This is a genomic window from Paenibacillus sp. PvP094, assembly GCF_040546835.1.
Lineage (GTDB): Bacteria > Bacillota > Bacilli > Paenibacillales > Paenibacillaceae > Paenibacillus > Paenibacillus illinoisensis.
On sequence record NZ_JBEPOM010000001.1, the window covers coordinates 5,252,401 to 5,310,071 of the forward strand.

The 57,671-nt window shown below is 41.7% G+C and carries 51 protein-coding genes and 1 pseudogene (2 of these 52 only partly in view); 42 read left to right on the top strand and 10 right to left on the bottom strand.

What is annotated here, in order from left to right; genetic code table 11:
- The 5 genes from ABIC22_RS23925 to ABIC22_RS23945 form a co-directional block, all read left to right on the top strand.
- Positions 1-275: the end of an aldo/keto reductase gene (locus ABIC22_RS23925; protein ID WP_354484323.1), read on the top strand. 550 nt of this gene lie to the left of the window's left edge; 275 of the gene's 825 nt are visible here — the last part of the coding sequence; its start codon lies off the left edge, out of view; its stop codon occupies positions 273-275.
- A complete protein-coding gene (locus ABIC22_RS23930) occupies positions 268-1,452 on the top strand; it encodes an MFS transporter (RefSeq protein WP_354484325.1) in 1,185 nt (394 codons plus the stop codon). The genes ABIC22_RS23925 and ABIC22_RS23930 overlap by 8 nt, the downstream gene beginning before the upstream one ends.
- A 56-nt stretch (positions 1,453-1,508) precedes the next feature.
- The gene (locus ABIC22_RS23935; protein ID WP_354484327.1) at positions 1,509-1,859 is read left to right on the top strand and encodes a hypothetical protein; all 351 of its coding nucleotides are present in this window, start codon (positions 1,509-1,511) and stop codon (positions 1,857-1,859) included.
- A 566-nt stretch (positions 1,860-2,425) separates the two neighbouring features.
- Entirely contained in the window at positions 2,426-2,623 is a 198-nt protein-coding gene (locus tag ABIC22_RS23940) for a hypothetical protein (protein ID WP_127541279.1), read from the top strand.
- Positions 2,624-3,035: 412 nt separating this feature from the next.
- Positions 3,036-3,689: a GntR family transcriptional regulator gene (locus ABIC22_RS23945; RefSeq protein WP_127541281.1), complete on the top strand. Its 654-nt coding sequence runs from the start codon at positions 3,036-3,038 to the stop codon at positions 3,687-3,689.
- A 159-nt stretch (positions 3,690-3,848) separates the two neighbouring features.
- Here ABIC22_RS23945 and ABIC22_RS23950 read toward each other — a convergent pair whose 3' ends face one another.
- The gene (locus tag ABIC22_RS23950) at positions 3,849-4,637 is read right to left on the bottom strand and encodes an SDR family NAD(P)-dependent oxidoreductase (RefSeq protein WP_127541283.1); all 789 of its coding nucleotides are present in this window, start codon (positions 4,635-4,637) and stop codon (positions 3,849-3,851) included.
- Positions 4,638-5,353: 716 nt separating this feature from the next.
- On the opposite strand from ABIC22_RS23950, the gene ABIC22_RS23955 reads away from it, so the two are divergent.
- From ABIC22_RS23955 to ABIC22_RS24015, 13 genes are all read left to right on the top strand, one after another.
- A complete protein-coding gene (locus ABIC22_RS23955) occupies positions 5,354-6,505 on the top strand; it encodes a copper amine oxidase N-terminal domain-containing protein (protein WP_354484329.1) in 1,152 nt (383 codons plus the stop codon).
- Between the two features lie 1,622 nt (positions 6,506-8,127).
- Positions 8,128-8,619 carry a MarR family winged helix-turn-helix transcriptional regulator gene (locus tag ABIC22_RS23960; protein WP_354484331.1) on the top strand — a complete coding sequence of 164 codons (492 nt, stop codon included), beginning with the start codon at positions 8,128-8,130 and terminating at the stop codon, positions 8,617-8,619.
- A gap of 174 nt (positions 8,620-8,793) precedes the next feature.
- Positions 8,794-9,612, top strand: a complete 819-nt coding sequence (locus ABIC22_RS23965; protein ID WP_354484332.1) for an SDR family oxidoreductase — start codon at positions 8,794-8,796, stop codon at positions 9,610-9,612.
- 217 nt (positions 9,613-9,829) lie between these two features.
- Positions 9,830-10,333, top strand: coding sequence for a hypothetical protein (locus tag ABIC22_RS23970; RefSeq protein WP_354484334.1), 504 nt, complete (start codon positions 9,830-9,832; stop codon positions 10,331-10,333).
- An 846-nt stretch (positions 10,334-11,179) separates the two neighbouring features.
- On the top strand, positions 11,180-12,127 hold the full coding sequence (locus tag ABIC22_RS23975) for an ABC transporter permease (RefSeq protein ID WP_354484335.1): 948 nt from the start codon (positions 11,180-11,182) through the stop codon (positions 12,125-12,127).
- Between the two features lie 13 nt (positions 12,128-12,140).
- Positions 12,141-13,010 carry a carbohydrate ABC transporter permease gene (locus ABIC22_RS23980; RefSeq protein ID WP_354484336.1) on the top strand — a complete coding sequence of 290 codons (870 nt, stop codon included), beginning with the start codon at positions 12,141-12,143 and terminating at the stop codon, positions 13,008-13,010.
- A 65-nt stretch (positions 13,011-13,075) separates the two neighbouring features.
- Complete coding sequence (locus tag ABIC22_RS23985) at positions 13,076-14,662, top strand: extracellular solute-binding protein (protein WP_354484337.1); 1,587 nt, start codon at positions 13,076-13,078, stop codon at positions 14,660-14,662.
- A gap of 91 nt (positions 14,663-14,753) precedes the next feature.
- Positions 14,754-16,493 carry a sensor histidine kinase gene (locus tag ABIC22_RS23990; RefSeq protein ID WP_354484338.1) on the top strand — a complete coding sequence of 580 codons (1,740 nt, stop codon included), beginning with the start codon at positions 14,754-14,756 and terminating at the stop codon, positions 16,491-16,493.
- Complete coding sequence (locus ABIC22_RS23995) at positions 16,493-18,103, top strand: response regulator (protein ID WP_354484339.1); 1,611 nt, start codon at positions 16,493-16,495, stop codon at positions 18,101-18,103. The genes ABIC22_RS23990 and ABIC22_RS23995 overlap by 1 nt, the downstream gene beginning before the upstream one ends.
- 96 nt (positions 18,104-18,199) lie before the next feature.
- Entirely contained in the window at positions 18,200-20,431 is a 2,232-nt protein-coding gene (locus tag ABIC22_RS24000) for an FAD-dependent oxidoreductase (protein ID WP_354484340.1), read from the top strand.
- A 17-nt stretch (positions 20,432-20,448) separates the two neighbouring features.
- Positions 20,449-21,657: an SGNH/GDSL hydrolase family protein gene (locus ABIC22_RS24005; RefSeq protein WP_354484341.1), complete on the top strand. Its 1,209-nt coding sequence runs from the start codon at positions 20,449-20,451 to the stop codon at positions 21,655-21,657.
- 271 nt (positions 21,658-21,928) lie between these two features.
- A complete protein-coding gene (locus ABIC22_RS24010) occupies positions 21,929-24,664 on the top strand; it encodes a golvesin C-terminal-like domain-containing protein (protein ID WP_354484342.1) in 2,736 nt (911 codons plus the stop codon).
- A 123-nt stretch (positions 24,665-24,787) separates the two neighbouring features.
- Entirely contained in the window at positions 24,788-26,992 is a 2,205-nt protein-coding gene (locus ABIC22_RS24015; protein ID WP_354484343.1) for a golvesin C-terminal-like domain-containing protein, read from the top strand.
- A 471-nt stretch (positions 26,993-27,463) separates the two neighbouring features.
- On the opposite strand, the gene ABIC22_RS24020 is transcribed toward ABIC22_RS24015, so the two are convergent.
- Positions 27,464-27,781, bottom strand: coding sequence for a winged helix-turn-helix transcriptional regulator (locus ABIC22_RS24020; RefSeq protein ID WP_354484344.1), 318 nt, complete (start codon positions 27,779-27,781; stop codon positions 27,464-27,466).
- 287 nt (positions 27,782-28,068) lie between these two features.
- Between ABIC22_RS24020 and ABIC22_RS24025 the strand changes: the two genes are divergently transcribed.
- The 5 genes from ABIC22_RS24025 (at position 28,069) to ABIC22_RS24045 (ending at position 33,135) form a co-directional block, all read left to right on the top strand.
- Positions 28,069-28,800, top strand: coding sequence for an NADPH-dependent F420 reductase (locus tag ABIC22_RS24025; protein ID WP_354484345.1), 732 nt, complete (start codon positions 28,069-28,071; stop codon positions 28,798-28,800).
- A gap of 349 nt (positions 28,801-29,149) precedes the next feature.
- Positions 29,150-29,893 (top strand): NADPH-dependent F420 reductase, encoded by a 744-nt coding sequence (locus tag ABIC22_RS24030; RefSeq protein WP_354484346.1) that lies wholly within the window; start codon positions 29,150-29,152, stop codon positions 29,891-29,893.
- A 428-nt stretch (positions 29,894-30,321) separates the two neighbouring features.
- Positions 30,322-31,668 (top strand): NtaA/DmoA family FMN-dependent monooxygenase, encoded by a 1,347-nt coding sequence (locus ABIC22_RS24035; protein WP_354484347.1) that lies wholly within the window; start codon positions 30,322-30,324, stop codon positions 31,666-31,668.
- Between the two features lie 681 nt (positions 31,669-32,349).
- Entirely contained in the window at positions 32,350-32,808 is a 459-nt protein-coding gene (locus ABIC22_RS24040) for a helix-turn-helix transcriptional regulator (protein WP_354484348.1), read from the top strand.
- Positions 32,809-32,853: 45 nt separating this feature from the next.
- Positions 32,854-33,135 (top strand): GyrI-like domain-containing protein, encoded by a 282-nt coding sequence (locus ABIC22_RS24045; RefSeq protein ID WP_354486079.1) that lies wholly within the window; start codon positions 32,854-32,856, stop codon positions 33,133-33,135.
- Positions 33,136-33,436: 301 nt separating this feature from the next.
- On the opposite strand, the gene ABIC22_RS24050 is transcribed toward ABIC22_RS24045, so the two are convergent.
- Positions 33,437-34,069 (bottom strand): FMN-dependent NADH-azoreductase, encoded by a 633-nt coding sequence (locus ABIC22_RS24050; RefSeq protein WP_127541398.1) that lies wholly within the window; start codon positions 34,067-34,069, stop codon positions 33,437-33,439.
- Between the two features lie 133 nt (positions 34,070-34,202).
- On the opposite strand from ABIC22_RS24050, the gene ABIC22_RS24055 reads away from it, so the two are divergent.
- Both ABIC22_RS24055 and ABIC22_RS24060 read left to right on the top strand, forming a co-directional pair.
- On the top strand, positions 34,203-34,562 hold the full coding sequence (locus ABIC22_RS24055) for a winged helix-turn-helix transcriptional regulator (RefSeq protein WP_127541401.1): 360 nt from the start codon (positions 34,203-34,205) through the stop codon (positions 34,560-34,562).
- Positions 34,563-34,731: 169 nt separating this feature from the next.
- Positions 34,732-34,899: pseudogene (locus ABIC22_RS24060) on the top strand (glycosyl hydrolase); the annotation flags it as partial.
- A 53-nt stretch (positions 34,900-34,952) separates the two neighbouring features.
- Here ABIC22_RS24060 and ABIC22_RS24065 read toward each other — a convergent pair.
- Positions 34,953-35,849: a helix-turn-helix transcriptional regulator gene (locus ABIC22_RS24065; protein WP_354484349.1), complete on the bottom strand. Its 897-nt coding sequence runs from the start codon at positions 35,847-35,849 to the stop codon at positions 34,953-34,955.
- Positions 35,850-36,118: 269 nt separating this feature from the next.
- Here ABIC22_RS24065 and ABIC22_RS24070 point away from each other — a divergent pair, with 269 nt between their 5' ends.
- The 7 genes from ABIC22_RS24070 (at position 36,119) to ABIC22_RS24100 (ending at position 43,847) form a co-directional block, all read left to right on the top strand.
- On the top strand, positions 36,119-36,997 hold the full coding sequence (locus ABIC22_RS24070; RefSeq protein ID WP_246058593.1) for a carbohydrate ABC transporter permease: 879 nt from the start codon (positions 36,119-36,121) through the stop codon (positions 36,995-36,997).
- A 10-nt stretch (positions 36,998-37,007) separates the two neighbouring features.
- The gene (locus ABIC22_RS24075; protein ID WP_354484350.1) at positions 37,008-37,901 is read left to right on the top strand and encodes a carbohydrate ABC transporter permease; all 894 of its coding nucleotides are present in this window, start codon (positions 37,008-37,010) and stop codon (positions 37,899-37,901) included.
- A gap of 35 nt (positions 37,902-37,936) precedes the next feature.
- Positions 37,937-39,202: an ABC transporter substrate-binding protein gene (locus tag ABIC22_RS24080; protein WP_354484352.1), complete on the top strand. Its 1,266-nt coding sequence runs from the start codon at positions 37,937-37,939 to the stop codon at positions 39,200-39,202.
- Between the two features lie 24 nt (positions 39,203-39,226).
- On the top strand, positions 39,227-40,825 hold the full coding sequence (locus ABIC22_RS24085; protein ID WP_354484354.1) for a glycoside hydrolase family 36 protein: 1,599 nt from the start codon (positions 39,227-39,229) through the stop codon (positions 40,823-40,825).
- A 78-nt stretch (positions 40,826-40,903) separates the two neighbouring features.
- Positions 40,904-42,205 carry a family 4 glycosyl hydrolase gene (locus tag ABIC22_RS24090; protein ID WP_354484356.1) on the top strand — a complete coding sequence of 434 codons (1,302 nt, stop codon included), beginning with the start codon at positions 40,904-40,906 and terminating at the stop codon, positions 42,203-42,205.
- Between the two features lie 389 nt (positions 42,206-42,594).
- Positions 42,595-43,020, top strand: a complete 426-nt coding sequence (locus ABIC22_RS24095) for a hypothetical protein (protein WP_354484357.1) — start codon at positions 42,595-42,597, stop codon at positions 43,018-43,020.
- 461 nt (positions 43,021-43,481) lie between these two features.
- On the top strand, positions 43,482-43,847 hold the full coding sequence (locus ABIC22_RS24100) for a hypothetical protein (protein ID WP_354484359.1): 366 nt from the start codon (positions 43,482-43,484) through the stop codon (positions 43,845-43,847).
- A gap of 490 nt (positions 43,848-44,337) precedes the next feature.
- On the opposite strand, the gene ABIC22_RS24105 is transcribed toward ABIC22_RS24100, so the two are convergent.
- Together ABIC22_RS24105 and ABIC22_RS24110 are read right to left on the bottom strand one after the other, a co-directional pair.
- Complete coding sequence (locus ABIC22_RS24105; protein ID WP_354484361.1) at positions 44,338-44,697, bottom strand: hypothetical protein; 360 nt, start codon at positions 44,695-44,697, stop codon at positions 44,338-44,340.
- A gap of 473 nt (positions 44,698-45,170) precedes the next feature.
- The gene (locus ABIC22_RS24110) at positions 45,171-45,800 is read right to left on the bottom strand and encodes a TetR/AcrR family transcriptional regulator (RefSeq protein ID WP_354484363.1); all 630 of its coding nucleotides are present in this window, start codon (positions 45,798-45,800) and stop codon (positions 45,171-45,173) included.
- Between the two features lie 163 nt (positions 45,801-45,963).
- Here ABIC22_RS24110 and ABIC22_RS24115 point away from each other — a divergent pair, with 163 nt between their 5' ends.
- The gene (locus tag ABIC22_RS24115; RefSeq protein WP_076315277.1) at positions 45,964-46,326 is read left to right on the top strand and encodes a winged helix-turn-helix transcriptional regulator; all 363 of its coding nucleotides are present in this window, start codon (positions 45,964-45,966) and stop codon (positions 46,324-46,326) included.
- A gap of 108 nt (positions 46,327-46,434) precedes the next feature.
- Here ABIC22_RS24115 and ABIC22_RS24120 read toward each other — a convergent pair whose 3' ends face one another.
- Together ABIC22_RS24120 and ABIC22_RS24125 are read right to left on the bottom strand one after the other, a co-directional pair.
- Complete coding sequence (locus ABIC22_RS24120; protein WP_354484366.1) at positions 46,435-47,655, bottom strand: MFS transporter; 1,221 nt, start codon at positions 47,653-47,655, stop codon at positions 46,435-46,437.
- A gap of 51 nt (positions 47,656-47,706) precedes the next feature.
- On the bottom strand, positions 47,707-49,131 hold the full coding sequence (locus tag ABIC22_RS24125; RefSeq protein ID WP_354484367.1) for a hypothetical protein: 1,425 nt from the start codon (positions 49,129-49,131) through the stop codon (positions 47,707-47,709).
- 495 nt (positions 49,132-49,626) lie between these two features.
- Here ABIC22_RS24125 and ABIC22_RS24130 point away from each other — a divergent pair, with 495 nt between their 5' ends.
- Entirely contained in the window at positions 49,627-50,559 is a 933-nt protein-coding gene (locus tag ABIC22_RS24130) for an alpha/beta hydrolase family protein (protein WP_354484369.1), read from the top strand.
- A gap of 111 nt (positions 50,560-50,670) precedes the next feature.
- Here ABIC22_RS24130 and ABIC22_RS24135 read toward each other — a convergent pair whose 3' ends face one another.
- Positions 50,671-51,285: a TetR/AcrR family transcriptional regulator gene (locus ABIC22_RS24135; protein ID WP_354484371.1), complete on the bottom strand. Its 615-nt coding sequence runs from the start codon at positions 51,283-51,285 to the stop codon at positions 50,671-50,673.
- A gap of 169 nt (positions 51,286-51,454) precedes the next feature.
- Between ABIC22_RS24135 and ABIC22_RS24140 the strand changes: the two genes are divergently transcribed.
- The 8 genes from ABIC22_RS24140 (at position 51,455) to ABIC22_RS24175 (ending at position 56,411) form a co-directional block, all read left to right on the top strand.
- Complete coding sequence (locus tag ABIC22_RS24140) at positions 51,455-51,898, top strand: hypothetical protein (protein ID WP_354484373.1); 444 nt, start codon at positions 51,455-51,457, stop codon at positions 51,896-51,898.
- A 719-nt stretch (positions 51,899-52,617) separates the two neighbouring features.
- Positions 52,618-52,851 (top strand): hypothetical protein, encoded by a 234-nt coding sequence (locus ABIC22_RS24145; RefSeq protein ID WP_354484375.1) that lies wholly within the window; start codon positions 52,618-52,620, stop codon positions 52,849-52,851.
- Between the two features lie 283 nt (positions 52,852-53,134).
- The gene (locus tag ABIC22_RS24150; protein ID WP_354486080.1) at positions 53,135-53,932 is read left to right on the top strand and encodes a tyrosine-type recombinase/integrase; all 798 of its coding nucleotides are present in this window, start codon (positions 53,135-53,137) and stop codon (positions 53,930-53,932) included.
- Between the two features lie 344 nt (positions 53,933-54,276).
- Positions 54,277-54,786, top strand: coding sequence for an SMEK domain-containing protein (locus ABIC22_RS24155; protein WP_354484377.1), 510 nt, complete (start codon positions 54,277-54,279; stop codon positions 54,784-54,786).
- Positions 54,770-55,210, top strand: coding sequence for an ABC-three component system protein (locus ABIC22_RS24160; protein ID WP_354484379.1), 441 nt, complete (start codon positions 54,770-54,772; stop codon positions 55,208-55,210). Before ABIC22_RS24155 ends, ABIC22_RS24160 begins: the two co-directional genes overlap by 17 nt.
- A complete protein-coding gene (locus ABIC22_RS24165; RefSeq protein WP_110821291.1) occupies positions 55,197-55,424 on the top strand; it encodes an ABC-three component system middle component 6 in 228 nt (75 codons plus the stop codon). Before ABIC22_RS24160 ends, ABIC22_RS24165 begins: the two co-directional genes overlap by 14 nt.
- Complete coding sequence (locus ABIC22_RS24170) at positions 55,415-55,645, top strand: hypothetical protein (protein WP_354484381.1); 231 nt, start codon at positions 55,415-55,417, stop codon at positions 55,643-55,645. The genes ABIC22_RS24165 and ABIC22_RS24170 overlap by 10 nt, the downstream gene beginning before the upstream one ends.
- 22 nt (positions 55,646-55,667) lie before the next feature.
- Positions 55,668-56,411, top strand: a complete 744-nt coding sequence (locus tag ABIC22_RS24175) for a hypothetical protein (protein ID WP_354484383.1) — start codon at positions 55,668-55,670, stop codon at positions 56,409-56,411.
- Between the two features lie 235 nt (positions 56,412-56,646).
- On the opposite strand, the gene ABIC22_RS24180 is transcribed toward ABIC22_RS24175, so the two are convergent.
- Positions 56,647-57,671: the 3' end of a discoidin domain-containing protein gene (locus tag ABIC22_RS24180; protein ID WP_354484385.1), read on the bottom strand. 1,591 nt of this gene lie beyond the right edge of the window; only the last 1,025 of its 2,616 coding nucleotides appear in the window; its start codon lies beyond the right edge, outside the window — the gene reads right to left on this strand; its stop codon occupies positions 56,647-56,649.

Consider the following 57,671-nt stretch of genomic DNA (forward strand, 5'->3'; position numbering starts at 1 on the left):
CTTGGTCGCCGCTGATGAAGGGACTACTAAATGACCATCCGACACTGCTTGAAATTGCGGGAAGGCACCATAAATCCGTTGCTCAAGTCATTCTTCGATGGGATATTCAAAGCGGGTTTGTGACCATCCCTAAATCGTTCAATAAAATCAGAATGATGGAAAACCATAACATTTTTGATTTTACGCTCTCGGATGAAGAAGTCACACGAATTTCCTCGCTTAATAAGAGCGAAAAATTGCCAACGCCTGATATGAGCAAGTTCCGAGATGCCTAATGATCTAAGCAAGCCTTTATTGTTAACGTTGGCGATCGCATCAGGACTTGCGGTCGCTAATATTTATTATAACCAGCCGCTATTAGCGGATATTGCTGGCACCTTTGGTACAACGCAAGATCAAGCAGGCTATGTTTCGACTTTTACACAAACAGGTTACGCTGTGGGTTTGTTGCTATTCGTCCCATTGGGGGATGTACGAAATCGCCGGAATTTAATAACTGTACTTCTCTCATGTGTTACCCTTGCACTTATAGGTATGGCAATTTCGCCGACAATTACATGGCTTTACCTAGCCAGTTTAATGGTCGGTCTCACCACGGTGGTCCCCCAAATTCTTATTCCCTTTTCTGCTCAATTAGCTAAATCGGAGCAACGAGGGAAGGTAATTGGTACAGTAACAAGCGGTTTATTATTGGGTATCCTTCTGGCCAGAACGGTTTCGGGCCTTATTGGTGGATCCATTGGATGGCGATGGATGTACGGAATCGCAGCTATTCTGATGTTTCTCTTACTTATGGTTCTGCGATTCCGGTTACCTGACGATAGGCCTCAACATTCACCACCGTATAGTCAACTATTGAAATCTTTATGGACGTTACTTCGAAAGCATTCCCTTCTACGCGAAGCTATTTTAATTGGGGCGTTGAACTTTGCAGCTTTCAGCTTATTTTGGACTTCTCTTGTTTTTTTGCTCGAAGGGTATCCCTATCATTATTCAAGTCAGATTGCAGGTCTGTTTGGATTGGTTGGTATAGTTGGAGCTTTGGGCGTGCCATGGATCGGACGCCTTATTGATCGATTTATGCCGTCACAGGTCATCGGGATCATGATATTAATTCTCTTTTTTTCTTTTGTTTTATTTGTCTGGAATGGCAGTGTGCTCGTTCTAATTTTGGGGATTATACTCATGGACCTAGGTGTTCAAGGTGCCCAAGTCATGAATCAAACACGTATTTATTCGTTAGATGAAGGTGCTAAGAGCAGACTCAATACGGTTTTAATGGTAAGTACATTTTTGGGTGGAGCTTGCGGGTCAACTTTAAGTAGTTACTTGTGGAGTAACGGTCAATGGACTTATGTGTCGGTTGCTGGATGCTGTTTGGCTCTAACTTCATTTGTTGTATGGGGAATTTCGTATTTAAAGAACCGGAAAATTGATTATAATGTCGGATGAACTTTTTGATTGCATTAAAATAATATAAAATAGATGACATCATTGAGATTTATGCTATGAAGTCTTCATCTCCAACGCATAGTGCTATCCAATCCCACAGTTTGATGAAATGTAGCAAGGATGATCTTGAAAACCTTGTACTCCAGTTTGAAAGTCTAAATGGCGATATAAAGCAACAAATTACCTCTTCTGTATCAAAAGTGCTTGGTAAGCAAGTGTTCATATCAAAAATGGATAAAACTTCTTACAATTTATCTGAAATTGAAATGATTGCTAACACGATAAATGGATATATACTCACTATTAAAACCCTGGATATTCGTTCCGAATTTCTCAAATCAAACTACGATATTGATTTACCTCAAAAGACTTGTTTTGGGAAAGAGCTAGATCACAATCAAGAATAGCTAATTATGAGGAAATGATTCTTATTCAACTAACGGGAACCTTTAGTTTAACTAAGCAATCTTATGTACCCAATACATTTGAGCTTACTGGCTGGATAGCAACCGGCGGTGATAAATTTTGATAATCGAAATTGATGGTTATTTTGAAAATGTACTTATTATCGGCAAAACATGTTCAATTTCGGAATTAAGAAAGAAATATGAAGCATCCAAAACCTGTTGTACCAACATAAGTGAATTTTCAGATATTTTTTGTAGGATGTTTCAATTTGAACATCTGCCTTTTTCATACGAAATAGATGTTAGGCCAGATGTTGTAATTGATACAGATACTGACCGTATTTATGCGCCATGGTATTAAGCTAACGGGAAACGTTAATGTAACAATATAAAGAAAGCAGCTGGTCAATGTGATCAGCTGCTTTTGTTCAACTAACGGGCAGGTTAGCGTAGCTGATGCAAGAATAACTTGCATTATGGGAGAAGGAGTAGCTAAACTTGAAAAATGAACCGCCCATAATAGTGTGAAACTTTTACGTACAATTATTTAAGGAGGGTATCTCCACATGAAACGTATGTCAACTTCTGAATTGAATGAAATTTTAGTTAAAGCAACACTCTCGGCCAGACAAGAGGCCAAAAGCAATGGTGTGGCCATTGTATATGAAGAAAATGAAAAAATGATCAAGGAATATCCGGATGGCAGAAAAACAGAGATCATATACGAAGAAAATGGTAACAAAAAGGAAATTGAATACCCATGATCTGAAATAAAAGAACGATTATTGTTCAGCTAACGGGAAACGTTAGTCCAAAAAAGCAAGGGGCAGTTGGCCGGCTGGCAGCTGCTCCTTTTTATTAAGCTAACGGGCATGTTAGTTGGATTAAGAAATCACTAGTAGCAGCAGGTAAAATCTCCAAGAGAGAAAGCATAAAAAGATTAGAAGCTGAAAATAAAAGATTAAAGGAATTGTGATGAACTCAATTTTTCCAAGTCGTTTTTTATCTTGAGGTTTTTGTTACGTTGCCAATAAAAGAAGTAACTTCTTTCCGTTCTAATTATCTTTATAAAGATCCCTGGAATCTTGTTTAAAATCGAATACAAAATATATTATAATAAGATGATACGATACGGACTATAATTGTGATCTTTTATTAATTTGAAAGGATAGACTGATGAATAATTTCTTATCCACCTCCAACAGTGAAAATCCAAGAAATTCATTACCTGATGATATTGCACATTATATTTTGGGGAAAATATTTACCGGGGAATTAGGGCTTGGCGCAAGATTAATTGAAACGAATATAGCAAAGGAACTTAATGTGAGTAACATTCCAGTAAGGGAAGCATTCTATATTTTACAAAATACCGGAATTGTGGAAAGGCTACCAAGAAAAGGTGTCCGAGTTAAAGCAATATCGGAAGAAGAGATTGTTGACTACACTGTGGCACTAAAAGAATTATATAGAGTTGCTTTAGCCTACTCAGTTCCAAACTGGAATGATGAGCATCGAGAGAATTTAAAAAATTCCTTAAACGAAGCAAAAGAATTATTAGTTCAAGAGAAAATAGCTGAATATATCTCAAAATGCGATCAAATATCTTCCTACATTTTTGAAGTAGCTGGAAATAAAGTATTTTTAAGATTTTATTCCGAAATCACATATATTACAACAGCCTATTGCCAATCAATTTGGAATGATGCTGAAAAAGTAAAGAGCTGGCACTCCTATTTAGACGGTGCAGTTAATGCATTAATTCAATCAGACTTTAAACAGGCGGAACGGGAATTGGAACTATTGGCAAAAAGGTCCTTATTGGTTTAATTAGACTTTGCAAGCAATTCTATTCATCAAAAAAAGGTACTAACAAATCAAAAATGTTAGTACCTTTTTTTATTGTGTAATATATGATGACTCATCAGATGCTAATCTATTTAAATGGCACCCGATTGTGAATCTATCTTTTTTAAGTTCAATCGATGCTTATTCTTCTGAAGAAACAGCCGTAATATCACCTGCTTGTACAGTAAATCCTCCATCGATTACTTGAGATGTGCCTGTTGTAAATCCTGATTCATCACTAGCTAAATAGACCATTAAATAAGAAACTTCTTCTACTTTACCAACTCTTTTTAAAGGTTGACCTTTCATCGCAGCGTTACGTAATTCATCTGTCGGGAATCCTTCTCGGAACATAGCTGTATCTATAGTTCCCGGATGTACCGCGTTTACACGAACATTAAACGGTGCAAATTCAATTGCCGCCGCACGTGTTAATGCTGTTACAGCGCCCTTTGCGGCAGTATATGTTGAGAGACCGCCACTTGCATTGATTGCTGCAATGGACGACAAGTTGATGATAGAACCAACACCTTCTTCTTTCATATATGGTAGGACATTACGCATGCCGATGAAAACGCCCCATGCATCTATATCCATGACTCGATTCCACTGATCGTGTGTTAATTTATCAAATGTTGCGTTTGCTAGAACACCAGCATTATTAATTAGTACATTTAATTTTCCAAATTGTTCGTACGCTTTTTTAGTTACTTCTATCCAGTCATTTTCTTCTGCTACATTTAGTTTATAAGCAACTGCCGAACCAGGGAATTCCTTATTCACTTCATCAACTAATTGTTGTACACCTTCATAATTATAATCTGTTGCTACAACTTTTGCCCCTTCACTAGCAAAGATACGAACATGCATTGCACCCATACCTTGTGCAGCACCTGTAATTAGTACGACTTTCCCAACCAATCTTCCCATTATAAATATCTCCCTTATTAAAAATTAAATTATATATTATATATAATATATAATGTCTCCGTTTACATTTTATAAAATTATTAATGTTTTGTCCATAGTTATGACTTTTTTGTGAAGAATACTAATCTGTTAATTCCTATTTAATTAAACATCCTACATAAGGGAGGTCATAAGTCTTAATAAAGCGAAATATTGGTACATGAACTAGCTGTTGAGGACAAGAACATGTTCGTATTACCGATTAGATGAATATCTAAGTGGAAGTGGTTGGTCTCTTTTAAGTCACTAAAACAATAAAGGCTGGATTATAGATCAGATGACCAGCTTCAATGTTGGAACTATAAAAAGGTATCACTTTAGGAATAATAGAGCAGATCATTTATCCTAATGAATAAGGGAAGGAAGATCCTCATATGAATCAAACCTGCTTAGATCAAACTTTCTGCTGCCCCTGTCATTGTAGCGGGTCAAGAATTTGAACCGATTAACGTATTGCATAAAAACAATAATCGGTCTTCTTGTTAATTCATTAAGCTACCCTGAAAATTAACTCATAGTGTAACTCTAGAAAAAGACAATACAAAACTTTGATCTTGTTTTCAAACGAAGTTATTTTAATGTGATAAAGTATTGAAATTTACTTTCAACGTTAAAAGAATTACAACTATAAAAGTCACTGTTAAGGGTAATAGCTTTTACAGTGAGGGAGGGTAATTATGTTGGAAAAACGAGTTATTGTATGCTTCTTATCGATGTTATTCCTTGTTGATATTGGTTTTGCAAAGGAAGTTGAGGGGAAGGATATTACAGTGAAGGATGTTGTTGTAGAGTCAGGGATAGATAAAGAACTAAGTGAATTAAACGAACCTGTAATTGTGAGCAACGGAAGGGTACTTTTGCCTATTCGAAAAGTTGGCGAGGCGCTAAACCTAAAAGTTTATTGGGATCAGAAATCAAAAACAGCCTATTTATATGGCGTTAATCAAGAAATCAAAATGACAGTAGGTAGTAAAACAGCCTATGTAAACAACAATCCAACTTCGCTAGAAGTAACAGCCAAAGTAATCAACGGAAAAACATATATTCCTTTAAAATTTGTGTCTACTGCCACAGAAGAATCTGTTGTTTGGAATTCTTCATTGAAAACATTGACTGTCTCAAGAACTTATGCGATGGGTAGCGATAAGACAATAACTTATTGGATAAATCTCAGAACAGGTGAACTGAGTAAAGCAGATACAAGAGAGGCTGGAACAACAATAGGGAAGTTAGATACCCAGTTATCAGTTCTAAAAGATTTTTACGTTTCCCAGTTATCTGAATCTTCATCGTATATTGCTTATAATCAGATATCGGGACCATCCGGGACAGTTAAGGTTTCAGGCCAGGCAATAGTTGTTAATGATAAGTTAATCGATCAAGCTAATTTCTCAGTCATGGGTTACTACCCTGTATCAAATATTAAAAAGGCACAAGACAATGTAATAATTACTGATGGTAAACATGCTGAATTGCTTAATAAAGAGGGAAAAGTTCAAACTTCTATAGATCTGACTAAGATCATGGGCATAGACCAAATTTACATGCTTGAAGAATACAATAAAGACTTCATGATTTTAAGGGAATACGAATCACAGCATCTTATTGTTTATGATTTTAAAGAAGAGAAAGGAACTTTTGTCCACCAGGCAGTTAATCTTCCAGCGTATGAAAAAGACTACTTAATAACAGTAGGGCTAGATCGTAATGATGAAATGGAATACGACCACATTATTTTGTTTGATAAAGTGGACAGTAATGGCGATCTTTTATTCAAATATAAAAGTAAACAAACAGATAAGACTAACACCTACAAATTAGCCCGGTAAAATTGCCGAAAAGCATGTCCTATACGTTCAAGCCTCAACTGGATCATTTTTAATTGAAGTAAAGCAAGAACTGAACTGCACCGTATAGTTGGGAGTATCCCAAAGTTCAAATGCTAAAAATACGCTTAATTTTAGTTACATAACGCCTATCAACTATCCTGAAAATGAACACGTACAGACATTCGGTACGATTGAAAATGTCAGATCCGTTGAAATACTACCTGACTTATTCTATGCAGGAAGTGTAGACGGCATTGCTGGATATGTCATGAAAACAGATTATCTTAGTGAAACTACACGGTTGTCCCGCTTTTTGATGTTGATGGGAAATCCATCATGGTTCTATTTCTGTTGGTGCTAAGAAAACGAATTTTCCTAAAAACCATAACGGACAAACTTGTTCTGCCGTCGAGGCGGCTTCTCCTGAAACAGAATCTGAACTAATTGAGGCTATAGGTGTGGATGGTACAGAAGGATATGTACTAAAAAAAGACCTGAATGATGAGCAACCCTGTACACCTCAGGAAGCCATAGCACAGCAGAACAGTAGAATAGCAGAGGGGTACGATATTCCGCTGTGTGATATGGATGGTAAAAACGTGATTGGAGTGTTTCGTATGGGGGGAATTAACCCAAAAATATTGGTTTACTCGTACCAAGCGGGATTCTATCACAATGAAACATGGAGACAACAGGGTTAACTGATGTCTCAATAAGAGAAGGATTGGCCGCCTGTGTGTTGACTTAGACGCAGATATCGTCAAGAACTTCTCAGCCATAGAAACAACCATTATTGCAAATAGAAAACCATGGTATGTAACTTTATATTCAGTCATGCTATTAAAAGTATGACTTTTGAATATACATGGATATAGTTGTAAAACATGTCGAGGGACAAGAACATGGTCCCATTGAAGTCGCTATTTTAGCGGCTTTTTTAATTTATCGGTACAAGTTCTTGTCCCGATTGCCGGAATGGACAAGAACATAGTCTGATTTCCGATTAGATGAACATCTAATCATCGATAATATGCAATTAAAGCTTTATTAAGTACCATAATACATGAAAATGTTCACAATGTTATGTGACAACTGACAAGATGAGAGGTTAAACACGGTTGCTAGGTATTAAAAAATGCGAAATACGGACTAAAATAGCTGCTGATTTAGACGATCGGACACTTCCCTTTTTATTGTGTTCTATTTTTCAGTAAGCAGTTTATCTACAGAGACAGAGAATGCTTCATAGTCAAATGAACGGATACAGTGGCCAAAGCGATTATGTTCGGCAACAAGAGTCAATTTATTGAAGACAATACTCAGTTCGAATTCTATATTTTTGAGCTTCAGGTTGAGTTGGATCGTTTACAGGCAGATCTGGATGAAGCCAGGATCCCATGACTTACCGAAGAAGGTGGATGAACTAATTATGAATATGTTTAAACAGCGAAAGGCCGTGCACTATGGTCATTTTAAGGAAACGGCTACCTTTAATCGACGAAGTCCAACATGCGAGCGTTTTGATTTTCATAGAAAAGAAATAATGATTTGACATTTTCTGTGGGGTAAGTTATCTTTGCCTATATAGTTAAGCTATTAACTAAATGGAGATGACAGAACACATGGATAATCTGCAAGAAGAGAACTTACTGCCAATTGATCCTAAACAAGATACGCTGCAAGAATATTTGCTTAGTCTGCCACTGCCCAATGAAGCTTTTTTTACGATGGTTGAGGCGACTGCCAATCTGGTGGCCGTGTCGGAGAAATACTGGCAATCCCAAGGGCTAAATGGAGCAAGAATTCGCATACTTGTAGAGATTGCAAAAGATGGGGGAACGATGCTGCCTTCAGTGCTTGCCGAAAAAATCGGTGTCACCAAGGCTAACATTAGCTTGCTGCTGACTCCGCTGGAGCGTGATGGATACATTGCGAGGGCTGAACATGCCCGAGATGGTCGCAAGACGGTGATTTCCATTACCGATGAAGGACGGACATTATTGAGGGAGCATCTGCCGGGTAACCGTGAAGCTGTGGCTTTACAAATGGGCAACTTAGATGAACAGGAGCAGCATCAGTTGATTGTTCTGTTACAGAAGCTGAATAGGTCTTGATCCTTAATACACTTTAAAACGATACTAATACAAGTCGATTCTGAGGCAGGACATGTTTGGAAAGGGATGGGATTGGTTCAGCGAGGGATGTGTTGTAGTCCAGTGAATCACTCTGTTCATTTAGTTAATAACTTAACTACTTGTTGCAATTCTTTTACAGGAGGGAAAAGCAGGATGACGATCATGATTACAGGAGCCACAGGACAATTAGGCAATCTGATTATTGCAAATCTTCTAGTCCGGGTCCCCGCTACAGAAATTATCGCAGGTGTCCGTAATGGGGGGATGTCCGCAACCTTAAAAGCTTTAAAGGATCAGGGTGGGGAGGTTCGCTGTATTGACTATGATAGGCCGGAAACGCTACAGAAAGCCTTTACCGGTGTGAATAAATTGCTGCTGATTTCCAGCTCACATACCGATGATACAGTCCGGTTAACTCAACATACAAGTGTAATCAATGCGGCGAAGAACGCTGGAGTTGAACATATCCTGTATACCAGTTTTGCTTTCCCACAGACGAGTCTTAAAGGTTCGAGTAGCGTGCATAGACTTACCGAGCAGGTCATATTTGATTCGGGGATGAAGTATACGATTTTGCGCAATGGGCTGTATATTGATTTTGTGAATGTCCTTGGACTTCAGGAGGCGATACAAAGTGGCGTGCTAACAACTTCAGCCGGAGATTGGCGATTTAATGCGGTTACACGCAGTGATCTTGCACGGGCCATTGCGAACGTGCTTGCAGAGAAAGGGCATGAGCAGAGGATATATGAGTTGGCCGCGCCAAAGACTTGGAACTTTGCTGATCTGGCTGAGGTGCTCACAGCATTGGCGGATAAACCTGTCATGCACATCGAGGATGTGTCGGTACAACATTGGATCTATCCTTTTTTAAGCAGTATTGATACCGAATCTACGTCTAAGGACCTTGAGCAATTGATGGGCAAACCAATAACTTCGTTGGAGGAGAGCATTGCACCTTTTCTGAATTGATTATGTGGAACAACATCTGCACTTGCCGATTGAGATTGAGGACATTGCTAGGTCGTAAATGAGTTCAAAATATCTTTTTCAGCGCATGTTTCATGCAGTAATCGGTTTGACCGTAACTCAGTACGTGAGGAATAGGCGTCTTACGCTTGTGGCGCAGGAGTTAGCGGGAACGGATCTACAATGAATAAAATTAAATTTATTTGATTGGACTGTAGATATGAGAAAAAACTCCTATAAATTCGTTCTGATTGCATCCATTTTTCTGAATGTATTGCTCGTTATTCTCTCGTATAACAATCATTTAAATAAACAACGTAATTATGCATCTGGAGATCCTTCAGCCTATAGAACCTTTATTCATGGTTTGAGTTATTTTAGTGAATCGATAGGTACTTTAAAAGCTGAAAATTCTAAATCTGAAAATACGAATATTCTTATTCATGCAAAAGAGCGGTTAAACCTTGAAATGAATTCTTATATTAAATTTGAGAATTCTATGGCTTCAACAAATCTCGAATCCTCAATCCTTGATGACAAAGTGACGATGGTTAATGAATCCATGTTTAAGGTACTTTCTTCGTATGTACGAGGAGAATATAATTTACAACAAATAAATCAATTCAAAATGCAGGTGGATGAATTGCTGAATAACCTGCCTAAATCTTATGATACAAAGATGAAAGATGATTTTATAAAAACCATTAATAATCTTTCTTATTAAGTCAGAACATGAGACCTTAAGTTAAGACCGTTTTCCAAGATATTCTTGGGAGACGGTCTTTACAGCTTTTTAAGAGCAAATTTTGATAATACAAACTCATGTCCTTAGCCGATGATGATCAAGAAGGTGGGGTATAATGATTTAGTTAGTGTTAGTTAGTTAGTTAGTTAGTTAGTAGAAGAATAACTTGCGAAGGTGTCGAGGGACAAGAACATAGTCCCATTGAAGTCGCTATTTAAGCGGCTTATTTATGTAATCGGTACAAGTTCGTGTCCCGAGCCAAGGACAAGAACTTGTACCGATTACCGTTTTAATGGATATCTAAATAAGAAGCGCAAGTAGTTCAAACCTCAATAAATACACTACTGGGCATGATACATGACAGTTTTCGCATCTTTATGGAAACAACTGCCTCGAGATCTTTTCCCCGAAATGAAATTGGTGTCCGTAGGGAAGAAGGCCAAATCCGCATGCGGAAACTTTAAATAAAAACAATTAGGCAACTCAACCATCCCAACGGGCTGAAATATTCCGGCAGCAGTTTTACTTTCTGTTTCCCAAAAAAAGGTATGGACATGTTGGTTTATTGCATGATTTATTTAACAACTAACGCTACATAAGTTCCAGATTTGATAAAACCATGGATCTAAGCTTTTCTTTTTTTACGGTTGTATTGATTTTTGTAGTACTGGTTCTTGATGTCCTAATTATTCTGCGATAGCGGCGCCTTCCCCTTCGTTATAAAGCCCACTTACTTAATATCTTATAAGAAATTCTTGAAATTTCAGAAATTTATCCGATAGGAGGATGCTATTATACAACTACAAATAAAGATGAGGTGATGATATGCAAGTGAAATTGGCAGCGGACGCCATTCCCCTCTCCAAAAAGCGGAAGTCATGGATAAGGACGATACAAAAGTATAAAGTGATGTATGCTCTCTTATTACCGGCCTTAATTTACTTTGCCGTATTCAAATACATTCCTATGGCGGGAATCATGATTGCTTTTAAAAACTACAACCTCGCTTTGGGAGTATGGGATAGCCCGTGGGTGGGATTCAAGAATTTTACGGATTTTATGAATGGCGTTTATTTCTGGGACATCATGAAAAATACGATTGTTATATCGCTCTATAAGCTATTGTTCGGTTTCTCCGCTCCCATCTTACTTGCTTTACTGCTCAATGAAGTTCATACCCAATGGTTTAAGAAAATCGTACAAACCATTACTTATTTACCCCACTTTCTGTCTTGGGTCATTGTATATGGATTGATGGTAGCCTTATTAGCCCCAGGCGATGGCCTTTTTAATATGATTTTGAAGGAAAGTGGTTTTCAGCCCATCTCATTTCTAACGGAGCCTGCTTGGGGAAGACTGCTGGTCATCGCATCTGAAATATGGAAGGACATTGGATGGGGAGCGATACTGTACCTCGCCGCATTAGCAGGTATTGATCCAAGCTTATATGAGGCGGCTCGAATGGATGGAGCTTCCAAATGGAGACAACTCTGGCATATCACTTTACCCGGCATTCGAGGAGTCATTATTCTGATGCTGATCCTTAAATTAAGCCATATTCTGGATGCTGGCTTTGACCAAATATTCATGTTTGCCAACACCTTTAACCAGGAGAAGATCGATATTATCGATACATGGGTATACCGTGAAGGGTTGGAGCGTCTGAAGATTGGCTTGGCTACTGCTGTAGGATTGTTTAAAGCTGTCATCGGATTTGCTTTAGTTCTGGCAGCAAATAAGCTTGCCAAAAAATTCGATGGGCAAATTTGGTGAGGTGGTTGATTAAATGATCCATTTGACAATCGGAGAAAAAGTCTGGCAATTCGTCGTTTATGTTATTCTTATTTTTTTATCCCTACTTTGCTTATTACCCTTTTTATATGTGATTGCTGTCTCCGTGACGCCAGAATCGGAAGTGTTACGAAGAGGGATTGTTATTATACCAGAATCTTTTACCTTTCTGGCCTATAAAGAAGTATTCATTTCTCATGGGCTCTGGCAGGCGTATAAAATTACGTTGTTTCGAACGATCATAGGCACTGCATTAAATGTGTTTTTTACGGTCATCGCGGCGTACCCGTTATCCAAAAAATATTTGCCGGGACGCAGTCCGTTTTTACTATTCATTGTGTTTACCATGATGTTCAGTGGGGGGTTAATTCCGACTTATCTACTAATTCGCTCTCTGGGGTTGCTAAACAGTCCGTGGGTATTGATTATTCCGAATCTTATTAGTGCATTTAATCTGGTGATTATTAAAGGCTTTTTCGAGCAATTGCCAGGTGAAATCGAGGAATCAGCGAGGGTTGACGGTGCAAGTGAACTACAATCGTTATGGCGGATCATTTTACCACTGTCTTTGCCCGTCATCTCTACCATTTCTTTATTTTACGCAGTGGGGCATTGGAACAGTTATTTCGATGCTATTGTATATATCAATGATCCCGACCTCATGCCGCTTCAAGTAGTCTTACGCAACATCCTGCTTAACGTCGCAACACAAAGTGCTGAGTCGCTCGCCAATTCCGGAACTGTAAGTACGTTCGCTGTGCAGATGGCTACAGTTGTCGTAACTACGATTCCGATTTTGATCGTTTACCCATTTTTGCAAAAGCATTTTACCAAAGGTGTACTCCTGGGATCCGTTAAAGGGTAAAAGATGTTCCAACCTAAGTTATTACGGGGAAACCGTGATAATATACAAGCAAAGGAGAGGTCAATATGGAGCGTAAAAAGATTTCATTTGCTATTCTGTCGGCAATCTTAGGACTGGGAACGTTATTGTCAGGATGTGGGGGAAATGAAGAAGTTACATCGACAACTTCGGGTAATTCGCAAGGGCAGTCTGGTCAGTTTGAAACCAAAATGAAAATTTCGATGTTTAACCAAGGTACGTTCAATGCTGCTGCTCCGATCCCTCCACGTGATGAAGATATTCAACGCCAAATGTTGGAAAAAGAGATGAACATCGACTTGGATATGGTGATTCCTCAAGCTGGGCAGGCAACAACCAAACTGAATACGCTCATTGCAGGCGGAGATATTCCAGATTTGATCTTCTTGAAGAGTCGTGCTGATCTCGCGCAATATTATGACCAAGGTGTTCTTGCGGATTTGACACCGTATCTGGATCAATTTCCTGAATTACAGAAACGTTTTAGCGACGACTCCTGGGAGGCTATGTCATATCAAGGAAAAACGATCGGAGTTCCAGGGTACGACAATGTAAACGGTATCAGTCGAAGCTACTTCATCCGCAATGATTGGCTGAAAAAGCTGAATATGAAAGTGCCAACAACACCTGATGAGTTGTTCGAAGTTATGAAAGCCTTTACAGAGAAAGATCCGGACGGAAATGGCAAAAACGATACGTACGGATTCATCGGCGGTATGAATAAAGAAGGCAATCTGCAAACCTACGGCTTCGATAGCTTGATGTGGATGTTTGGCGTTAATCCGCCTTCGGCCGTTGAGATTAAAGATAATGAACCGGTATTTCTGTTTACCGATCCCAAAATGAAAGAGGCCCTTGCTTACATTAATAAAATGATGGCAGCCAAAGTGGTTGACCCAGACTGGGTGACGATGAATTCGCCTGATTTGTTGGACCAAAAGATGTTTAAAGGTAAAGTTGGCTTCATGATCAGAGATGCTCGAAGACTGGAGCCGGATTATCAGCAGAAAATGAAAGAAATTAGTGGAGAGGTGCCGGAATGGATCGTTATCCCTCCGATGAAAGGTCCGTACGGTGATCAAATTGTTGAGAGAAAATCGTTCCAAGGCAATTCATGGGCTATATCCGCGAAAGCGGATAAGGACAAAATCATTCGGATCTTGTCCATGCTGAATTATCTCTTTACGGATAAAGAAGCCTATCCCAACTTTGCATACGGAATTAAAGGGATTCATTGGGATGTGGTGGACGGTAAAATCAAAAATAAAACCTCCGAATTATCGAAGGAAGTGAAGGAAAAGTACCTGTGGGTTGATCATTATAGAATGCCACGCCGTGGTGATGATGCGGAGTATTTCAGCTTTCAGAATCCGAAGACGGCGGAAGCTTTCAATAACAATCAGCAATATGTGGGGCCAACGCTGCCCGGAAATTTATTGACCCCAGACCCCAGCGATACCTTGGATGCTGACCGCCAACGTTTCATTAATGAAAGTTTAGTAAAATTTATGACGGGCAAAGAGCCTCTTTCCAACTGGGACAATTTCCTCCAAACGTTGGATAACAAGTTTGACATGCAGAAATATAAGGAAACTGCTATCAAACAATTTAAAGAAGCCGGCCTTATCAAGTAAATAAACAAAGAGAGAGTGGCTATTCGTAGCCCCTCTCTTTATTAGCATATGCTATTCTTAGTTTAAAACGGAACTAAAAGGAAGATGATCGATGCGAAGAAGAATCAGCTTGCCTTTAAAATTATTTTTTATCGTGTTTGCCTTTGTATTAGGCTGCATCATCTTGATAAGCCAACTGTCTTATCGCTATGTCCAAAAGGAAATAAGAACCAATGACATTTTTTACACCAATCAAATACTAGACAAGGTAGACCAGTATTTCACCGTTAATTTCTCCTCCTTCCAGACGATTCTCTTCTCAGTCGAAACATCAGTGAAAGCCAACATTAACAATACCGAAGTGATTAAAAAGCAATTAAGAGAGCTGTATGAACTCAACAGTATTTATGTCAGTAATATATATTTGATCAAAAGCGATTTATCCATTCTGGGTGGAAGTACACCTACTCGAATATTCGATGAACCTTTATCTGAAAGAGCACCTTTATTTGATGCGGCTGACAAGAGTAGAAGGACTACCTTTGTTAGTGAACCTTACAAATCGAAGTATTCCGGCTGGACCGTTACGATGGTTCGTTATCTGAACGTTTCTCCATTCCCTATGGCCATTGCGGTTGATTTGGATCTAAATGCCATTGAAGAAACCTTGTTCAAAATTAATAAACAGGAACAAATGAATCTGGCTCTGATCACTGCGTCAGGTAAGATCATTGCCGGATTTTCTGAGAATAAAGGACCTCTGAATATTCAAGATCATTCTTTTTCGATCGGAGAGACGTCAGCGGAAGAAATTCTGGATACGACAGAAACAAACCTTCAACTGTATACCAACGATGGCACTCCGGTCTCCCTTTTGAAAAAACCAACGGAGAAATTCAACTGGACCATCATCTCGATCAACGATGAATCACGTTTAAAAGCGTCGTTATCCAGATTGGAAACCTATTATATCGAGCTTCTCGCTGCAGGTCTTCTTTTAAGTTTGTTCATTTCTTTTTTGGTTGCAAAATATATAAGAAAACCACTCTATACGCTCAAAACAAAAATGAAGCAGGTGGAACAAGGCATCCTCACAACGACTATAACGATTAATCGAAACGATGAGTTTGGCGATCTTTCACGGGCATTCGATCGTATGCTTCAGCAGATTGTTGAACTGATTCGCCGAGCCGAGCTTCATAATGAACTTGAGCGGAAGTTGGAAATTCAGGTGTTACAGTCTCAAATTAATCCACATTTTCTGTATAACACACTTGGTTCGATCAGCAATGTGATACGTCTCGGACAAATAGAGAAGGTAGATGTGGTGATCGGGTCGCTCATTTCATTATTGGAGTATGGGATAGACGACGCTTCAGAGAAGGTTTCCTTACGCCAGGAATTACGCAATGTAGCAGACTATATCGAGATCCAGAACATTCGGTATAACCGAAACTTCCACTTGATTGAAGATATCGAAGCAGGGTTAATGGATTTTCCGGTTTTCCGAATGCTGCTGCAGCCCCTTGTGGAGAATAGTATCTTCCATGGTTACAACGGAGGGGGAATTGAGGGACCTATTACGATTCATGCGTACAGGGAGGACAGTATCGTCATCATAGAAGTTGTTGATCAAGGCGAGGGAATTCCAGCTGATAAAATAAAGCATATTTTAATCTCAGAACCGAGTGAAGAGGAAGTGAAAAGGAAAAGAATCGGGCTGAATAATATTCATGGGCGAATAAGACTTCACTACGGAGATCAATTCGGGCTGGATATCATAAGTATACCTAAGGAAATAACCCGTATACGCGCTGTATTCCCGGCAGAATTGCAAAAAGGAGATGCATAATGGGGAGAGACTATACCTGCTTCATTGTTGACGATGAAGACCTGATCATTCAACGATTGGAATTGTTTTTTAATGAGCTTTCTAATAGGGATAGACGATTTGTTCTAGTGGGCAAAGCCAATAATGGCCTGAATGGGATCGAGGAGATCATAAAACTTAAACCGGATATCGTCATATCCGATATTGTAATGCCGCGAATGGACGGAATCTCCATGATTGAGCAGCTCAAGTCGGAGCTCCCCCATACCCAATACATACTGCTGACCGCCTATTCATCTTTTGAATACGCTCAGCGAGCGATTCAAGCCAACGTATTAGAGTACATTGTAAAGGTTCCGCTGAGGGAAGCGGATTTGAATCGAGCGTTGGATAAGGCAGCCGGAATTTTAAATGAGTTTGAGAAAAAAGAGGCGGAGTTTCACTCGTTAAACGTATCCGTGCTTGAAAATAAATACAGAGTCCGCAAGCAATTTTTTAACGAATTGATCCGAGGTGAAATTCCTTCTCATCGGGCATCGGATTTTGCCAATCGCATGCAGTTTCATTTCTTTCAAGCCAACTATTGCTGTTTCATCGTTGAGATGAATACGTATGAAAGTTTCCGAAACGAGTACGCGGCCACAGATCAAAACATCTTGAAGTATGCGATTACAAATATCATCGAAGAAACGGTGATGGATGGTAGCAGTGGGGTAGCTGCGGATCTGTCCGATAATCGTTTTATTGGCTTTCTATCCTGGGAAAATAACCGCAGTGATATGGAAACGGAATATGCTTGCCTATCCTTGGGAGGGCAGATCATCTCTCATTTGCATCAATACTTGAATCAAAGGGTTTCCGTCGCTTTTGGAGGTCCACACCGAGGCTGGGAATCGATCAAACAGGCGTACACGGAAGCTAAAAATGTGAGTGAGGATTTCTATTATCATACCGAGAAAGTCGTAAAAACACCGATGCATCGGTTCCAATACCATAATGACAAAAAAGCAGACTTTCAGCAGAAGCTGAATGATTTTCTTATACGCCTGAAGAGGAAGATTTCCAAGGTAGAACTGGACAATGCACTTGCCGATCTGTCGCAATTTGTTACGGACCATAAAATTCACAAGTCCATCATGGTGCCAATGATTAGAGACTTGTACAGAGACATTACCGTGAAATTTAAATCAGGAAATAAGATGGCCACGGAAGTTCCAGACTTCCCCATGGAATTTATGGCTTTTCAGGAGCAGCTCGCCTATATTGGAGACTTCACATTCGAATACGTGCATGCGGGCCAACTGTTACATCGTGCAGAAATTATAAGTGCTATGCATTTTATAGAGAAAAACCTGAAACAGCGTTTAACGCTGGAGGCCATTGCGGAGGAAGTGAATCTAGCGCCATCGTATTTTAGCAGCTTATTCAAAAAAACAATGAACGAAGGCGTGATTAGCTACATCAACCGTAAAAAAATCAACCTCGCTCTTGAGTTGTTACATGTGAAGGATTATTCTTTATTGGAATTGTGCGAGGAAGTAGGCATTGTCAATGAAGGTTACTTTTGCAAACTTTTTAAAGAATATACCGGTGATACACCTAAGCAATACCGGATCAAAATGACACGGTAGGAATTCCAATAAGGATACAAAAAATGTATGATTTTTTCGCGAAATCCTGTAAAAAAAAACGGGCCAAAACCATTACCATGATAGGAGTATCTATTCATGGAGGTTATCAAAATGGAGCTTATGAAAGCTGATGTAACTGTCATAGGTGGAGGAATTGCCGGAATATGCGCTGCCATTGCTGCCGCGCGCCAAGGGCTGCAGGTTTCACTTATCAATGATCGGCCAGTTCTTGGGGGAAATGCGAGCAGCGAGGTCAGAGTTCATATCAACGGGTCGGCATATCTCGGAAACAGTCCATCCTATTATGCTCGCGAGGGCGGGTTGGTAGAAGAACTGAAACTGAAGATCTTTCATTATAATCCGTTATACAACAAGAAACTTATGCTTTCGCTTTCGGATACGGTTTTGCTCGACATGGTTTATGATGAGCCCAACATTTCTCTATTTCTGAACACATGTGTACATGAAACGGGCATGGAGAACGGCAGAATTCAATGGGTGGAGGGCCTTCAATTGGCTTCCGAGAGAAAATTTCGTTTTGAAAGCTCAACCTATATCGATTGCTCCGGGGATGGAATTGTTGGATATCAAGCAGGAGCTCACTTCCGATGGGGAAGAGAGGCGAAGCACGAATACAAGGAGGAGCTCGCTCCAGAAGTGGCGGATCATTACACCATGGGCGATACGATTCTGTTTCAAGCCCGTGACGTAAACTATGCCGTTCCTTACAAAAGGCCTGGCTTTGCGTATGATATTACGAAGCTGGAGTTTTTTGATAGTATCAGAAAAGGATTAAACCATCGGTCTTTTCCAAGGAAAATCAATGGGCTTGGCGGATTGTGGTGGCTGGAATACGGTGGACATATGGATATTATCAAGAATAATGAAGACATCGCATTGGAACTGCGCAAATTGGTGTACGGGATCTGGGATTATATCAAAAATAGCGGCGAGTTTGATGATGTAGACAATCTCATTTTGGATTATGTATGCCCGATTCCGGGAAAGCGGGAATCGAGACGGTTTATAGGGGAACACATGCTGTCTCAGAACGATCTTACAACAAAGCCTCATTTCGAAGATGCGGTATCCGTCGGAGGATGGTATATGGATCTGCATGCAAATAAAGGCATCTACGATGAGGGGCCGGCTACGGCGTGGAACTTTGTGCCGGGATTGTATAATATCCCGTTTCGCAGCTTGTTTTCACGTAATATCCCAAATCTCATGTTCGCTGGTCGCAATATAAGCGCTACCCATGTGGCTTTTGGATCTACAAGGGTGATGGCAACCTGTGGTTGTATGGGGCAGGCGGTAGGAACAGCTGCTGCGTTATGCGTAAAATATGAAACAGACCCCGCGGACATCGTCAAAGCCCATATGGGTGAGCTTCAGGCGCAGCTGCTTCGAGACGGGCAAACGATTGTCGGCCTTCAAGAGCCGTTGGATCCTTATTTCGCAGACGGATTAACGGTTCGTGCCTCGTCTCAGCGAAGCTATGAACAACTTCATCCAACCGAAGAGGTCTCCTTGGAGAAAGCGTTATGTTTGGTCTTGCCGATCCAGACATCTCTGCTTGAAAGCGTACAGATCAAAATTAAAAATAGATCCGAGCATTCGGAGACGCTGCAAGTGAAACTGTATGGTGGTGATCGAAAGGAAAACTATATTCCTACCAACGAGCTGAAAGATTACCGCTTGGTTATTTCAGCGGGTTACGATGACTGGATATCGCTTGACCTCAGCTGCAAGAAGCCGGCTGACGACAAAATCTACATCGTATTGGAGGGTACGGCAAGCCTTGCTGTACACACCAATGAAGAGAAAATGACAGGAGCGGTGAGCTTCCATTATAGACCGGAAGAGCCGTCCAGACTGAAGAAATTCAACAGAAGTATTTGCTTCAAGGATCTGATACCATCCCAGGATATGTATAATCCCGCGAATGTCGTCAACGGATACTCCAGACCTTATGGTCTGCCGAACGGCTGGATTTCTGAACGTACGGAAGGACAGGAATGGTTGGAATTTGGTTTTGCAAGCCCCAGAAATCTGGATGAACTCCATCTTGTTTTCAATTCACAGCTGAACTTGGAGCATTTCGACGATCCAATCGAGCCACTGATCCAGGATTATAAAGTGACCTTAACGTTAGAGGACGGAACAAAGAGTGAAATTAAAGTCCGCGGAAATTATCTTTCGTTGAATAAACATCAGGTGAATGTACAAGGTGTAACCCAGATCCGGTTTGATTTCTGTGCAACGTATGGCTCACCTTATTATGAAGTGTTTGCAGTGAAATTTTTTGCTCCTAAAAATGCGAAGTGAGGTCGGGTGAAGTTGCGATGAAAGAATTTTTTCCTCGGAGAGGGCTGCCTAATGTCATTCAGAAGTTGGAAAATGGGGAACCTGTGACCATCGTTTATTTTGGCGGCAGTAATACACGTTCGGAAGGATACAGGGTCATGACCGCGGATTGGCTGCGAGAGCAATATCCCCAAGCCGATATCCGCGCAGTGAACGCAGGCATTGATGGGACAGGATCGGACCTCGGCTGCGCCCGTTTGCAGACAGATGTACTGCGTCATCAGCCTGATCTCGTATTTGTTGAATTTGTTGGCAACGATGGCGGAGTTCCCGAATCCAAGGCGCGGATCGAAGGCATTGTCCGACAGATCCGCAAGCGCAGCCGGTTTACCGATATCCTGTTTGTTTATACGGTTAAGGAGCGGGATTTAACCTTATTTCAATCTGGCCAATACCAGAAGGGAGCTCTTATGCAAGAGGAAGTGGCCGATTATTACGGCATTCCTTCGATTCATCTGGGCGTAGCCGTCAGTCAATTGGTTTCGGATGGAAAGCTTATTTTCACCTCAAGGGCAGACGTGCTCATTCCCGGAGCCGTTATTTTTACGCATGATTCGATCCATCCGACTATTCCCGAAGGACACCAGATTTACACGGACACAATCATTCGGTCGTTTGAGCAAATGAGTGAACTTCGAGATCACGTGGGAAAAGTCGAACATCACTTGCCGCCGGACCCTTTGGTCCCGGCTAATCCGTGGGAGTATGCGACCATGCTGCCGCTGGACCGTCTTACTCTTTTTTCGGCAGGATGGTCTTACATGACCCCTGATAATTTTGCTTTAGTGCGCGAGTACGATTGGTTGTTCCCCGGCCTATGGCGGGCAGTCGATCCTGGAGAGACGATCACGGTGGAGTTTGAGGGAACCCACATCGGGTTATTCGATATCGGGGGGCCGGATTCTGGCCGATTGAAGGTGTCGGTGGATGGAGGAGAACCCTTTCTTGTCGATCGATTCACACCCTATAACGATCATAATCGAAATCAGTATGTTTTCTTGCCGGAGCTACCGAATGGGAAACATAGCGTTCGCTTTGAGATCGATCAGGAGAAGATTGACAAAGCGGCCGTGTTTGAGGCAAGTGGCAATAAACGAAGTATGGAACATGTTCGGCAGCATCCAGCTTGGTATGATCAAACAGTCATTCAGCTTGGAAAGTTGTTATTGGTGCAGCCGCCATTATAATGGATGGGTTCACTCGAAACACTTGGAAGACCTATATTCTAGCTGACTGCAACTGAGCAATCAATTAGGATGTAGGTTTCTTTTTTTACTTAAAATCGTATAAGAAATTCTTAAAATGAAAGAAATTTCACCGTGATCTAACATGCTAAGATAAAAACGACAGAGCGGGATTAGGCAGAAGGGGAAGGTTAATTGCTTTTTTACGATCATTTGAGCAAAAGGCAATGCATTTATGGAAGCGTTATCATTACGAGGAGAGGCTGTGAGTTGTATGGTCAAAAGGAAGCTGTTTTTCTTCATCGTTTTCATGTTGACGATCGTAGTTCCTTTCAGCCTGATGGGAATAAGGATCGCTTATGCGGAGACCTTACCTTATCAGACGATTATCATCGATGACGGGAGTATCAAGATCAATGATGTTGTGACACCTGATGCGGGTAACGAGAACAATGGATACTCAGCTCCAAATTGGACCACAAGCACAGGAGTGAAGGGGTATGATCTTTCCAGCTCCAAGTATACGAGCACAGCAGGCAGAACGATCACATGGAATCCACGCTTGGAAGCAGGAACGGCAAAAATATCGTTTTATAAGCTGGATTGGGCGGATAAAGCAGATAGTAATGTGAAAATTGAGATTGTTCATAATGGAACGACGGATGTAGTCTTTATGGATCTAAGACCTTCATCTGGTGATCCAGCGGGATGGGTTGATTTGGGAGAGTACTATTTTTCCGGAGCTGGTGAAGAATTCGTTCGATTGACTCGGTCTACCAGTACGACGAACACGATCCTTACGCGTGCTGATGCGGTCAAGTTCGAAGGGAATATTGAGCAAAAAGAGCCACATAAGACGATCATCATTGATGATGGAAGTCTCACGATTGATCATGTCGTCACTGTTGATGCAGGCAACGTCAATAACGGATTCTCCGCTCCTTATTGGAGCACAAGCGCGGGGGTGAAGGGGTACAATAATTCCAGCTCCAAATTTACAGACGCCGTAAATAGAAGCATCACATGGAATCCACGCCTGGAAGCAGGGACGGCGCGAATATCGTTCTATAAGCTGGATTGGGCGGATAAAGCAGATAGTAATGTGAAGATTGAGATTGTTCATAACGGGATTACGGATGTGAAGTTTATGGATCTAAGACCTTCGTCAGGTCCATCGGTTGGATGGGTTGATTTGGGGGAGTATGAGTTCAGTGGTGATGATAGCGAATTTGTCAGGCTGACTCGAACGCAACCTTCTACGGGTACAATTATTACGCGGGCTGATGCAGTCAAGTTCGAGGGGAATATCCGTCAACAAGCACCACCGTTGCCCCCGCTCCGGAGCCGCACATTAACGAATCTCAGTTACACCGAAAAAGGCAGCATCGAAAATGATAACTATAAAGCGACCTTCTATGAGGCAGTATGGGATGGAGGCAAATCCATCGTTCGTGACATGTTCTATAAGAACACAGACACGGGAAACTGGATGCCGATCAATACTGTGGCGGAAAGATTGGAGGAGCAATGGGTTTTATTGGACGGAAATGCGGGCAGCCGAACCAATTATTACGATACGATGAATAAACGCTGGATTACATTTGACGGGATCACTTTTCCCGACAACCACACGGCGGTATTAACGGATTCTTCGCATGAGAGTGATTACGATTTTGAAGTGAACTGGTCCATGACAGGGGATAAACCAGATGTTTCCTTTGCTTTTACACCTCGCCGCGACGGCAACTATGTGATTGGATATCAGTCCTTCACAACAGAGTCCGTATCAGGCATCAATGAAGTGTTAAATGGATTCAGGTCGCATGCCAAAATGGTAGGTACCGTGGAATCCACAAGCTTGAGGGAGCTGAGCGCTCCGATGAGTCTGGTTGAGAAGAATGATGCTTCGGGGAATCCATTGACGTATGGGGTGTTTGTACCTTCGGAAGAGCTACCAGTTGAATTTGAGCCAACGGGTGGCGTTACAAAACAACGGCTGGGCATGAGCCTGGTCAACAACGAAGGCAGCGTGCAGCCCATCCTGTATGCGCCTCAATTAGGGACCTATTCCCAAATGACCGCAGAAAACACCTATCAATTTCATATGGGGTTAATCGCGCAAAAAAGCAATCTGTATGAGTCCTACACGGATATTCTTCGCAATGAGTACGATTATTCGTCATACCGGGAAAATGTGTCAGATCAGTCGCTTACTGACGCGATGTTTAATATGATTGATTTGCTCAAGATTGAGCCGCAAGGAGACGACTCTGTTAATTATGTCCCATCACCCAGCGGGTGGTGGAGCCGTGCCAAGGGTTTTATTGATATCGAAAACGAGGATAGCGTTCGAACAAGCTCGAATGCGGTTCTTTTGGGGGCTTATTATCTCACTGGGGATGACCAGCTATACGATACGAGAGCACTGCCGTCCGTCCAGTATGGCGTATCGCGAAATGGTATCGGTTGGTCGCCAACGCAGAAGAAAGTATACGGTGTGCCTTCCTTATGGAAAATGGCTACTCTGCCATTCGATGTTTCAAGCGTAGCCGCTGTCAATCAGATGATGGGCACTTCGGCAGGCATTGGGGCGCTGGCACAGGAAGAATACCTCGTGCGTGACCCGGAACAGAAAGACCGGGGTCCTGTCGTTCAGCCCCTGATGATGTATCGGATGACGGGAGATGCGCAGTATTTACAAGCTGCGAAGGATGCAGCTGACAACTATATCACGCAGCATATCGATACACCCGCATCTGTCGATGTGAGTAAAAATGAGTTCATTTATTATTATAGCAAGCTGTGGATGGAGATCTTGGAGCTTTACGAAGAAACGCAGGATCCCAAATACTTGAATGCTGCCTATAAGGAAGCCAAACGGTATGCAACCATGTTCGTTGCTCGCCCGGTTCCTGAAGGAAACGTTACGATTCCGCAGCCGGAGACGTATAATTACGCGGAGTCGTTCCATTGGCCAGAAAGCGGTAAATTTCAATATCCTAGGCTTTAGCTTCCAGAAGATATAGCCGGAGGCGTTCAAGCGGATCGTTGGCTTGTTTCACCGAGCGGATTGACATTTGAAGCGGGAAGTACAACAGGTTATTATCGGATGAATGCTCAGGAAGCTCCATTCATGCTGAGATTGTCGCTCTATACAGGGGATAAGCTGCTGCAAGATATTGCTCATAATGCGGTAATTGGACGATATTCCAGTTATCCAGGTTATTACTATAAAGGCTTCGCCGTTAGCCAACTCGAACCGGATTTTCCTCTGGAAGGCCCAAGCGGGGCTACATCCATTTATTATCACCATATCCCGGGGCAGCTTGGACAAACGATGGATTATTTAATTAGCGAACAATCATTGAAATCAAACGGGAGCATTACGTTTCCTTCTGTATTTGAAACGAATTTTTTATGGTTCAAATATCACCTCTATGGGAATAAACCAGGGCAATTTTATGGTAATTCTGATGTTTGGCTTTGGATGCCCAAGGGGATTATTAAGACCAACCATCCTCAATTGAATTGGATAACGGGTGAGAGCGGCGATAAATTCTACATTGGGTTAAGCAACGCATCTTCAGAAGAAGTTCAGACTCCAATTGAATTAAATGAACATATCATTGGATTCAACCCGGCACAGGATTATACCGTAACGATCATCCGCGACAATGGTACACCAGAGCAAACGGTTATGAGTGGCGGAATCATTCAAGCCACGGTTTCAGGCAAGGGCATCACCGCGATCATTGTAGAAGGACTTGACATTGATGTACCGCTGCATCAGGTCAGAACTGCTGATACCTCGGATGCAAGCTATTTCTTCGATACCCACAGTCCAATTGATGCGGTTAAAGGCATGCTGATCGTTAAGCCCGACGAAACGGTTTATGATGCTTATGTGCAGGCCAAAACGACGAAACCAGCGACGATCCATTATTCCTTGGATGGCGGGGCTACGTATACGACGATTCCAGATACGATATACCCGATGGAATGGTCGATACGGGTGAACGATTTATCCCAAACCTTCACGTATTACTTAGAATCAGAGGGGAAACAGACCCGCAAGCGGACACTCTATCTACCGGATCAGGTAACCGAAACGCCAGTCCAACCCGATGGGCAGGAAAGTTCCTCTATCATAGTGGATAATACGGAAGCGGAGACAGAAGGCGTTTGGATAAGGGATACGACGGCTAACGATTATTATTATGATAACTATGTGTATGCCAAATCTACGGCTGGCACAGCGACAAGCAAAATGAGATGGCGGCCTGACCTGCCAGAAAGTGTCACTTACAGTGTGTATTACAAGATTCCGCAAATTACTGCAACGAGTGAAAATTGGGCAACAAATGCCTCGTTTACCGTTTATTATAGCGGAGGCTCCGAGACGGTTACTGTTGATGAGACCATGGCGAATGGTACTTGGGTGCACCTGGGGGATTATCCTTTTGCTGCAGGCGATAGCGGATACGTGGAACTAACGAATAAGGCCAACAAATCCAGAGTCGTAGCCGATGCAATCATGTGGGTGGACCCAAACAGGGTGCCGCAATTGGAGTCTGCGGTGATCCTCTCCGATCGCAGCGAGATACAGATGACTCAAAACGCACAACTAAGCGTGATCGGCTATTTGGATAACGGTTTGGTCGGTGATCTTACACAGGCCGATGTGCAGTATTTCGTTGATCGTACGGATCTGGCTGAAGTGAATAGCAGTGGGTTGTTGACCCTTCTCAATCTCGATGGAGACACGGATCACATTGAGGTATGGGCTACTGTCACGATTGACGGAGTGACCTTAACCACAGCGCCTTTGAATATCACGATCAGGGACCTAACGGTTATCGTGGACAGTACAGATACAACTGGGTTATACACGACAGAAGGGTCTTGGAGCCAAAGCAATTTAGCCGGATACAAAATTGGGGTTAAATCCCGCTATTCAACCGTTCAAGGATCATCAGCCACGTGGAAAGGCCAGTTCCCAGAAGGGAAATATACGGTCTCGATCTACAAACTGGTCCATACGACGGGAAACGATAATAATGTCAAAGTGGAAGTGAAGCATAAAACGGGTACCGAGATCACCTATTTGGATGCAACGGTCGGCTCATCGGGTTGGGTTAATCTGGGGACGTACGACTTTACGGGTAACGGTAGCGAGTATGTCCGGTTAACCAGAATTACGCCTACAACTGTAGACCCGCCAACGCTTCCTGCCGATATGATCTATACGAGGGTTGACGCTGTTATGTTCGAACGGCATTCTGATGACTCGGAGCTGCTTGCAAATGAGGTGCAAGGTGAACCGGCACTTTCCGAATGACCTGGCATTTATCAATATCGCGTTGAGTATATGAATGGAAGTGGAACAACGGTAAGTGATGTTCTACAAATTATTGTAAAATAACCCTAAGAGCTGAGTGGATGAGAACGATCCATTCGGCTTTTTTTAAAAATAAATATAAATGTTGTTGGGTGTCGGGGGACAAGAACATATTCCCATTGTAGTCGCTATTATAGCGACTTTTTTATTTTATCGCCGGAATGGACAAGAACATAGTCCTATTGCCGATTAGTCGTATATCTAATCGTTATTTGCCGTTAATTCATTAAGCTAACGGGCAGGTTAGTTTAATAAATTTAGAAATGCCCATAACTTCTACTACTTACAAACGAGATAATAAGTAAATATTGTTCTGGAACACCTCTTTTAAACTGTTCTTTAAGTCATGAAATTAAAAACAGCCGGTTGTTTGAACAATCTTTTCTTCTCATAATAAAAGATTGACTCTTATTATAAATTGGAATCTCCCCATTCAGACATACTTTTAAGGATTGGCAAAAACCGCTGACCAAGATTTGTTAAGGTATATTCCACTCTGGGTGGAACCTCTTTATAAACTTCGCGATGTAATAGTCCATCATTTTCTAATTCTCTGAGTTGCTTCGTTAGCATCGATTGTGTAATATCCGGTAAAGCTCGTTTAATGTCCCCAAATCTTCTTGTTTCTTCGGAAATATACCATAATAGCGATAATTTCCACTTCCCACCAACTATTCTTTGTACTTTGTTTATTCCACAATCATACGAATGCTTCTTGCTGTGGTCCATTTGTTTTCCTCCTTTTGCTCCTAAAAGTGTGTGAAAAACCTCATTAGTATCATTTTTAGTAGTATGTTCTAAAAAAAAACGTACTTGTTTTAAATAAGGTACTCTAATAAGATTTCAATAGCAAGTCTAGTCTAACAAGAGAAATTACTACGTTCAATTAGCGGAGAGAATTCATTGCTAAGACTCCAATGTTCTCTATGAGTCCTATGTTACTAGTTCTTGTACTCAAATTACTCAAACCGGGAAAAAGTATTATTTAGAACATAGATTATTTAGGAGGAATGAAAATGAAATTTGGAATTATAGGTGCAGGACAAATTGGGTCAACGATTTCTAAAAAATTAGTTGAGAATGGGCATGAGGTCAAAATTGCAGATGCTCGTGGGATTGAGCGTTTGGAAGGAAAAGAACTTACAGGAACGCCTGTGAGTGTAGAAGATATAATTGAAAATATTGATGTTCTTATCATTTCTATACCTTTTCCTGCATTGCCTAGCATTCGTAATGTTATAGATAAAGTTGGAGACGAAGTGGTCGTTGTAGACACTTCAAATTATGCTCCTTTTATTAGAGACAATAAAATCGAAGAAATAGAGGACGGGATGGTTGAAAGTGTATGGGTTTCAAATCAGTTAGGTAGACCAATAATTAAAGCATTTAACAACTTATTAACCGAGACTTTAGATAAGAAAGGAAAACCAGAAGGCAATCAAGGTCGTATAGCTATGGCAATTGCTGGGGATAGTCAATCACAAAAGCAAACAATCCAGAAGATCGTTAACGAAATGGGATTTGATACAGTAGATAGTGGTTCTTTAAGTGATTCGTGGAGACACCAGCCAGGAACTCCTGCATATTGCACTGAACTAACAAAAGAGGAACTAACCAATGCATTAAAATATGCAAATAAAGAAAAAGCCCCATTCCTACGGAATAAGGTGTTAGAGAAGTTATCAGCTCTTGCTGGTTATTCAGATAAAGATGTTGTTAATATAAGTAGAGAAATTTATAATTCATAAGTTATATGAACCGTTCTTGAACTGATCTGTTGGATGTTCAACTAACGGGGAAGAGGCTAACTAAATAAGAGCAATCAATGTAGTAACGTTGACAACTAAAAATAAACTTAGATATTTAGTTAGTCTGCTAAGTGTTCTTTGACTAGAGGAGTTTTAACTATGAGAGTTAGTGTTTATTTTGATATTTGTATGTCCTTGGGTAAATTCCTCCTTAATACGTCAGGATCATAGTGAGAGTCTCAAAGATCTCCAACTAACTGAAGCTGGGAGGCAAGACCTTCGCTTCACACTCGAAGCGCTGGCCAATCCCTTTATTGAATGGTCTTCTTATTGAAAGGAGCAAACAACAATGAAGAAAATAGGTATTCTTGGAGCAGGAACTATCGGCACCACACTTGCCCGCAAGCTCGCTGCTGCTGGTCACGACGTGAAAGTGGCAAATTCACGCGGCCCTGAAACAATCGCAACCGAGGTGCTGGAAACTGGCGCGAGCGCCGCTACGGCGGAGGATGCGGTAAGCAATGTGGACGTTGTGATCCTTTCCATGCCTCATACCGGATTCGAGAAGGTGAGGCACCTGGTGGCGGCATTACCTCAGCAGACGGTGGTAATCGACACCTCTAACTATTTCCCGCAACGTGGCCTGAACCCGGCGATTGAGGCGGGTCAGGTTGAGAGTGAGTGGGTCCAGGATTACTTCGGACGACCAATCGTTAAGGCATGGAACGCAATCGGAGCGCTTCCCTTCGCCGAGAATGGGCAGGTCAAGGGGCAACCAAACCGGGTTGCTCTTCCTATTGCAGGCGATCGTGCCAGTGACCGTAAAGTCGCCATTGCTTTGATGGATGACACCGGCTTCGATGGTTATGACGCTGGCACGCTCGCAAACTCCTGGCGTCAACAACCCGGTTCGCCGGTCTATTGCACTAACCTGAGCTATGACGAGATCGGGCCGGCGCTGGCAGCAGCCGAACGGGAACGGCTTCCCAAGCGTCGCGACTTGTCGGTAGCCATCTTTGCGGAGCGGTTCGGGCCAGGAATGAATCCCGACGCGGAGACGATTATCAGGATCAGCCGCGCCCTGCAAATGTAAAGGTTAGTTTTGTAATTCTTGGAACGGGATTTTATGGGTGGTTTCTTGCTCGTAAGCTCGCCGCAGCAGGCTTTTGTCTAAGGAACCAAGTTTTTTCCGAGTTTATGACAAGAACATTGTATAGATAGGCAGACAAATTTGATGAATTTTGCAATCGTCATTCCGGTCCTTCTGTTAACTGAGATTTGGCACCCTCATTCAATTTTTGATTCTACAGGAAGACATGTTTTCACTTCAGTGACAGGGCGATGTATAGAATGGCTACTAAACAATACTACAGCTATGTCTGTTTTACTAAGATGACATTCTAGTTAGAAAGAAGGCTTATTAATGAATAATATAAAAAAATTAAAACTGGGCGCTCTTATTGAAGGGGTTGGCTTCAACTATATGGGGATGCCCTCGACACAGACGCAAGTACGCCGGAAATGAAAAACAAGCACATGATTCTGGGCGTGGGCCTGGGGAACAACTTTGGTAATCACCCCGCCACATGGCGGATGCCGCACGTGGACCCCGGGTCCTACACGAACATAGATGTCACGGTGGAGCAGGCACGGACTGCGGAACGAGGTGGACTGCAGTTCGTCTTCGTGGCCGACCGACTCTTCATGTTTGGAGACCTGGCCACGTCACCGCCCCTGATGAACATAGACCCGATCATCACCCTCTCGGCGTTGGCCCAGGCGACCGAACGAATCGGACTGATCGGCACGGCGTCCACCTCCTTCACCGAGCCATATCTGCTGGCCCGTCAGCTCAAGGCTCTCGACGTCATCAGCCACGGCCGGGCCGGATGGAACGCCGTCCCGAGCTACGAACCCGATGCTTTCGCGAACTTCGGCGAGGTTCTACCGCCCCGGGAGAACAAGTACGAGCGTCTCCACGAAGTGATGCAGGTCGTTCACGCGCTCTGGGGAAGCTGGGGGTACGAGGCGGGCCAGCCCGACCAAGCCGGCATGTTCGCCGACCCGTCCTATATCCGACCGGTCAACCTGCAAGGTAGGCACGTTGGAGCACGCGGCCCCCTTCCTGTCCCACCGTCCGAGCAGGGCCAGCCGGTCATCATCATGCCCGCCAGCAGCGGCTACGGCCTACAAGCGGCCGGAATGTACGCCAACGTCGTCATCGGAATGTCGTTCAACATCGAGGAAAGCCGAGCACAGCGCCACACCGTGCGACAGGCCGCAGCACAGGCAGGCAGGGACCCCGAGGAAATCAAGTTCATCGCATTCGCCGGCTTCACTATCGGCGACACCGAAAGCCAAGCCCTGAACGCACGTCGCGCGCTCGATGACCGGATAGACATCCGCGGGCCGCTGTCACGCCTGAGCGCCTACCTCGGCCTGCAACAGGAACTCACCCTGCCCGACGAGCCCCTCACCACGGCGCAGCTCGCCTCCGTCCGGGCGCATCCCCAGGACGACCGGTCCGCACGCGCAGTCGAGCTGGCCAAAGCAGGATGGTCGCCCCGCGACATCCTCGCCCACGCCGTGTTCGATCCCATCCCCTCCGTGGTCGGCACCGCCGAGCAGGCCGCCGACCACCTCCAGGAGTGGTTCGAAGCCGAGGCAGCGGACGGCTTCATGATCACCTTCGACGACTTCCACACCGGGATCGCCGACTTCGTCAATCGAGTCGTCCCGGTCCTGCGCGAACGCGGCCTCTTCCATGACGGTTACGAGGGAAAGACCCTCCGCGATCACCTGGGACTGCCACCGCAGTACGGACTTGACCCTCGCATCGCAACCGGCTCGACAGGAGCAAACCGTTGAAGATAAAAAGATCATCCTCGGTATGGCGCTAATTGACGGGTATGGGGTGCTGAAAAACACCTAGCGCGCCCCGCAGGTCGACTCGAGCAACTCACGCGAATTTCGAGGCGAATATCCGCTACGCACAGTGGTCGAGCTCGGCAGGTTCTCTTTCCTCTACACCCAGTTATAGATTTTGGCTTCAATGAGATGAGCTTAAATATAATTGAGGCTACTGTAGAGCAAGAAAATGATAAATCAATAAACTAACTTCGAAAATGTTGGAAATTAAGCTAACGTGAAACGATAGCGTTAAAACAAAGAAAGCAGCTGATCAAAATGATCGGCTGCTTTTGTTCAACTAATGGGCAGGTTAGTTTAGGAATAGTCCAAGAATAGTCTCCCACCACAGTTGTTTTTCTTAAGCAAATGGGCAGAACTCTTTCAATATGTGTTAATATAAATCAAAATATCAAAGGGTTGAACATGCTGAAGCATTACATACAAAATTTCTCGTTTTGTACTTGACTTTCTAGACAAAATGGAGCACTTCTAAACAAGAAGATATTCAACGGTTCTTTTACACTGTAGGAGAAAGGAGATGCGGATCTTGGAAATACTTAAGTTGCTTCGTCGATCCATTGATTATGTGGAACAACATTTGCACTGCCGATTGAGATTGAGGACATTGCTAGGTCGGCAATGAGTTCAAAATATCATTTTCAGCGCATGTTTCATGCAGTAACCGGTGTGACTGTAACTCAGTACGTGAGGAATAGGCGGCTTACGCTTGCGGCGCAGGAGTTAGCGGGAACGGATTGTAAAGTCATTGATGTCGCGCTTAAGTACGGTTACGACAGTCCGGCGGCTTTTACAAAAGCTTTTCAACGGATACATGGGGTTACACCTCTTACGGCTAAGAAAATGAATGTAAAACTTAAAGCATTTCCTCGAATCTCCTTTCAAATTCAGATTAAAGGGGAAACCGAGATGAATTATCGAATCGTGGAGGAAATGGAATCAACAGTTTTTGGTAAGACGGTTACTATACAAATGGATGCCTACAAGGAGATACCCGTGTTTGTGGAGGAAATTTGGAAGAATGGCATTCATGATCAGATTAACGATTTGCCAGAAAGACCAGCGGGATCACTGCTGTAGGGTTATCATTTTGATTTTGATGAGGATGGTACAAAACGCTATTTGATGGGAGCAGAACTACCGAATGGAAAACAGATTCCGGATGAATTTACTGTCCTTCATGTTCCGGGTCAAACTTATGCGGTATTCGACAGTAGGGAGACGGTTCGGGACGATGTTGAAATCGGACTGGGTATTCTGAACATCTGGAAACGTATCTATTCCGAGTGGTTTCCCTCGACGAATTTTGAACAATTAGAAGGACCATGTATAGAGAAATACTACTGGATTGATGATACGCACCAAGATTCAATCTGTGAGGTATGGATTCGAGTTAGTAAGAAGTAGAGATGGTTTCACTGCAGTTTTGGTCACCATTAGGTGGCCATTTTTTTCATGAACTAAAGGACTTTGATGAACGATAATAGTAAACTAATTATTACTTAGCTCCAATCATCTCTCATTAAGCTAACGGGAAACGAAGCTGATCTTTTGATCAGCTGCTTTAATTCAACTAACGGGAAAGGTTAGTTGAATAAAAACAAGAAAGCAGCCGATTTATGTTGAACTGTACCTCCAATTGCCAGATGATATCTAACTATTGGGGTGCAGTTCATGTGATTGGCTGCTTTTGTTTATTAACGTGAGATCAGAAACGTTTGGCAACTTCCTTTGCTTTTGCAATTGCTTTTTCCTTAATAATTGGTGCTTGCTCTAATGATGCCGTTCCCTCCACAAAAATTGCCTCAATAGATTGAATTCCATAGAAATGTAATATCTTTTTTAGATAGCTGTATCCCATTTCAATCGGAGCAAGCGGACCTTCCGAATAAATGGATCCGGAAGCTTGAATGTGTAATGCTTTTTTGCCGGACAACAGACCCACAGGGCCATTCTTCGTATATTTGAAAGTCTTACCTGGAATTGAAGTCGAATCCGTGTATGCTTTCAGAACAGGTGGGATCGAGAAATTCCACATAGGTGAGACGTACACATACTTATCGGCAGCCACGAATTGGTCAATAATCGCTTCATGACGAGCTACTTTTGATTTCTCAGCATCCGTCAATTGATCGAAAGAAGAACCTAATCGAATCTTTTCCCAACCGTGTAAGACATCAGCATCGATTTCCGGAATGTTCTCTTGGTATAGATCTAAATAAACAACTTCATCTGATGGGTTTGCCTCACGGTATGCTTCAATAAATTCGTTCCCAACTGCGAGGCTATAAGATGACTGAGCATCAAGAGGATGTGCGGTGATGTATAATACGGTTGACATGATTTAAAACTTCCTTTCTGTAATTGAATTAAATACACTTTCTGGATTAATCATATCGCATATATACTATTTGTGAAGTACGCACAATCATGTGGTATAGTATTAAAAAAGGTACTGTAACGGAGGAGAACACATGCAAAAGAACCCTATCCAATGCCAATTCGTTGTTGCGCTGGATTCAATTGTCGGCAAATGGAAGCCGATGATTCTTTATCATTTGTTTCAAGGTGAACCTTTGAGGTTCAATGAATTAAAAAGATTGCTGCCTGATATCACGCAAAGGATGCTTACGCTCCATCTGCGCGAGTTGGAGGAGGAAGAGATCGTGAAGCGAGTTGTTTATCCTCAAGTCCCTCCCAAAGTGGAGTACTCCATCACGGAATACGGCATGAGCCTTTCTCCGATTTTGGAAACTTTACATCAATGGGGGAAGGCCCATGTGGAGAGAAAACAGCTCAAAAAAGCGGAAAATGAAGATACAGAATCGGAATAGCATTCATTTTGTCATTATTCTTTAATAGACGTTGAAGTCGCTAATGCAGCGGCTTTTTTATTTTATTGGTACAAGTTCTTGTCTCGGGTCAAGGAAAGAACTTGTACTGACTCCGAAATGGGCAAAAGCATAGTTCGATTAACGTTTAGTCACTAAGCTAACTTGGTATGATTCGGGAATTGTTAACATGAACTCTTCCAATGCAACAACGCTGACATTGAATCTCTCTGGTGTTGCGAACTTGCACGATGTGAAGGAAGTCGGTGATCAGTTCAACTCACCTGTAAACTCTAGCGGTACAACATCGATCTATCTTGATAGTGTAGTCGTTCAATAAATTAAAGTCAGGAAGCCCCTATTAGAACGGCGGGCTTCCTTTTTTTGATATTCCTAAGGTTGGAGTTCAAGTGGAGTCAAGTACATATGCGTATTGATTTCCTGTCTCCTGAAGGCTCCCGGAGTCAGACCAGTCCATTTGTAAAATTGCCTGATAAAGCTTTGCACGTTGCCAAAACCGATTCGATATGCAATTTGTTCAATTGTTTCTTCAGTATTTATTAGCAACTGCATGGCCTCTTGCTGCCGCAAAATAGTTAGATATTCCCTAGGAGACATGCCATAATGCTCTTTGAATACCCGGCTACAGTGTCTTCTGCTTCGTCCTAGCTTAGCAGAGATATTTTCAAACCAATTGATGTTCAGATCAGCCTCAGTATCCATCCCTAACACAACTAGTTCATCTATCTTTCTGGCGATTTCGTAAGACAATTCTGTTCCCAAAGAGAGCATGGAAGCTTTTTCATCACAGTAATTCTCAATGTGAAGTGAAATGTCCAGTATAGTTTGGAAAATGGATATATTAGAGGCATTTTTTTTAAGCTTGTTCATTAAGTCATAAACCAACGGTTTTATCAGATCCGTTAAATCTGAATTTCCTTGCTGAATGAACAGAGGAGCAATATTAGCGATTTTCTGCAAAAAATCGACATCGATTACTTTAATATGAGCAACAAAAAATTTGGTGAATTGAGTTTTCTCCGTTTTATACTGGTGAACGGTCATTGGCGGAATCAACAAGAGTTCTCCTGTATGCTGTTCATATGAGAAGTCATTAAACATCACGATCTGTGAGCCGGCTAGCACAATATTTACCTCAAACATCATATGATGCAAATGTCTCTGACATATCGTTCTTGCATTATTAAATCCCGACTCGTGAGCACCATGTAAGTAGATTTCCATACGTTTATTCTCAAATAAAAGGTGTTGAAATTCCGCTTTCTCCATCTTCGATCCCTCCCCATTTAAAGTTCTACAGTGATAAAAAAGAAAAAACTATGTCCCATTTGGTTCATTAATAACGCTTTTGAAGTCCTTGTTGGTTATCCATTAATTCATTACATAGCTTTATAATCAATTTAATTCTTATGTTCATTTCATTAGGGAAGGGGGCAATAGCAATAGACATTTTATATTATAGTTGCTCTATCTCACATATGAAAGCGTTCTATTTTAATTAGCTCTATATTAATACCCAATCGAGGAGTGGATAAGAATTGAGAAGTATTACGAACAGTAGAACCAAACATTTCTATCTGTTTATTTCACCATGGTTGTTTGGTTTCTTAGCCCTTACTGCCGGCCCAATGATTTACTCCTTGTATATGTCCTTCACAGATTGGAAGTTATTTGGGGGTTCCAACTGGATTGGATTGGATAATTATCGCTTGGTGACTCAGGATTTTATTTTTTGGAAGTCTCTATGGAATACGTTCTACTACACATTTGTTGGAGTGCCTCTGGGATTGGTGGTGGGATATCTGCTTGCTGTTCTGCTAAACACCAAAGTGAAATTTATGGGCACATTTCGTACGTTGTTCTATTTGCCTTCTCTTGTTCCTGCAGTAGCCAACTCGTTATTATGGTTGCTCATTTTCCAGCCGGAGTTCGGACTTGCAAATACGATGTTATCTTCAATAGGTTTGCCAACATCAGACTGGATCGCGAGTGAAACGATGGTAAAACCAGCGTTGATTATTATGAGTCTATGGGGAGCAGGGGGAGGGATGGTTATATATCTAGCCGGTTTGCAGGGTGTTCCTCAATCTTTATACGAAGCCGCAGAAATGGACGGCGCTGGTCGATTCAATAGGTTTATCCATATCACAGTCCCCATGACGTCTCATGTTATTTTCTTTAATCTAATCATGGGAATGATAGGTTCGTTCCAAATTTTTACGCAATCATATGTCATGAGTAATGGTGGTCCTAATTACGCCTCACTTTTTATGGTTCAGTATTTATATCAAAATGCTTTTGACTATTTCAATATGGGGTATGCTTCGGCTATAGCTTGGGTATTGTTTGTTATCATTCTCATCTTCACGGTTGTTCAGTTCAAAGTCTTTGGCAAGCGCGTCTACTATGAAGATTAAGGAGGGCACAATGGCTAAAACAGTTCTAAATACAAGTGTATCTGAACAGAGTCTTCAAAGTATTCAAGCATCTAAAAAAGAATCTAAACTTTTGGATCGCATTGTATCGTATATACTTCTTGTGTTCATGTCTATTTTGTTCCTTTTACCTTTTATATGGCTAATTGGGACATCATTGAAACCAGAGGCAGAAGCTATTAGTTATCCGCCTTCACTTATTCCTAAAGAAGTGGACTGGAAGAACTATGCGGAAGTCTTTGAACTTGTACCCTTCCTGAAATTCTATCAGAACACCATTATAGTTACGTTGACTTCTGTTGTGGGTACGGTGTTTTCTAGCGCGCTGGTTGGATATGGCTTTGCACGTATTAACGGGAAGGGAAGAAATTTCTGGTTCATGATGTTACTCGCAACGATGATGCTCCCCTCCCAAGTTACCATGATTCCGGTCTACTTAATTTTCGCAAAACTTGGCTGGATAAACACCTTCTTACCTTTAATTGTTCCTTCTTTTTTTGGGAGCGCGTATTTCATATTTTTACTTCGTCAATTTTTCAGAACAATACCCAAAGAACTTGATGAAGCAGCCATTATAGATGGATGCGGGCCTTTCCGCATTTTCTGGAATATCATGCTGCCACTTATCGTTCCATCTCTATTAACAGTCGCTATTTTAAGTTTTATGGGGAGTTGGAATGATTTCTTTGGTCCATTGATCTATCTGAATGATACGAGCAAGTTCACGTTATCTCTTGGGATTCAGACCTTCAAGGGACAAAATACAATGTTGTGGGGACCTATGATGGCAGCTAGTACGATGGTTATCACACCGCTTGTTGTATTGTTCTTTTTTGCTCAAAAGTATTTTGTACAAGGGATAGCCACTTCAGGATTAAAGGGCTAATGTTCTCCGTAATGATACCAAAAGGGGTGATGTAGATGAGAAAAATGAAGACGTTGAGTGGATTGATCTTCCTAATCCTCATGTGTTTGTTACTTACTAGCTGCACCCAAGCAGGGCAGACAGAAGAGGGAGATCAAAAAACAATTCGGATCATGATGTGGGGGAATGGCCCTGCTGAAGTAAATGGTGATCGTCAAATTATTGAAGAATTTGAAAAACAAAATCAGGACATTCGTGTTGAAATTGTCGTTGCTCCTTATGATAACATTATGCAAAAATTTGTAACCATGTCCGCAGGAAACGACCAACCCGATCTTGTTTGGATACAAGACGTATACCTGGCTGATTTTGCAGAAAAAGGTTTACTGCTCGAACTGAATAAGTATATGGATAGAGAGAAGTTAAACAAGGAAGATTGGCTACCTGGAGCTATGGAAAGAGGCACATGGGAAGATAAACTGTATGCTCTTCCAAGAGATTTGATAACTATTAATATCGCATACAACAAAGATATGTTTGACGAAGCGGGTGTTACTTACCCTCAAGATAACTGGACCTGGGATGAGTTTTTAGATGCGGCAAAAAAACTCACGAAGCGGGACGAAAAGGGGAGAACCCTTCAATTCGGAATGGCTTCATATTCATGGCAAGAAGCCATAGTTGCTAATGGAGGAGGGCTCTTTAGTCAAGATGGTAGTGAGGTACTGATGGATTCTCCGGAAACGATTGAAGCCCTTCAGTGGGTGGCCGATTTAACGACGGTCCATCATGTTGCACCAACTACAGCAGAATCTCAAGGGCTTGGAGATTTGTTTCTGGCTGGAAAAGCAGCGATGACCTTTAGCGGACCATGGAACTGGAAAGCTTATACGGAAGAAACGAAGTTTTCCTTTGATGTTGTGGAAACACCGGCCGGAAAAGCAGGCAATAAATCTCAGCTTCTTGGTCTTCCAATTGCTATTGGTTCTCAGACGAAGCACCCAGATGAAGCGTGGCGGCTTCTGGAGTTCCTGACCCACGGAGGTGGACAGGATATCCAGTCCAATATTGTAGGAGCGTATCCTTCCGTGAAGCGCGCAGAGAAAATGTTTCTGGACGGGCAGTACTCCCCGGAAAGTGTAGAAGCTGTTCCAAAAGCAATGAAAGAAAATACGGTAGTTATGCCGTCATTTCCAAACCTGGCCCAAGCACATGATTTAATTCAGCCAGTTGTGGATGAAATTGCAAGAGGGAAACAGCGAGCGGAAGTCGCCTTACCAAAGCTCGCGGATCAAATTAGGAAAAAATTTGATATGAAATAAATCAGTAATGGAGGGAAAATTATTATGACATTATTTACTTCAATTCCACCAGATACTGTGTATGTGGAAACCATGAAGGGCAAAGCACCAATGACAAGGGGAACTTCCACATGGAAGTGGAGAAAAGATGATACGTCTGTTGATATTATTAAGAATGGTGAGCAAATGGAAGTAAGTCTTCACTCACCTTTAACTGAAGTGTTTTATATAGTCCTACGATGGAATGTCCATTGGCCACAACAAGTGAAAATTCTGGGCGACCACTTTGAGAGAGGTTACGGAGATCTGGAGTGGAGAGGCCACGTAATTGACCGGAAACTTCCGTGGTATTTCCTCGTTAACACAGGAGAAACCACTAATGGTTTGGGCGTGAAGACACGCCCAGGTGCTATCTGTTACTGGCATACAGATCCGCGAGGATATACATTAACTTTAGATGTCAGAAATGGAACCAAAGGAGTACGGCTTGGTGACCGCATACTGAATGCGGCTACAATTATATATCGCACAGGTCTAACCAAAGAAACATCATTTGAAGCAGCTTGTGAATTTTGCAAATTGTTATGTGATGACCCTTTACAGACGGATGAGCCCGTATACGGAAGTAACAATTGGTATTATGCTTACGGAAATAGCTCTTACAACAATATTATTGAAGATAGCAAGCTGCTCGCAGAACTTGCACCGATATCTGGACCACGACCCTACATGGTCATTGATGACGGATGGCAGCCAGTGCGTCTTAACGGACAATCTTGCAATGGAGGGCCGTGGGACCGTGGAAACAATCGATTCGTCGATATGAAACGACTTGCTGATGAAATGAAAGGCCACGGGGTTAAACCAGGGATATGGTACCGCCCCCTACTGACCAGTGAAAGGCAAGAGGTTTATTTTAAAAGAAGAACAAGTGACGGAGATGGGTCAACGATCTTAGATCCCTCTGCTCCGGAAGTACTTGAACTAATAAAAAAAGATATTCGTAGATTTGTAGATTGGGGCTATATGTTGATTAAACATGATTTCACGACATTCGATATTTTTGGTAAATGGGGTTATGAAATGAATGATTCTCTGTTTGCGTATCGTGAAGCTTTCATAGATCGTTCAAAAACGACAGCCGAAATCATCGTGAACTTGTATAAAGCGATCCGTGAGGCGGCCGGAAATACTGTCATCATTGGTTGTAATACTATCGGTCATCTAGCAGCAGGTCTTGTACATTTACAACGTACGGGTGATGATACAAGCGGTATTGAATGGGAAAGAACGAGAAAAATGGGGATTAACACCTTGGCATTCCGTATGCCACAGCACAATGCCTTGTTCCAAGTGGACGCAGACTGTGTGGGTATAACGTATAAGATCCCATGGGAGTTGAACAGACAGTGGCTCAAGCTTTTATCCAGTAGTGGAACACCGTTATTTATTTCTGCCGACCCAGAGATTGTCGATAATGAGATAAAAGAAGAGATTCGAAAAGCTTACCAAGTAGCTTCACAGTCTTTACCAATAGGATATGCGAGAGATTGGATGAGTACAACCTCCCCAGAGAAATGGGTTCTGGGTGGGCAGGAAGTCGAATTTCACTGGGACGAGAATGCTTTGCTTGAAGATAGATAATCAATATAAATTCAATAGTATCGATATCCTGTTCTTACTTGACTATGGAAATGGACAGAAAGAAGGGTGGAAAGACATATGAAAGTAGTACTTATAGGTGGAGGTAGCTTCGTGTTTGCGCCTACCGTATTGGAAGATGCCATCGTGAAGCATAAACTTTCAGGCAAGTTGGTATTAGTGGATGTGAATAAAGAGATCGTTGAAGCTATGGCTGGAGCGGGGCGAAGAGTGGCTCGTGAGCTGAAGGTTCCTCTTGAAATTGAGGCGACTATCGATCGGGAAGAAGCATTAATAGGTGCCGATTATGTCATCGTATCCGCTTCTCCGCAAGGGGCACAACGTTGGCTAACAGATTTCAACATTTTGACAGAACATGGACTGTCTGATCAAGCGAGGGAGTGTGGTGGCATCGGTGGTCTTTTGAATACATTCCGTTCAGTGACGCTGATTCTCGACATCTGCCGAGATATGGAGAAACTTTGTCCTGATGCAATTCTTCTGGATGTAACCAATCCCATGCCACGTGTAGTCACTGCGATCGAACGCTATTCCAACATTAAAGGTATTGGATTTTGCAATATCGCGTTTCGCGGACCAAAGAGTTATGAATTTCTTGCCAGGTTGGTCAATCGTTCAGGAGATGAGATCGCAGTGGAAACGGCAGGACTCAATCATTTTGCCTGGGTGATGAGTATGATGGATAAGCAGACAGGTGAAAGTTTGCTTCCTCAATTAATTGATGTGCTTGTAAAAGCAAACTGGGGCAAGTATGACAGTGAAACAAAGCGAGAGCTCGGAATTATGAGAGAATGGTATAATCTATATGGAGCGGTACCTGCAGGCGCTGTAGACCATCATGCGGAGTACCTGCCATATCGTGAGAATATACACTATACAACTTCCCCTCCATATCATGGGACAGCAACAAAACGGCAGGAACGATTTCAGGAATTATTAAATATTGCAGATGGCAAGTTGGATTGGCAGAGGTTGTTTATAAATCCAAGTTGGGAACATCCCATTGATCTGGCAGTAGCACTTCAACAAGGTAACTACGTAGAATTGCCAATACTTAATGTGCGCAATAACTACGCCATATCTCAATTACCTCAAGATCGAATCGTGGAAGTGCCTGTCACTGTTGAAAGTGGGGTTGTGAAGCCTAAAGTTGTTCCTCCATTTTCACAACAGTTGGCAGAACTGATTCATCAAATTTCTGACATTCACGAATTCAGTGTAAAAGCGGCATTTACTGGTGATAAGGAATGGGTCAAATTAGCAGTTGAATTGGACCCTGCGATTACTCAAAAAGAGACAGCTCACATTGTAGTTGAAAAAATGTTGAAAGCACACACAGATTTGCTTCCACAGTTTCAATAAACAAACTTTCTCCGATTGTTCCTAATATAAGAAGTATCCGATTGATTTGGAGGCGGATACTTCTTATTTATCTTTAATTATCTTGAGGTCGTATGATTGGGTGCAAGAACGTTCAATCTCTTAAAGATTGGAAATAATTGATTAAGTAAGACAGTTTTAGCAAAGTAAAGAGTGAGTATACATTATCTAATCAAAAAGAGTTGCGTTATGAGTAATAGTTCAAAGTTATCACATTTTTTAATTCTACGGGGCAATGATTGAGTGAATGACCCTAATCATTAGATGAGAGGTAAAAAAAAACCTAGAGGAACTAACCCTAATAATTTGATATAATTACCAATATATCTTATAATTTCTATATTATCAACTAGATTTTAGGGAGGTATTTCATGAAATATATAATAATGATTATTATGATAGCTATCATTGCAGGATGTGGTGGGAAAAACGACGGAGAACAAATGATGAGCACAGGCGATATTTTAGCGAATGAGATGATCAAAAAAGATCCATCTGCAGATTTATTCTTATTTAACGAGCGGGTGTATATAAGAAAAGAAGAGATTAATAACATAAACCAATTAGGTGAAATGTTAGGAAAAATCAAAAGCAATTATGAAAAAGAGGGAGAATTTAAGGATTTAATGTCTACGGAACTTTCTGTGGGAACAGAAGCAAAAATAATAATGACTTTGACTAACTTTGACTTATTAGCTTTATACATATGTGTCGCGGGACAAGAACATTGTTCCATTCTAAGTCGCTATTTTAGCGGCTTTTTTGTTTTAAGGAACCAAGTTCTTGACCCAAGCTGAGGACAAGAACATTGTACCATTGCTGAAAAGGACAAGAACATTGTGTCATTTCGGATTAGACTGTTATCTAATATTATCATCACAGAACTGATGTGGCGAAATAAAAGCATAATTGGCCTAATTAACGATTTTTGTATTAGTAAACAGGTTTCTTTGGCTGTAGGCAAGAACTGAGTTTCATTGATGAAAAGATTGAGAATAGGGTATGAATGTCGATTAGAATATTTGTCTGTTTCATTAAGCTAACGGGCAGGATAGCGTAGCGACTAACTCAAAAAGTGGGTTATAATAATGATACTGGTAACCGCACATTTGATGTAATTGGAGAAGGTTGAAAGTAATGGAACCATACGGTTTTTCCAAAGACTATACGTTTGAGATGCCAATGTCTAACCTAAACAATGGTGAATTATCATGCACAAGCGCATATGGATTAAAGTCGAAAAGTGGGGACGACAAAATTGGGTGTTAATACAAAGGGAAAAAGAAAGTTCGTTCATGGTGAAAAAAGATATTATTGGTATGTCAAAGAAGATGATGAAGATTACGGGCGAATTAAGCTTTTTATTGTTTCGGATGATAAAAATTTTATCGTTTCTTATGAAGTTGGACAATCCCAAAAAGAACGAATCCCCTTCATCGTAATTATGGGCTTGGAGTTTGGCGGGTTAGAAAATGGTGGTCGTAGCGGATGGGTTAGAGTACAGACGCCTTTGTGGGATGACGACGTTATAACGTCAGGTATTGTAAAAACCATAATTGAATGGAGTCTGACTGATAAAGATAGTCTCATATTCGTGGATTGGACGGGAGATGTAATTTACTAATTTATATCCCTTCTTCTTAGTCAACAACTGTCATTTGTTAAGCTGACGGGAATCTTTAGTTTAATTAAGAGATGTTATTAATCTTATGTACCAATACCTTTGAGCTTACAGGCTGGATAGTAACCGGCGGTGATGAATTTGATAGTTGAAGTTGATGGTTATTTTGAAAATGTACTTATTATCGGCAAGACATGTTCAATTTCGGAATTAAGAAAGTAATATGAAATAGCCAAAACCAGTTGTACAAACATAAGTGAATTTACAGATTTTTTTTGTAGGGTGTTTCAATTTGAGCGTCTGCCTTCTTCACACGAAATAGATGTTAGGCCAGATGTTATAATTGATACGGATACTGACCGTATTTATATGCCATGGCATTAAACTACCCTGAAAATTAACTCATAGCGTAACTCTAAAAAAGACAATACGAAAGTAGGCGCAGCTTACAAGATTTTAAAAAAAGCTGCGTCTCTTGGTTTGAGAAGGTTAATTAGGATGCTTCTGAAGTGGCCAGAGTTACAGTAAATCCAAGGTTTTCTAGCTTTCGAACAGTTTGTTTGACGATCGCGTCATGGTGTCGTTTCTCAAAATAATCGGAGCCTAAGTCTTTATAATCTTCTTGCCTGGTTAGTAAATGGTAAGCAATGGTCATGATGGAATGCGCAACAGCAACAGCTGCACGTTGCCTTCCTTTGCGAGCTGCAATTCGCCTGTACTGGGCACCGAGATAATTATCAGATCCTCGTATGGGTACGGAAGGTTTTAATCTCCTTTCCTTCAGGTGTAATGATGCATGCAGTAATGTTCTTCTTGTGAACATCCAAACCGCATGCCCGTTCAATGAGAACATCCATGATACTCACCTTTCTACGGCAAAGTAAAATTGGGGGCTGGTGCAACAACCAAAAAGGGTTAATCTACCCTGCGTGCTTCCTAAAAAGGAGCGACAGTCCGTGGTGCACCGAGGTCGCTGGGGTCAGACTAACGGAAGGGTCCGAGACACCATAGTTTAACGACCTCCCTCGCCAGCCGTAAGATAGTATAGAACGTATCTACAGAATTTTCATTATTCTGTGGTGCCCCGAGAGGGGCATGGTTGGCAAACGGGTAGTTTAAGCAGAATCCTCATTTAATTCTAAAAGTTTTATAAAAAGGTAAGCGATACGCTGATCGAATTATTGTGAGGGGCTGAACCAGAACTTTATTCCGTGATAAAAAGGAGGATTATGATGTTCCTTCAACACAGGGATAACGACGACCAATCTAAAAAACAATAAATTGAATATGGGCATCGATGCCACTCTATCAAGTAATTTGTATTGCTCAATCAATCCTCTCGAATACGTTGTCAACAGATAACAAATCCCATACGCTCATCAAATGAGTTATGGCAGCAGCAATTTCCTCGTATGGAACATCGTCTCGGGCTTGCGTAGAAATCCCTCGTAAAAATGTTTCAAATAACGTAATCACCATGGAGATATCCGTGAATTCTGGCAACTCCCCGTTGGCTACGGCTCGTTCTATACAATCTTTGATCCACCCCCGGACTCTCTTTCTTTCATTTAATAGAAGGTCTTGGATATGTTGTTGCTCAGGAGAACAGTTAACTGTGGACAACACCAACAGACAACCTAAAGGGTGAGTGTTCTCTGTCTGGAACCGAGCTGCTTCAAGCAGTCCCAATTCCATGGCTGCTCTCGACGTTATGTTTGTATTTTTGAAAGTTTCCGAAGCATGTCCATACATCGATATGTACCGATCAATCACTTCACGGAACAGATCTTCTTTTGACTTAAACGCTGCGTAAAAACTTGCAGATGATATATCTCCCATTGCGGCCTTTAACTGAGCTAGTGAAGTGGATTCAAAGCCATATTCCCAGAAAAGAATCATGGCGGCGTCAACCGCCTCTTCACGATTAAAAGTACGTGGACGTCCTGTTCGCGGCATAAGATAACCTCCTTTTTTAATTTTATACTAATCGATCCAGAAGTCCTTGACAAGAATGGAGTGTTTAAACATAATATATGGAATGAATGTTCTATAATTCGAATTGGCTGAAGAGAGATCATTTACATTTGTATAATCTTTTCTAAAAAGGATGTGTCGACAAATGATAAACTTTCGAGACAAAGAATATCGCTGTACCTCGGAAATTGTACTTGGCTTAATCAGTGGGAAATGGAAGATATCCATTTTAAACCGCTTAGCAAAAGGTCCAGTACGGTATAATGAGCTGCGACGGGAACTTCCTGAAGCAACCCAACGTATGCTTACGATGCAGCTAAGAATACTAGAAAGCGACGGACTTATTATTCGCAAGGTTTATCCAGTTTCACCGCCAAAAGTGGAATATTGCTTATCTCAGCTGGGTGAACAACTTTCCGTTATGCTCATGATGTTATGCGATTTTGGAACCAACTATATCGAAAACTTTCCCGATGAAGTATTGTACACAGATCACAAGAATGCATAAAAAGCTACTGCTGTCCATTTACCATTAACCTTGCCTTGATCGGGCTGCTCTTGATACTCGAAAAGCAGGAGGTACTTTTCAAATTACCTCCTGCTTTATAGGTCTTAATTATATATTTCCTTCGTGTTGATCTCGCAGTGCATTATTCACTTTAGTCTTACTGACGGTTCCTTGCTTCAAACGATAGTTGACCCATGCCAACACTGCCGCGAGTACGGCTACAATTCCCCCAGACCAGGATAGATCAATAAGCTTCATGTTCGTAGTGACAAATCCACCTAAAGCGGATCCGATCGCAATGCCAACATTGTTGGCAACGGAGGTTAAGGACGAGGCTAAGTCTCTTGCCTCCGGAACATGCTCATCGGCAAAATCAATGAAGTACAACTGCATCGTCGAGTTCATAAGATAAACAACGAGAGCCATGAATGAGATGCTGACGAGTCCCCCAACAAGAGAGCCGGAAGTAAAATAAAGCGACACCAAGATGACACCTTGAGCCAGAAGCACATAGCGAATTTTTTTCATCCCGTCACTGACAGCCAGCTTTCCTCCGATTAGCGTGCTGAAAATAGACACAACACCATACAGTAAAAAGATGAGACTAATATAACGAGCCGGAACAAAAAGCACATCCTGAAGCAAAGGAGCTAAATACGTATAGATGCTATAAGTAGCTGCTATACTTAACATCATAATGGCGAAAGCAAGCAAAATTCTGGGGTAGGCGAGCAATCTGAGTTGTTTTGTGAGTGGACTGTGCGTTCCTTTTAGTCCTCTAGGAATGGTTGCGATGCTTGCTATCAAAGAAATGATTCCCAAAAATGTGGTTAACCAGTAGGCCAAATGCCACCCGCCCCATTGTCCGATAAAAGTGCCAAGAGGTACGCCAAGGACGCTTGCCACAGTGAAACCAGTAAAGATGATGGAGATCACAGGCCCTCTTTTTTCCGGAGGCATGACTTCACTTGCCACTGACATCGCGAGTGCGATCAAGACGCCGGTAACTACGGCCGTGATTATTCTTGACACCAGAAGCAGGCCATATGATTCTGATAAAGCCGTGATGATATTCCCAACAATAAATATGCTGAGTAAGACAAGGATGAGCGGGAATTTGGAAAATCGGCTGAATAATGCTGTGAAGACCGGTGTACCTATAGCAAAGGTAAGCGCAAAAGCCGTCACCACAAAGCCTGCAGTCGATATGGCGATTTTCATATCTGTGGCAACTTCAGATAATAATCCGACCATCAAAAACTCACTGGTCCCCAGAATAAAGGTCATTAAAAATAAATTCATTGTCAAAAACTTTTGTTGTCTGGTCAATATAGATTCTTCCTTTCTATCCAAAATGAACGGTGGGTTTCATTTCACAACTTACAGCACTAGAAATTGCGTACCGAAGCCTTTGCCGGAAACATATGCCGCCTCCAGCTCCTCCTGATCTCCTTTATCCAATAAAACTACATTTTCGGGATAGAGTTTGCCTAGTAAAGCCCATAAGACAAGTTCGTTTTTGCCAGTCGGAATGAAATGGATGCCATCTGCATTGGTGACCAATCCGGAATGCGAGAGAATGTCTTCAGCAGGGTGCCAGTTGATGTATTCTCGTTTTTTAAATTCGCACCCGGCATTGCTGCTTCTTTGTGGCCGATATAAAAACCGCCGCCCCCTAAAAAGCTGACCAAGATCTACTGCAAACTTGCTGCCTTTTATCTCCAAACTGAACTGTAGGGTTGTTCGATCTATACTGGTATTTGGCAGCAACCGGGCAATAGATGGTTCATTGTAATCCTCCCCATATTCAGGAAGCAATTCGTCGTCTGCGGGTGTTCCTTTTCCTGCCTCTTTACGGGGCGCGGAATAATAATCTTCATATTCATAATCGAAGGAGACCGCAGTCAAACCTTCTGCATCTTCTGCCTGTATCGTTTGTACGGGATGCCATCTCAAGAGATAACGGGATGCCGTACGGGCAGACTCACCCAAACCAGCCGGCAAAACAGTGCCTAGACGATATTGGAAGCCGTAACCAACTCTATCTAACCCTGAGCTAACCACACTTTGTGCATAGTGAATGATCGATTTGTGTGTCAATTTTTTCTTGAACAGTTGCGTTAAGAATACTTCTCGGGATGGCTCTAGAAAACGCAATCCTTTGAATTCCCAATATTCCTTGACTTCAAACGGAACCTCTTCCCAATTAGCAAATGGTAATAAGGCATCCCGAAGTAAAACGAATTGGTGTAAGTATTCATTATAAATCTGCATAATTCTTGGTCCGCCAAATGGTCCCCAAACCTGAGCAGTGGCTTCCGGGGTCAGTGGATGACCATAACAGTGGCTTCGAAATTCCAGTTCACTAAGCGTTTCTGATCCATACTCAGCCAATGTCTTTTTCTCAGCATTGATCTCTCTGGCCCAGCTTATTAATTCTTCTCCGATACGCACCGCTTGAGCACTAATCTCTATACCGGCATGATCTTCAAGTTCCAATGATTTTAAGGGCAAAGAAGACAAGCGTCCGTAAATCGCCAAATTCGCTAACAGGCTATCTAAGAGTACTGTCGGATCGCTCTTCACTGGTTCGCCCAGCTGAACCAGCATGGCCTCAAGCATTTTATCGAGTTCGATAACAATCTCTTTTGCTCGATATATGCCTGCAGGCAAATTCCAATCCATGTTCGAGTTAACGCCCTGTCTGATGGAGTTGACTGGTTTGTTGTCAATGAGTCGCTCAATATCTATGGTTTCTCCCCAAACGATTTTCTTCTCTTTCAAAATAAGTTGATATTCCTTCATTTCTTAGCACCTCACCTATGATTTTTTTAACGACGGTGTGTCGCACAATCAATTGTGGATTGATTGTTCTGTATGTAAGGTTATCAGCCTTACTAATTGGTGAAAAGTACGCACTTTTTTGTGTGAACGGAACATTTTTGTGGGGTAGGATACATTTTGATACTAGAAATGGACTTGATACAAAGACCAGCTCTGCATGCCGATGGTGTCTTGAGATGAAAGAAGGGCGGGAAAAGATTTTTGAGCAATGATAGTTTTTACTTCCTGTCAGAAGGATGGTCGAATGATTGATGCTCTGGAGATGTTTTGCCATAAAAGTAGGGGGAATGTTGATGAATGAGGCCTAATCGAGTGATTAATTAAAAACTTATTGCAAACGGAATTTTGTTCCGTTTATAATAGGAACGTGGTTCCGCTTAAGCTTATCTTTTCAAAACAAAGGCGGCGTTAGCCATAAATCTTAATATCTTTTAAAGAAGGGAAGGAACAATTATTATGGAATTCAAGATTAACGCATCCTCTCCAGTCATCTCGGTGAAGCCGATAGTGTTATCAGCCCCGGGCCGTGGTGAGGATCTACGAGTGAGAGTATCCGCGCCGACGACCGGTCGTAATTTACCTATCATTGTTTTCTCACACGGATCCGGCTCTTCGTTGGAGGGCTACGGCCCCTTGGTTGACTTCTGGGCTGCACACGGCTTCGTGGTCATACAACCCACCCATCTCGACTCGAGGACAGTGGGCCTTCCTAAGGACGATCCCCGCACACCACGGATCTGGCGTTTCCGAGTCGAAGACATGAAGCTCATCCTCGATCAGCTAGATCTCCTAGAATCTTCCGTTCCCGGCCTCAGCGGACGTCTTGACCGAAGCCGTATCGCTACAGCCGGACACTCCTTCGGCGGCCAAACGGCGGGCAATCTTTTGGGCTTGCGAGTTCTCAACCCGGAAACCAAGAAGGAAGAGGATCTGGCCGACTCGCGCATCAAAGCGGGCGTGCTATTGGCTACGGCTGGGCAAGGCGGGGACAGCCTGACAGCGTTCGCGGCCGAGAACATGCCGCACCTGAACGTGAGCTTTGCGCACATGACGACGCCTACCCTTGTGGTCGCCGGGGATCAGGACAACATCCCGCAAAAATATCAGTTGACCGTCCGCGGCCCGGAATGGATGACCGACCCCTACTTCTTCAGCCCGGGAGCCGAGAGCTTGCTTACCCTCTTTGGCGCAGAACACTTACTTGGTGGAATCTCGGGTTACGAGGTTAAGGAAACAACAGATGAAAACCCGGAACGTGTCGCTTTGATCCAGCGGGTCACATGGGCGTACCTTCGCCAAGCACTCGACATTGAGCACGCCAGCTGGTCGGTAGTGCAAAAGACTTTGTCGGAGAGTGCCAACCCAATTGGTCGAATTGAATCCAAATAAGCTCTAAGAAATGCAAAGTGCGCTCCCTCACCGGCGTCGAGCCGGTGAGGGAGCGCACTGTGTATTTCTTATCGATTCGCCGGAGACAACCTCCGTCCACTTAACGATGCGTTAGCGGTTTGCGCGGTAGCGCAACCCATCTACGAGCAGTGCAACAATATGTTGCGCATGCACAGTATCTCCGTCATGTACCGCCGTACAGAGGCTCGCGACCGCCCACAGCAATTCGTCTGGCTCGACATCGGCACGTACCTCACCGGCATCTGTCGCTGTTTCAAGCAAGGACTTTAGTGCCGGACTTAGTTCCTTTACAAAGCAGACAGGCAAAGTCTCGTATGCCGGATCGTTTGAATGTAGAGCCGCCGCAAGTCCGCGTTTAGTTGCTATGAAGTCCAAGTAACGCTGCATCCATCGCTCTAGTGCCTCAACGGGTTCATATTTAGCGGCTAAATCTCCCGCAGCATATGCGCAAGCATCGATCTCCTGACGGAAAACAGCCTCGATCAGGTCCGAGCGCTGTGGAAAATGGCGGTAAACAGTGCCCACGCCGACGCCGGCCTTCTGCGCAATCTCTCGAACCGGAGCGTCTACTCCCGAAGACTCGAACACAGTCATCGCGGACTGGAGCAAAGCATTAATGTTGCGTTTTGCGTCCGCGCGCACGAATCGAACCTTTGGATCGCGAGGCTCTAAGCCATCACTGCGGTCTTCTATTTTTTCGTTCATTAAGTTATATCCCCCATATATTAACGGAATTCATCCATTACCACATACCCGAATAATTATAATATTAATACTAAGATGATTCAACCGTGTATTCCGATTTCAACTTGGTGTGTAAGTGGGTTGGTTTCAACCATATTTTCCGAATACCCTTTAAAATAAATCTAAATGTATGGTTTACCTAAATAACATAGAAGATATATCTGGAGATTTTCTTCCTAAAAACGAACATGAAATCAAAGAGTTGTATAATATAAGAGTTAGAGAGAGTCGTGACAAATATATTGGAGATGAAACTGTTGGTAGTGATGAACTGTACAGGGTTATTACTATAGAGGACTATACCAGTGTATACGATCAATTGACAGCTCATGTTTACTACTCCCATGACAATAAGAATATTGTTGTCGAACTGGGAAACGACGATAATAAATATTTGTATTACCATTGTCTTAGAGAACAAATGAAAAGTCACCCCAAATCATTTGATGAAATATATGATACGAGGCAATTTTTTCAACGTAAAGAATCTACTTTCTTTAAATGGTATCCTGAAGAGGTGTATGCCTTAGAGGCTTTAGAGGATAGGATTAAAACTGATACAAAAGAACAGTGAGAAGCATTTGCGGGATTTGTTTCTCGAATGTCGGGAGAAAGAATCACGGAAGAGATGATTGCTGACGGATCATATTTAGACTTGCTAAAGCCAATATCCGCTGTTATGTATGTAGATAAGGACACGGTTCCAAGCGTTGTAACGTATGCTCCATATGACAAGGCTCAGCCGTATAAAGGCGCGTTAAGGCTAAAGGAAACGCTTGATAATAACGCGCAGATTATCAGTTTTTCGTAAGTGAACATTCTGGGCATGGGCTTCAGAATGATTCTAGAGTGTATAAGGAATATTTAGATATGGCTTCTGGATATTTAGATAAATATATGCTAACGGAATAGTAATTACCTGCTCTGATAAATAGGGCTTGCTGAACAATCATAAATCCTTTGCTTGGCACGTTGACGCTACCCGCTATGATTGTAACACCAACTCTAGAAATTAAAGGGTCTAATGAGTTGTTTACTCATTTATTTGGTTTATCCCGTGATATTATAGCCGAGAACAGAGAACAATGTGAATCTTATTGATTTTCATTTTAGTTCTGAGTTGCCTGTTCGATCTCGTTCCACTTTTAATGAAGCCTCATTCGAGCAATGGGAATCACATGCTATCAACGGAATACATGCATTTAAGCAGAACCATCTGCTTTCTCGTCACGATGAATGGTATCGGAATCTGGAAAAAGATTAGAGCAACATAGCGGAAACAAGTACTGGAGCATGATCAATAAGGATACGAAGCCCAATGAACCTTCATACAGAAGCCTACTTGTCAGAAAGAAGGATTCAAGCGATTTTGTGCCTATTCGTTACAGCCAAATTTATCTTTCGGTCGGGAGAGGCATGTTTCCGGGAATCGGCGTGTTTTTGCAGGTGGATGAGGCGGCACGAAGCGTATTTGCCTCGTTTGGAAGTACTGTTGACTACGGCAGTATTGTCAGAGGTATGGCTTGATTAATTATGGAGTAATATTTAAAAGACGGGCTTAATTTCGTTGAGCTATGGTTTGCGGTAAGAAAAATACATGAGTTGTGATTGTTTCAGAAAGTTTCCTCTTTGAATATACTTAAAACAGATAGAGCAGTTTGCAATTGGCAACTGCTCTATTCCTCGTTAAACTAACGGGAAACTCTAGTTAAATAGCCCCAGTCTAAAACTACTATTTGAAGCAAACTAGTATTGATTGCTTTTATAGGAGGTTAGTGAACTTTGGAATCAATATGAGGCAGATAAACGAATTCAAGGGTTTAGCCCGAATACATTGCGTGCATATGCTTTACAATTCAAGATGTTGGTTACGGAACTAGGGGATGTAGATATTTCGGGAGTAACTCTAAATCTTTTGAAGGAATACTTAGCGAAGCAATCTGATCGTCTAAAACCAAACAGCCTAGGACACCGTATCCGTTTTGTACGTTCCTTATTTCGGTTTGCATATGAAGAAACCTATCTATCTAGCAATCCTTCCAATAAACTGCGTGAGCCAAAAATGGAGAAGCGGGTACCTAAGTTTTTGATGGAAGAAGATGTGATTCATTTAAAGATCTCTTGTCAGACCTTACGGGAAAGACGTCTTCTTGAATTTTTATATTGTACAGGATGTCGTATAGGTGAGGTAGAGAAGTTAAACATAGAAGACTTGAACTGGGAAAACTGCTCGGCTATTGTAAACGGAAAGGGGGCAAAGCAAAGAGAGGTTTACTTCACCACGGAGTGCAAAGTATGGTTGAAGAAGTATTTAGATAATCGCGAAGACTCGTGCAAAGCCTTATTTGTAACAGATACCAATCCGGTAAAACGTATGGCAATACCGACACTCAGGTGGGTATTAAAGCGGCTAGCATCGCGTGGAGCAGTTGCTGCAAATGTGTATCCTCACCGTTTTCGTCATACCTATGCATGTCAGTTGCTTGATAATGGAGCACCATTAGATTTTATCCAAGGTATGTTAGGGCATGAAAAAGCATCGACCACACAAATCTATGCTCAACTACGCGGTGAACGACGTAGAGAACTATATCGGCGATTCTTTTAGCTTTGGTAGCGGCAGTCTCATCTATGGATCTGTCGCTATTCCACTATCCGGCAGACAGAGGCTTATGAAATTTGTTCAGTAAGGGACCGAGATCAACATGTTATTTTAAAGTATTGTTCATACCTTACAAAACAAAACTCAAACTACATATAACTCAAGTTATTCATTTTTTCTACAGTGACTCAGATTTTCTATTGTTGAATTTCTTTTTATGTTTGTGATAAAACACATTGTTTCTATTATTTACTATCGCTATCTCATCTCAGGGGATTATAATAAACACCAAGGGGAAAGCAATAAAATCTGATGAACAACCAACGTGATAAGAGGTGATCTTTTCGGCCATGAAGAGACAAAAGTATTACAACGAAATCTCCGAAAAATTAGAAATATTATCAAGGAGAATTAAAACCAATGGTAAATTAAATGTTCTAGATCTTAACATCCATGCTGAAACATTTTATAGAGACCTCTTGAACAGTGTATATGACTATCAGCTAGAGTCAGCCAACGTTCTGAGTGCAAATGTGGCAGCTATAGACTTAATTGACGCAACTAACAAGCTAGCTATTCAAATATCTTCCACAGCCACTAAACAGAAAATAGAGAATACTCTATGTAAACAAAAGACAATGGATTATGCTGCCGAAGGATATAAAATTAAATTTCTGTTTATCGCTGATGAAACACAAAGCTTACGTAATAAGAATTATATAAATCCACACAAAATTTCATTTATACCTGAAGAGGATATTTTGGACAAAGTAAGCTTGTTAACTTCAATTTCACAATTAAGTATTGGTAAATATAGTTTCGTACATGATCTATGCTACAATCGTGAATTTACTAGCTGAAGAAGACCTTGATGAGAGTGGGAACTCTAGTACTAAACTCGACATTTTTAATATTGACGAAAAAATTGTCTATAATGAACTAGAAATTATTAAGGATACAACTATTAATGAATACCTTCCCTACTACTCGAAATTGGATCGAATATATAAGGAATTTGAATATGAAGGGAAGAATAAAAGAATCTCTGTATTAAGGAAACTAACATCCTTTTATGAAAAAGAAATGTGCAATATTAATATTAACAATGTTGAACGATTTTTTAATGTAGTAAGCAGTGTTGAAGAGTACATAAACAACAGTAACAACTTGAATGATCTTGAAGAAGATATTGTTGAAATGTGTGTGAAAATAATCGCTGTTGATGCGTTTATTAGATGTAAAATTTTCAAGAATCCTAAGGGGTATAATTATGTTGCTACCTAATGAAATAAAACCCGAAAACAGTGTTTATTATTTTGCATCTTTAGTCTTAAAAGAAGTTCAGAGAAAAGAAAAACTACAAATCGTATTGTTGTTTCAATTCTTAAAAGATAAATATGGGATATCACTAAAGATATTTGCATATTGCCTTGACTGGTTGTACCTCATAGAAGCAATAAAAATAGATGAGAAAGGAGACGTTGAATTATGTACTTAAAAGAACTAATAATATCTTCCTATTCAGAGATCATCCGAAAGATAGAATTTCATTTAGGTGCTAATCTCATTGTAGATGAAACTATAGGAAAAAGTGATCTTGAGACTGGTAATAACGTTGGGAAAACGACTGTGCTTGCATTGATAGACTATTGTTTAGGGGGGGGATGGGGAACAAATCTTCATAGATCCCGAAACGAAAAAGGAAATCAGTTATGTTAAAGATTTTTTAGTGGAGAGTGAAGTGCTGATAACTTTGGTTCTTAAAGAAGATCTATTGGTTGAATCCTCAAATGAAATTGTGATTAAACGGAACTTCTTACAAAGAAACAAAAAAATCATGTCTATTAACGGGCAGAATCTGACTAAAGATAAGGGGAAAGATTTTGAGAAGAAATTGTTAATTTCACATTATATAAGGTACCAAGATAATAAAGTAAGCAAAACCTTAAGAGTTCTGAGTACATGGTCTACAAATATTGAATATGAGACATTACATTTATTTATGTTCGGTTTCCCTGTTTCAGATAGATCGCAATTAAATACCAAATTAAAGGGCGAGCAGGAATATAGAAAGAGATTAGAAAAGCATAGATCAAAAACAGAGCTTGAGTTGCAACTGGACATTGTAAAGAAGAACATTCTAGTTTTAGAAAAAAGAAAAACAAGTTTGAATATTAATGAAAATTATAAGAATGACTTAGAAAAACTAAATGACCTCAAATATAGAATAAGCGTTGTTAGTTCAAGAATAAGTGAGTTAAGTGTAAGACAGCAACTTTTAAAAGAAACAGAGATGGAATTAAATTCTGATATGTCTGAGATTAATTTGCCAGAGCTACGTGAAATTTATAAAACGGCTAAAAAAGACATAAGTAATATCCAAATTCAGGAAGAGAGCTACTCAACAAATTATTTATCGATTCAGCATAAAAGTGGTTACTTATACATATGTACAAAATACGAGTTTTGTGAAACAGTATCATAGTTTTAGTTTTACCACATGGATCAATGTGGCTTTTTTGATTTATAGCCCCCGAGATCTTTTCAAACTCATATGGATAAATATGTGATCTGACTTCTTCACAATTCAGCTATCCAATCTATCCAAATATAATATGCACCCATTTTAGTTTTAAAATAAGCACATATTATATTCGAAATCTGAATCGAATTCTATTAATCTGATCCTACGTCATTTTTAATTCTCGTGTACCCAAAATTCAATAATGCTGTTCATATCGAATAAATTTGGTCTGAACCGGTTCAAATTCAAATGTTTCATAAGCCGCCTGTTTTTGACTGGCCACGTTACTTAATACCTTTTGGTAATTAATTCCATCTAACGAAACTTCCAAATCAAAATAATTGGATCGCGTATGCCCATTATAGAATTGAATGCTAACCTGCCCTACTTGAGTCTGTTGCTCAAGCTCCAACTGCAGGTATTGTCCCTTTCCATCTGCAGACCATCTGGAGTCTGGATCACGATCGATCGTATGGATCGGCAGATTGCCATCATCTGCACTTGCCGTAACATTAGTTACGACAGCGAATTGTCCTTCCGGTTCAGCCATAGGCTCTTTGACTTCAAATTTCTCCTGTGCCTCGACCGTTACGCCATTAAAGACGCAGCTCACGATGATGTCGACCTTTCCCGCTTTTACCGCATGGAATGTAGTTCCTTCCATATATCCGATCGTATCATCACTTGATGTGTACGTCACAGGAACATTCAATTCTGCAATGTTTACGATCTCTCCATTATCTAATGTTAGAAACGAGGATAATTCTCCGCTTCCGCCTGCGCTGATCGCATTACCTGCGACTCTCCAACCGGGTACTGTTTTATTGGGACTTATGGAGATATTCTCTGGAAGTACGGGTGTATCAGCTACCTTAAACTTCACTCGTATGTTCTGGGTGTGACCCCGATAGGATACAGTGATCTCTCCGGTTCCATTAGTCCCTTGCGGTTGCTTAATTTTAACCTTTGCATCCTTGGCATAAGCTTTTGCAGAGATGATCGGCGTTTCGGTTGTGCCATAAGGCAAAGTATGAACGTAATCCGTTCTTAAGAACTGCATACCCCCTATAGCTTCGCCATTCACCAACAGGGATTTAAGCCCCAGATGAAGATCTTTGATTCGTTTCTTGCTCTGATCCTGATATAAACTTTGCGGGGATAAACGATCGCCCTGCCCAATGCCTTCCGCCATATCAAATGGCTGCGTATTCGCATCCGGAA

Coding starts and splice junctions, on each gene's coding strand:
- ABIC22_RS23975 (WP_354484335.1), top strand. CDS start 11,180: ATGCAAGTGAAATTGGCAGCGGACGCCATTCCCCTCTCCAAAAAGCGG.
- ABIC22_RS24130 (WP_354484369.1), top strand. CDS start 49,627: ATGGAATTCAAGATTAACGCATCCTCTCCAGTCATCTCGGTGAAGCCG.
- ABIC22_RS23960 (WP_354484331.1), top strand. CDS start 8,128: ATGGATAATCTGCAAGAAGAGAACTTACTGCCAATTGATCCTAAACAA.
- ABIC22_RS24025 (WP_354484345.1), top strand. CDS start 28,069: ATGAAATTTGGAATTATAGGTGCAGGACAAATTGGGTCAACGATTTCT.
- ABIC22_RS24085 (WP_354484354.1), top strand. CDS start 39,227: ATGACATTATTTACTTCAATTCCACCAGATACTGTGTATGTGGAAACC.
- ABIC22_RS23970 (WP_354484334.1), top strand. CDS start 9,830: ATGAGAAAAAACTCCTATAAATTCGTTCTGATTGCATCCATTTTTCTG.
- ABIC22_RS24110 (WP_354484363.1), bottom strand. CDS start 45,800: ATGCCGCGAACAGGACGTCCACGTACTTTTAATCGTGAAGAGGCGGTT.
- ABIC22_RS24005 (WP_354484341.1), top strand. CDS start 20,449: ATGAAAGAATTTTTTCCTCGGAGAGGGCTGCCTAATGTCATTCAGAAG.
- ABIC22_RS24065 (WP_354484349.1), bottom strand. CDS start 35,849: ATGGAGAAAGCGGAATTTCAACACCTTTTATTTGAGAATAAACGTATG.
- ABIC22_RS23995 (WP_354484339.1), top strand. CDS start 16,493: ATGGGGAGAGACTATACCTGCTTCATTGTTGACGATGAAGACCTGATC.
- ABIC22_RS23965 (WP_354484332.1), top strand. CDS start 8,794: ATGACGATCATGATTACAGGAGCCACAGGACAATTAGGCAATCTGATT.
- ABIC22_RS24140 (WP_354484373.1), top strand. CDS start 51,455: ATGGTTTACCTAAATAACATAGAAGATATATCTGGAGATTTTCTTCCT.
- ABIC22_RS24135 (WP_354484371.1), bottom strand. CDS start 51,285: ATGAACGAAAAAATAGAAGACCGCAGTGATGGCTTAGAGCCTCGCGAT.
- ABIC22_RS23950 (WP_127541283.1), bottom strand. CDS start 4,637: ATGGGAAGATTGGTTGGGAAAGTCGTACTAATTACAGGTGCTGCACAA.
- ABIC22_RS24105 (WP_354484361.1), bottom strand. CDS start 44,697: ATGTTCTCATTGAACGGGCATGCGGTTTGGATGTTCACAAGAAGAACA.
- ABIC22_RS24115 (WP_076315277.1), top strand. CDS start 45,964: ATGATAAACTTTCGAGACAAAGAATATCGCTGTACCTCGGAAATTGTA.
- ABIC22_RS24010 (WP_354484342.1), top strand. CDS start 21,929: ATGGTCAAAAGGAAGCTGTTTTTCTTCATCGTTTTCATGTTGACGATC.
- ABIC22_RS24015 (WP_354484343.1), top strand. CDS start 24,788: ATGCTGAGATTGTCGCTCTATACAGGGGATAAGCTGCTGCAAGATATT.
- ABIC22_RS24080 (WP_354484352.1), top strand. CDS start 37,937: ATGAGAAAAATGAAGACGTTGAGTGGATTGATCTTCCTAATCCTCATG.
- ABIC22_RS24125 (WP_354484367.1), bottom strand. CDS start 49,131: ATGAAGGAATATCAACTTATTTTGAAAGAGAAGAAAATCGTTTGGGGA.
- ABIC22_RS24095 (WP_354484357.1), top strand. CDS start 42,595: ATGAAATATATAATAATGATTATTATGATAGCTATCATTGCAGGATGT.
- ABIC22_RS23955 (WP_354484329.1), top strand. CDS start 5,354: ATGTTGGAAAAACGAGTTATTGTATGCTTCTTATCGATGTTATTCCTT.
- ABIC22_RS24045 (WP_354486079.1), top strand. CDS start 32,854: ATGGGAGCAGAACTACCGAATGGAAAACAGATTCCGGATGAATTTACT.
- ABIC22_RS24035 (WP_354484347.1), top strand. CDS start 30,322: ATGAAAAACAAGCACATGATTCTGGGCGTGGGCCTGGGGAACAACTTT.
- ABIC22_RS23985 (WP_354484337.1), top strand. CDS start 13,076: ATGGAGCGTAAAAAGATTTCATTTGCTATTCTGTCGGCAATCTTAGGA.
- ABIC22_RS24075 (WP_354484350.1), top strand. CDS start 37,008: ATGGCTAAAACAGTTCTAAATACAAGTGTATCTGAACAGAGTCTTCAA.
- ABIC22_RS23930 (WP_354484325.1), top strand. CDS start 268: ATGCCTAATGATCTAAGCAAGCCTTTATTGTTAACGTTGGCGATCGCA.
- ABIC22_RS24145 (WP_354484375.1), top strand. CDS start 52,618: ATGATCAATAAGGATACGAAGCCCAATGAACCTTCATACAGAAGCCTA.
- ABIC22_RS23980 (WP_354484336.1), top strand. CDS start 12,141: ATGATCCATTTGACAATCGGAGAAAAAGTCTGGCAATTCGTCGTTTAT.
- ABIC22_RS24020 (WP_354484344.1), bottom strand. CDS start 27,781: ATGGACCACAGCAAGAAGCATTCGTATGATTGTGGAATAAACAAAGTA.
- ABIC22_RS24165 (WP_110821291.1), top strand. CDS start 55,197: ATGTTGCTACCTAATGAAATAAAACCCGAAAACAGTGTTTATTATTTT.
- ABIC22_RS24030 (WP_354484346.1), top strand. CDS start 29,150: ATGAAGAAAATAGGTATTCTTGGAGCAGGAACTATCGGCACCACACTT.
- ABIC22_RS24155 (WP_354484377.1), top strand. CDS start 54,277: ATGAAGAGACAAAAGTATTACAACGAAATCTCCGAAAAATTAGAAATA.
- ABIC22_RS23990 (WP_354484338.1), top strand. CDS start 14,754: ATGCGAAGAAGAATCAGCTTGCCTTTAAAATTATTTTTTATCGTGTTT.
- ABIC22_RS23945 (WP_127541281.1), top strand. CDS start 3,036: ATGAATAATTTCTTATCCACCTCCAACAGTGAAAATCCAAGAAATTCA.
- ABIC22_RS23935 (WP_354484327.1), top strand. CDS start 1,509: ATGAAGTCTTCATCTCCAACGCATAGTGCTATCCAATCCCACAGTTTG.
- ABIC22_RS24090 (WP_354484356.1), top strand. CDS start 40,904: ATGAAAGTAGTACTTATAGGTGGAGGTAGCTTCGTGTTTGCGCCTACC.
- ABIC22_RS24000 (WP_354484340.1), top strand. CDS start 18,200: ATGGAGGTTATCAAAATGGAGCTTATGAAAGCTGATGTAACTGTCATA.
- ABIC22_RS24055 (WP_127541401.1), top strand. CDS start 34,203: ATGCAAAAGAACCCTATCCAATGCCAATTCGTTGTTGCGCTGGATTCA.
- ABIC22_RS24040 (WP_354484348.1), top strand. CDS start 32,350: ATGAGTTCAAAATATCATTTTCAGCGCATGTTTCATGCAGTAACCGGT.
- ABIC22_RS24050 (WP_127541398.1), bottom strand. CDS start 34,069: ATGTCAACCGTATTATACATCACCGCACATCCTCTTGATGCTCAGTCA.
- ABIC22_RS24170 (WP_354484381.1), top strand. CDS start 55,415: ATGTACTTAAAAGAACTAATAATATCTTCCTATTCAGAGATCATCCGA.
- ABIC22_RS23940 (WP_127541279.1), top strand. CDS start 2,426: ATGAAACGTATGTCAACTTCTGAATTGAATGAAATTTTAGTTAAAGCA.